Here is a 57,671-nt window from a genome sequence, read left to right as displayed (position 1 = left end):
TCGCCACGCACGGCGACATGCAGGCCGAGGTGAACCGCGGCCTCAACTGTATCAAGGGCTATTTCCTCTCGAAGATCATGTACGGCGAGGATCGTCTGACAACCCCCCTTCTGCGCAAGCGCAACGGGCAATTTGCCAAGGACGGCGAATTCGAACCGGTGAGTTGGGACGAAGCTTTCGACGTCATGGCCGAGCAGTGCAAGAAGGTTCTGCGTGAGAAGGGACCGACAGCCGTCGGCATGTTCGGCTCCGGTCAGTGGACCATTTTCGAGGGCTATGCCGCGACCAAGCTGATGCGCGCCGGCTTCCGCTCCAACAACCTGGACCCCAATGCCCGCCATTGCATGGCATCTGCGGCTTACGCCTTCATGCGGACCTTCGGCATGGACGAACCGATGGGCTGCTACGATGACTTTGAGCACGCCGACGCCTTTGTGCTCTGGGGCTCGAACATGGCGGAGATGCATCCGATCCTGTGGACACGCCTCGCAGACAGGCGGCTCGGCCACGAGCATGTGAAAGTTGCGGTGCTATCGACTTTTACCCACCGCAGCATGGACCTTGCCGACGTTCCGATCATCTTCAAGCCGAGCACCGATCTGGCGATCATGAACTACATCGCCAACCACATCATCTCGACCGGTCGGGTGAACGAGGAATTCGTGCGCGCGCATACGACCTTTATGAAGGGCGTGGACGATATCGGTTATGGCCTTCGACCGGACGATCCGCTCGAGGTGAAGGCAAAAAATGCCGGTGATCCGACCAAGATGGAGCCGATCGACTTCGACAGCTTCAAGGCTTTCGTCTCGGACTATACGTTGGAGAAAGTAGCCGAACTGACAGGGTCCGATCCCGGCTTCCTGGAACAGCTCGCCGAGCTCTATGCCAATCCCGACACCAAGGTCATGTCGCTTTGGACCATGGGCTTCAACCAGCACACGCGCGGTGTCTGGGCCAATCACATGATCTATAATTTGCATCTGCTGACGGGAAAGATCTCGGAGCCAGGCAATGGCCCTTTCTCCCTGACTGGCCAGCCTTCGGCCTGCGGAACCGCACGCGAAGTCGGCACCTTCGCGCATCGCCTGCCCGCGGACATGGTGGTGACCAATCCCGAGCACCGGCATCATGCCGAGGAGATCTGGAAGCTGCCCGACGGCCTCCTCCCTGACAAGCCGGGTTACCATGCCGTGCAACAGGACAGGATGCTGAAGGATGGCAAGCTGAACTTCTATTGGGTCCAGGTGAACAACAACGTTCAGGCAGCCCCCAATACCAGCAATGAAACCTATCTCGGTTACAGAAACCCGGACAACTTCGTTGTCGTCTCAGACGCTTATCCCACCGTCACCGCCATGTCGGCCGACCTCATTCTGCCGGCCGCCATGTGGGTTGAGAAAGAGGGCGCCTATGGCAATGCAGAACGCCGAACGCATGTCTGGCATCAACTGGTCAATGCACCGGGAGACGCACGCTCGGACCTCTGGCAATTGGTGGAGTTCTCCAAGCGCTTTACGACCGATGAGGTCTGGACCGAGGAGATCTTGGCGCAGAATCCTGACTACCGCGGAAAGACGCTTTTTGAGGTGCTGTTCGCAAACGGCAAGGTTGACCGATATCCCCTATCCGAAGTTGACCCGGACTACACAAATCGCGAAGCCGAAGCCTTCGGCTTTTATCTCCAGAAGGGCCTCTTTGAGGAGTACGCGGAGTTTGGGCGCGGACATGGGCATGATCTGGCGCCCTACGACGTCTATCACCAGGAACGGGGCCTTCGTTGGCCGGTCGTCGACGGCAAGGAAACGAAGTGGCGCTACCGCGAAGGCTATGACCCCTATGTGAAACCGGGCGAAGGGGTGCGCTTCTATGGCAAACCCGATGGGCGTGCAGTCATCCTCGCAGTCCCTTATGAGCCGCCGGCGGAATCCCCGGACGAGGAGTTCGATTTCTGGCTGGTGACCGGCCGCGTGCTGGAACACTGGCATTCCGGTTCGATGACGATGAGAGTGCCCGAGCTCTACAAGGCCTTTCCCGGCGCCCGCTGTTTCATGAACGCCGACGACGCACGAAAACGCGGGATCAATCAGGGGGCGGAGATCACCATCGTCTCGCGTCGCGGCGAGATGCGGACCCGCGTCGAGACGCGTGGTCGCAACCGCATGCCTCCCGGCGTGATCTTCGTTCCATGGTTCGATGCCAGCCAGTTGATCAACAAGGTGACGCTTGACGCCACCGATCCGATCTCCAAACAAACGGATTTCAAAAAATGCGCAGTCAAGATCGTTCCCGTGGCCTGACAAGAGGCCGGCTCGGCGCCCTTGCCATGTTCGCAGCCTGCCTCATCGGTGGCGGCGTGGTTGCTCAATCGGTTCCGCAACTGTCCGGCCCGCCTCAACAGATGGATAGTCTCCCGGCAAAACCATTGCCGAAATGGAATGTGGATGACGTGCGCAAAATGCGCGCCTACCCGGACCAACCTCCCGTCATTCCACACTCCATCGAAGGCTACCAACTGTCGGTCAACACCAACAGATGTCTCTCCTGCCACAAGCGCGAATTTACGGAAGGCTCCGGCGCTCCGATGATCAGCGTGACCCACTACATCACGCGTGAAGGGCAGATGCTGGCAGACGTTTCGCCGAGACGGTACTTTTGCACGGCCTGCCACGTGCCCCAGGCAGAGACCAACCCTTTGGTCGGCAACACCTTTCGCGACATGAGCGAGATGGGGGTTAAACTGATGGGGGAGGAGCATTAAAGATGCAGAGGCTCCGCAACCTGCTCGCATGGACATGGCGCATCCTCACGACACCAGCGGCGACACTCAGCCTGGCCTTCCTGACGCTGGGCGGCTTTGTCGGCGGCGTCATGTTTTGGGGTGCGTTCAACACGGCGCTTGAACTGACGAATACGGAGGAATTCTGCGTCAGCTGCCACGAGATGAAGACCAACGTCTACGAGGAGATGACCAGGACCATACACTTCTCCAACCGATCCGGCGTCAGGGCCTCCTGTCCAGACTGTCACGTCCCGCATGAGTGGACAGACAAGATCGCGCGCAAGATGCAGGCCTCCAAGGAAGTCTGGGGCAAGATTTTCGGAACGATCAATACGCGTCAGAAATTTCTGGATGAGAGATTGCGGTTGGCACAGCACGAATGGGCAAGACTGAAAGCCAATGACAGCCTCGAGTGCAGAAACTGCCACTCCTCCATCGCCATGGACCTGTCGAAACAGACGGAACGTGCTGCGGAGATCCACACGCGCTTTCTTCTGAATGGCAAAGCAACGTGCATCGATTGCCACAAGGGTATCGCTCACGAGCTTCCGAACATGCAAGGCGTTGATCCCGGCTGGAAAATGCCGGAAGAACTGCAAGGCGAAAAGCTCCCAACGGCATCGGCAATTGATCAGCTACGCAACGCCGTCGACCGCGCGCACAGTGGGTTGCTTGCCGATGGGGGGATCTGATACGGGTTGCACCCGTCTTCGGCGAGACACCTTTGGGCGGCACAGAACCTGAAAAGGCTTCAGCCCTGCTCAGGCTGACGGGTTCCGCTGCGATACTCTCAATGAGCTTCCATCATATCCGCGATGGCGCAGCCTTGGTCATTGCGGTCGTTGCGGGCGAGCACCACTCCGCAAGGTCTGTGGCATCGCGCAACCTGCCGACGTCATGTTGTTTGCGGAAGCGCAACGACCCAATCAGTGCGGGTGTCCATAGTCCGCTCCAAAGCGGAAATGCGCGAGAGCTCAAGCAAGGTGAACCCCATGGAACTCCAGCAAAGTCAGACGGTCGGCAAGATCGCCACATCCATCCCCGGTGCAGCAGAACTTTTCCGCCAACATGGGATCAGCTTCTGCTGCGGCGGTTCAGACAGCATTCAGGAGGCGGCGGTCGCTGCAGGCCTTTCACCCGAAGCTATGCTGAGCGAATTGCAGAGCCTTGTACGCGCCGCTTCGACTGAAGCGCCAGAGGGAACGATCGACCTGATCCATCACCTTCGAACGCGCTACCATGACACCCATCGGGCGGAACTCATCTCGCTCATTCCACTTGCGGCCAAGGTCGAGCGCGTGCATGCCGATCATCCCGATGCTCCGCTCGGACTGGCAGATCTCCTCGAACGGATTAAGAGCGATCTCGGCGATCACATGCATCGCGAGGAGGTGTTTCTCTTCCCGCTCATGGAACGCGATGACCAGCCGATGCTGACGAGACCCATCGAACAAATGCGCCACGAGCATGATGTCGAGGCGCAGCATCTGGCGGAACTGGAACACGTGACGGGTGGATTTCATCTGCCGGAAGGCGCCTGCAATTCATGGCGCGCGCTTTACACGAACGCGAAGAAGTTTTCCGACGATCTCGTCCGTCATATGCATCTGGAAAATGAGATCCTCTTTCCCCGCTTCACCAGCGCAAAAGTCTAGGGCAGACACCAGCAGGCGGACGGGATCATGTTTAAAGACAACAGATTGAGCATGAGCGCGGACGGTGACAGCCTCACCCTCGCGGTCACGAACGCGCGGCGCGAGCGCGTCTGCAATACCGTTTGCGACATGCATGAATGCATCATCAGCGGCTGCACCGTGGCCGATACTGTCGGCTTCCTGATGGACCGGTTGCTGTCTCTTGAACCCCGTGACGTCCCTGAGCAACGCTGACTCGTTGCCGCACGGCCTTTAGTCGAGCGCCTGGGGCGCGCGCTCAGTTTTAGTGCAACGACGGCTGAAATTCTTCAGGTCAGGGCCGGTTGCATTCGGCAAGCCACTACCCACACCCCCCACAGCCCCAGATAGTCTGGTGACTGCGCACCACCTTTTTTGATCAACAAGCGCCTCTGGCTCGACATCGTAATTTGTCGAGCTGCGTGGCCGCGCGCAGGCAACTCCGTTGACAAGAGGCGTTGCGGCTGATTGATATGATGTCAGACCAATTTAAAGGGCGACAATGAAATCCACCCTTTCTCCGCTTCCGCCTGCAGATCGAGGCCGACAGGTCATGGAGTCACTCGCAGCCTATATCCAGCAGGCGCGGTTGGCCGCCGGTGATAGGCTTCCGGCAGAGCGGGAGCTGATGGCGGCCCTCGGCGTCGGTCGCTCGACCATCCGCGAAGTTATCCGGCAGTTTCAGGCGCTGGGCGTCATGGAAACCCGCAAGGGAAGCGGCACCTATCTTTTGAAACCGATCACCTCCGGCACGGTCCACATGCCATTGTCCGTCACCATGGACAATCTCCGAGACGTGCTTCTCCAAACGCTTGAGGTTCGCCGCGGGATCGAGTGTGAGGCCTGTATGGTTGCGGCCCGCAAACGCACCGATGGCGACTTGCAGCATATCAGCAGGGCATTGGACGAGATGGAACGGGTGCATCTGGAAAAGGGAACGGCCGGAAAAGAAGACCTCGCGTTTCACCTTGCCATTTACGACGCCACGCACAATCCCCTTTTCCGGCAATTGCTGGAGCAGATGCGGGAGGCCTTCGAAAGCTTCTGGGAAACGCCCTTTGACCGTCCGGATTTTGCCCGCAGGTCCTTCCCCTATCACCGCACCCTGTTCAACGCGATTGCGGCCCAGGACACCGAGGCCGCGCGGCGGGAAACCATCAAGATCCTCGATATCGTCGAGGAAGACATCAAGGAAATGTCCAAATGATCACCGGCATCGACCCGTTCGACCACGCCTCCTTCGTCGTTGCCCATGACGAGACCAATGCCTTCGAGGCGGTTGTTCCTCCGATCGTCCAGACCTCGCTTTTCACCTTCGAAACCTACGATGAAATGGTCGCGACCTATCGTGGAGAGAAGACCAGACCGGTCTATTCGCGTGGGCTCAATCCGACGGTCCGACATTTCGAGGACATGCTGGCGAAGCTCGAGGGCGGTGAGGATGCGCTCGCTTTTGGTAGTGGCATGGCGGCCATCTCCTCCACAGTGATCACCTTCATCGAGCCAGGGGACCGAATCGTTGCGGTGAAACATCTCTATCCGGACGCCTTCCGGCTGTTCGGGACGCTTCTGAAACGGATGAAAGTCGACGTCACCTATGTCGATGGCACCGACCTCGAAGCGGTCGAAAAGGCCATGCCGGGCGCAAAGCTCTTCTACATGGAAAGCCCGACAAGCTGGATCATGGAGCCCCATGATGTCGCGGCACTGTCCGTGATTGCGAAAAAGCACGGCGCCGTCAGCGTCATCGACAACAGCTGGGCGAGCCCCATCTTCCAGCGCCCGCTGTCGCTCGGCGTCGATCTCGTTCTGCATTCCGCCTCGAAATATCTTGGCGGCCATAGCGACGTGGTTGCCGGCGTCGTGACCGGATCGAAGGACCTCATCGATCGCATTCGCGGCGAGGCCCTGCCCTATCTCGGTGGCAAGATGTCACCTTTCGACGCCTGGCTATTGATCCGTGGCCTGAGGACCCTGCCGATCCGCATGAAGGCTCATGAGGCGGCAGGGCTTGATATCGCCCGCCGCCTTCAGGCGCGGCCAGAGGTCGAGAAAGTCAACCATCCGGGACTTGCCAACCAGTTGCCGCCGGGGCTTTCCGGCACATCGGGCCTTTTCTCCTTCGTCTTCCGCGAGGGTGTCGACATCCGTGCCTTCGCCGACAAGCTTCAATTGTTCAAGCTCGGTGTGAGCTGGGGCGGACACGAAAGCCTGATCGTGCCGGGTCAAGTCGTGCTGCAACAGAAAGCCCAACCGAATTCCGCCCATGCCTTCGGCATGCATCCGCGGTCCGTGCGTCTTCATGTCGGCCTCGAAGGAACCGAGGCCCTGTGGAGAGATCTGGAGGAGGCCATCGACGCCGCCCGCCAACCTTGAGTCTGTCAAACAAATCTCAACAAGAGGGGAACCATTCAATGAAAACGTTTCTGACAGCAGCCCTGATGACGGCCCTGATGGCCGGTACCGCACTCGCCGACACGACGCTCAAGCTGGTGGAAGTCATCACCAGCCCGGAACGCACCGAAACATTGAAGTCGATCGTATCGACTTTCGAAAAAGAAAACCCGGGCACCAAGGTCGAGATCATCTCCCTGCCCTGGGGTGAAGCCTTTCAGAAATTTGCGACCATGGTCTCAGCCGGCGAGATTCCGGATGTCATGGAGATGCCCGACACCTGGCTGTCGCTCTATGCCAACAACGGCATTGTCGAAAGCCTTGAACCCTACCTCAAGGAATGGGACCAGACTGCGGATCTTTCCGATCGGGCGCTGGAGCTTGGCCGCGACGTCAAGGACACAGCCTATATGCTGCCCTACGGCTTCTATCTGCGGGCCATGTTCTACAACAAGAAGCTTTTGGCAGAAGCCGGTGTTTCCGAACCGCCCAAGACCATGGAGGAATTCGCCGAAGCTTCCAAAAAAGTGTCTGCCCTGCCCGGCAAATATGGCTATTGCCTGCGTGGCGGCCCCGGTGGCCTCAATGGCTGGGTCATGTTCGGCGCATCGATGGCAGGTGACAATTCCTTTTTCAAGGAAGACGGCACGTCGACCATCAATAACGAAGGTTGGGTCAAGGGCCTGACCTGGCTGATCGACCTTTACAAGAATGGTTACGCGCCAAAGGACAGCGTTAACTGGGGCTTCAACGAAATCGTTGCCGGCTTCTACAGCGGCACCTGCGCTTTCCTCGACCAGGATCCCGATGCCCTTATCGCGATTGCCGAGCACATGGGCGAAGACGATTATGGCGTCATGACCATGCCGAAGGGACCCGATGGCAAGACCTTCCCGACCATCGGCTATGCAGGCTGGTCGATGATGTCGGCAAGCGAGAACAAGGATCTGGCCTGGAAACTGATCGCCACGCTGGAAGGCAAGGACGGCAATATCGCCTGGAACAAGCGGACCGGCGCCCTTCCGGCGCTGAAATCTGCGGAAAGCGATCCCTTCTATTCCAGCCCGCAGTTCAAGGGCTGGTTCGAGGAACTCGCCGACAAGGATGCGGTGCCGACCGTCATGCCGACGCATCTCGAGGAATTCGCCTTCTTCAAGGACTCGCTGGTGATCAAGACATCGCAGCAGGCCCTTTTGGGTGACATCACCCCGCAGGAGCTGGCTGACCAGTGGGCCGAATATCTGACCAAGGCGCAGCAGAAGCATCTGGCAAAGCAGTGACCCCTTGACGACCGGGCGGAGCAGTAACGCTCCGCCCGGCTCGACCACTCCAGAAACCGGAAGTCAGAACGATGATCTCACCCCGCCACCCGGGTGATCGACGGCCGCTGCTCAGGCGGATCGCCGACGCAGCCGACCCCTATCTCTACAGCGCGCCAGCGTTGATCCTGATCGTGGCCGTCATGCTCGTGCCGCTTGTCCTTGGCATTTCCTATGCCTTTCGTGACATCCAGCTTCTCAATCCGTTTTCCGGCGGCTTCATCGGGCTCGATCATTTCCGTACGCTGGGCCAGGACGCGGATTTCTATCGCGCCCTGAAAAACACCCTTTGGTGGACAGGTGCATCCGTTGCCCTGCAGTTCTTCTTTGGGCTCATCCTGGCGCTTCTGCTGGACAAGCCCTTCTATGGCCGGGGCCTGGCGCAAGCCCTCGTTTTCCTTCCCTGGGCGGTGCCGAGTTTTCTCGCGGGTCTCAACTGGGCCTGGTTGTTCAATCCGGTCATTGGACCACTGCCACATTGGCTGCATGCGCTCGGCATTCTGTCGGAACCAAACAACATTCTTGCAGACCCGCAGCTTGCGATGTGGGGGCCGATCCTTGCCAATGTCTGGTGGGGCATTCCATTCTTTGCCATCACACTTCTGGCGGCACTTCAATCTATTCCCCGCGACCTCTACGAAGCGGCCGCCATCGATGGCGCGGGTCCGGTGCAGCGCTTCCTTTCGATCACCTTGCCCTTCCTGGCTCCGACAATCGCAATTACCGTCTTGCTGCGCACCGTGTGGGTCTCAAACTTTGCAGACCTGATCATCGTCATGACCAATGGCGGTCCGGCGGATCGAACCCAGATCGTCGCCTCCTACATCTTCACCCAGGCCTTCAAGCGGCTCGACTTCGGCTATGCCTCGGCAATCGCGCTGGTGCTGCTCGTCCTGCTGCTCGCCTATTCCATGCTGATCGTGCTGCTGCGGCAGTCGCTCCTCAACAAGGATTGAGCCTATGAGGACCTCTCGTATCGCCCGCACGATCGCCCATCGGCTCGCGATCCTCGCCTATATCGTTGCGGCGCTCTTCCCGCTTTACTGGCTGCTCAAGGTCTCCGTGACACCGAACGAGCTTCTTTACAGCGAAGGTGTGCGGATGTGGCCCTCGCGCACAACCTTTGAGCATTTCAGCTTCGTGATCACGCACAGCGCCTTCCCAACCTTTTTCAAGAACAGCCTGATCGTGGCAGGCTGCACGGCACTCGTGGTAACGGTGCTTGCGTCGCTCTCGGGCTATGCCCTCTCCCGCTTCAATTTCCGGGCAAAATACTGGATCGTCGCTTTGATGCTGCTGACCCAGATGTTTCCTCTGGTCATGCTGGTCGCCCCTATCTTCAAGATGCTGTCGCCCCTCGGCCTGACGAACAGCCTGACAGGCCTCGTTATCGTCTATTCGGCGTTTAACGTGCCTTTCGCCACCTTCCTGATGCAGTCCTTCTTTGATGGAATTCCGAAGGATCTTGAGGAAGCTGCGATGATCGATGGTGCCACCCAGTTTGTTGCCTTCCGGCAGATCATCCTGCCGCTGACGCTGCCAGGTATCGCGGCAACGCTCGGCTTTGTCTTCACCGCCGCGTGGTCGGAACTGCTCTTTGCCCTCATGTTGATCTCCGGCAATGACTCTGCGACCTTTCCGGTCGGGCTCCTGTCCTTCGTGTCGAAATTCTCCGTCAATTTCGGGCAGATGATGGCGGCCGGCGTGCTTGCCCTGATCCCCGCCTGCCTCTTCTTCCTCCTCATCCAACGCTATCTCGTCCAGGGCCTCACGGCCGGTGCGGTCAAAGGCTGAAAGGTATTTCCATGGCTTCCATCAGTATTTCGGCCGTCAAGAAGAACTACGGCCACTTTCCGGTTCTCCACGGCGTCGATCTCTCGATCAAGGACGGTGAGTTCATCGTGCTTGTCGGCCCTTCGGGCTGCGGCAAGTCGACCCTGCTGCGCATGATTGCCGGTCTGGAAGATATCAGCGCCGGTGAGATCGCGATTGAAGGTCAAAAAGTCAACGACCTGCCCCCCAAGGATCGGGACATCGCCATGGTGTTCCAGTCCTATGCTCTCTACCCCCATATGACGGTGGCCGAGAACATGAGCTACAGCCTGCGGCTTCGCAAGACCGCCAAGGAGCGGATTGCCGACATCGTCGCCAATGCCTCCACAAAGCTCGGCCTCGACGCTCTTTTGCAACGCCGCCCGAAGGCTCTGTCGGGCGGACAGCGCCAGCGTGTCGCCATGGGACGCGCCATCGTTCGCCGGCCGAAAGCCTTCCTCTTTGACGAACCGCTCTCCAACCTCGACGCGCGCTTGCGCGAGCAGATGCGGGCTGAAATCAAGAAGTTGCACGCGGACCTCGGCGCAACCTCGATCTACGTGACACATGACCAGATCGAGGCCATGACGCTCGCCGATCGTATCGTTGCCATGCATGGCGGCGTCGTTCAGCAGGTGGGGCCGCCGCTCGAACTCTATGACCGTCCGGCCAATCTCTTCGTCGCAGGCTTCATCGGATCACCGGGGATGAACTTTATAAACGGGTACTATGTCGCCCGTGAAGACGGCGCCGCCGTCCGCTTTGCGGACGGGACCTTGGTTGAGGTGGAAGCCCGCGGCACGCTTGCCAACGATACGGCTGTTACACTGGGCATTCGTCCGGAGCACGTGGTGATCGCCCCGAACGGGGCCATCGAGGCCGGCGTCGACCTGATCGAGCCGACCGGGTTTGGCATCATCATGCATCTCTCCGTGCATGGCCTGCCCTTCAAGGTCTTCACACTGGACCGCGCCGTGCTTGAATCTAGATCCACCATACGCGTCGATTTCCCGAGGCAGACATTGCATGTCTTCGATGGGGAAGGTCGCCGGGTCGACTGATCCACGCAGGCAGCCAGCGGGTCATAAAAGCGAAGTTGGGGCATGACAGAGCGTGCCCCCTCTTGTTCAGCAAGCACTGCCCTCCACACACTGTGACAGTAGCGGCGCGGCGGGCGCCTGTGTGGCCGACTACCATTTTCCGGCGTTTGCGGCGCGGTGTATGCCCCTCCCACCCAAGCCTGCGAAAACCACCGTTCAGGTCTCTGTCAGCTTTACCCGGCAGTGCATCGGATATCTTTGATCCATGCACGAAAGGACGCGGGCTTGTTCAAGACGTTTGCGAGCTTCAGACCGCGGATGCGCAGCGAGTGGTTGAGCCTTCTCACCGCCATCTACCTTCTCTTCTTCATGAATGGGACATTCTGGACGAAGTCCTCCGTTTTTCTCAAGGGCGATGCTTTTGCAGTGATTGCGCTCGGCATCGGGCTGCTTGCTGCTTTCACGGCGCTGACCGTCACCTTTTCGGCAAAATACGTGATCAAGCCGGTTCTGATTGCGGCCGTTCTGGCGAGCGTTTCGGGAGCCTGGTTCATGGACCGGTTCGGGGTCATCATCGATGGCGAGATGATCCGCAATGCCATGGAGACCAATCGGGCGGAAGCCGGTCACCTGATCACACCCGCCTTCATCCTTCACATGGTGCTGTTCGGCCTTTTGCCGACACTCTTCATCTTCATAGTGGACGTGGTGCATCGGCCGATCCTGAAGAAGGTCGCGGTCAACCTCATGATCATCCTGCCCTGCCTGTTGATCTTTGGGCTGGCGGGGCTGTCCAACAGCGGCACTTACATTTTCAACATTCGCCAGCATCGAGACTGGTTCCGCAGCTTGAACCCGGTCTTCCCCATGGCCAGCGCTGCCGGTTTCCTGATCGGGGAAAGCAAGGAGAAAGACATCGTCGTTCAGCCGCTCGGCATGGATGCGAAGGTCTCGGATGCCATCACAAACGGCGAGCGCAAGCCGCGGGTGACCATCATTGTTGTCGGCGAGACTGCACGGGCTGAGAATTTTCAGCTCGGCGGCTATGTACGCCAAACCAATCCCGAGCTCTCAAAGCGCGACATCGTCTATTTCAAGAACACATCGAGTTGCGGAACGGCAACGGCCGTGTCTGTCCCCTGCATGTTCTCCGTCTATGGCCGCAGCGATTATTCCCACGCAAAGGCACTGGCCACCGAAGACCTGATGGATGTTCTGAGCCACGCCGCTATCAAGACGGAGTGGTGGGACAACAACACCGGCGACAAGCACGTCGCCGACAGAATAAAAAAGACAGAGCTGTTCAAGTCGGATGATCTGCGCTTTTGCAAGGATGGTGAATGCCTGGACCAAATCCTGGTCGACGGTCTCGACGCATGGCTGGAGAAGGTCGATGGCGACTCCGTTTTGGTGCTGCACCAACTCGGCAATCATGGCCCCGCCTACTATCTGCGTTATCCCGAGGAATTCCGGAAATTCGGGCCGGATTGCCGCTCGGTCGAATTCGACACCTGCACGCCAGAGACAATCGCCAACGCCTATGACAATGCCCTGCTCTACACCGACCACATCTTGGCGCAGGTGATCGACACGCTTGAGGCGCATGGAAATCGGCTGGACACGGCGATGATTTACATGTCGGACCACGGCGAGTCACTCGGAGAGAACGGTCTTTACCTGCATGGCGCGCCCTACATGTTTGCACCGACGCAGCAGACCCATGTGCCATTTGTGCTCTGGGCGTCGCCGGGTCTGCAACAGTCGACCGGGATAGACAAGGCTTGCCTGGCAGCGAAGGCGGATGCGCCCCTGTCTCACGACAACCTCTTCCACAGTGTTCTCGGCCTGATGCAGGTGACGACGCAGATCCATGATCCCGCACTCGACATCTTTGCACACTGCCGCAACGGAGTATCCTCATGACGCATGACATAAAATATGCCCCATTGAAGCACACGGGGCTTGCCCATCTTTGGTCTGCTGCCGGTTACTCGGCTGGCGGCCTAGCGCGACTGGCGAAGGAAGCGGCCTTTCGTCAGGAGATCCTGGCCGGCGCCGGATTGGCGTTGGCCTATGGCGTGATGGATGTGGCGACAGCAATCCGGCTCTCCGCCGCTGTCCTGTTCCTGCTGTTGGTTGCGATGGAAGCGGTCAACACAGCGATCGAGGAGATCATCGACCGCATCTCTCCCGAGCTGTCGGAGACAGGCAAACACGCCAAGGATCTCGGCTCGCTGGCCGTCTTTTGCCTGATCTCAGCCAATTCCATTCTTCTGCTTTACGCGCTGTCGATTGAATTCACGACGTGAGTCCCTTGCTCCTGTTGAGAGGGTCGACGGGAGCGGTTTCGCAAGGTGCAGAATGCAATGAGGACGCCGCAAGTTGCGGCGTCCTCATTTGTTTTGAAGGAATTTGCGAGATCAGAAGATATCACCGGGAGCGGGTGCCCGCTTGCGGCCGGTGATCATGGATGCCACCAAGTTCTCGTGGTGCCGAAGACTTGCATGGACGACACCAATCACATGCAGCGCGATGGCGACGAGCAGCAGTTCCGCCAGCACTTCGTGGGTTTCCTCGACCCACTCCACGCCCCAATAGGCATCCGTTGTTTGCATGAAGCCGGTGAGCGCGATGCCAGCGACCATAACAAGCAACGCGACGACCATGGCCGCACCGAGCGGGTTGTGGCCGATGTAACGCGGCTCCTTGTGGTGCAGCGTTTCGCTGGCATAGCGAAGCGTTCGCTGCGGCGAACGGATGAACTGGGTGAAGCGTGCATACCGCGTCCCGGCCAATCCGAGGACGAGCCGCAGGCCAACCAGGCCGGCGGCCGCATAGCCTGCCACTTCGTGCACACTCTGCAAATCGTCCGCCGTTAACCAGCACAAGGCGACACTGCCCGCAAGGCTCCAGTGGAAGAGCCGGATTGGACGATCCCAGACCTTGACTGTCGACGCCATCGATCAATCCTCGATCTTCATGTCGACGGATTCAAGAGTCTGCGGATTGAAATAGGCCTCGACCTTTTCGCCCTTGGCATTGATGACATAGGCTTCGTAGCAACCGTCTTCCGTCTTGATCGAACGGACTTTCCAGCCTTCGCCCTCGAGCTTGGTCTGCAGGGTCTCGCGCGGCTTCCAGTCGGCCATGGCGACTTTGCATTTTTCCGAGGCGAGAGCCGTACCGGCGAATGCTGTTGCAAGGCTGAGAGCAATGATAATCTTGCGCATGGGAGGTGTTCCTTTCCTGTGTTGGACACGGATTGCAAGATCGAGCTTCAAGCTGACAACCACCTGAAGACATCCTTCAACCTTGCGGGTGGTTCAGCGGCCTGTCAGTTTCAGCTGCAATGAATGATGACATAGCCGCTTGAATAGAGGTTATCGGGATGCGGGTTCTCTTGGTGGAAGACGACGAGATGCTGGGCGATGCTGTGAAGACCTATGTGGACCGCCAGGGCCATGCCGTGGACTGGGCGCTCACGCGAGACGAGGCTGAAGCGAGCCTCGAGGCCGCCGCATATGATCTCGTTCTCCTGGATTTGCGATTGCCGGATGGCAGCGGGCTCGACATCCTCAAGGCCATGCGCGCCCGCCGCGACGAAATGCCGGTCATCATCATGACGGCGCATGACCAAGTGTCCGACCGGATCGCCGGACTGAACGCCGGAGCAGACGACTATCTGGTGAAGCCTGTCGATCTCGGCGAATTGCAGGCGCGCATACACGCCGTGTCACGGCGCTATGGAACGCACAAATTGCCTGATCTCCTGATCGGTGGCATCGCGATTTACGCTTCCGAGCGACGGATCACTGCCGAGGACGGCGAGGAGATTCTGCTTTCGTCACGCGAATGGGCCGTGCTGGACCGGTTGATCGCGCGAAAGCGCGCCATCGTTTCCAAAGCACAGATCGAAGAGGCGCTCTATGCCTTCGGGGCGGAGGTCGAGAGCAATACTGTGGAAGTTTATGTCAGCCGCCTGCGCAGAAAGCTGGGCAGGCAAGCTATCGAGACCGTGCGAGGCGTCGGCTACAGGATTTCTGCCGATGCGATTTGAGACCCGAAGCCTTGCCGGACGCCTCGTCTGGTCACTGTCGATCCTGCTTGCCGTCTTCTGGACAATCGCAGTCGGGCTTTCGATCCATGTCATGCGCGCGGAATTTGACGAGGTCTTCGATAGCGCCCTGCAGGAAACCACGGAACGTCTGGCCCCTCTGGTGGTCGACGACCATTTCCGCCGTGACGCCGGCAGCGAGCCGAACCGGGTCGCCGCCCTTACCCCGGGCGCAGCCGACGAATACCTGACCTACCAGGTGCGCGATGCCGCAGGACGCGTGCTGATGCATTCGCACAATGTCGGGACGGAGCCTTATCCCGCGCCACTTGCCCCAGGTTTCTGGAGCGGCGACGGCGTCAGGATCTTCACCATCGCGACCGTCAGCGATACGCTCTTCATACAGGTGGCAGATTCACTCGCGCATCGCCGCGAAGCGACACTCGAAAGCGCCTTGACGCTGCTCTTGCCTATCCTGCTGCTTCTGCCGCTTGGCATGGTCGCGACCCGCTGGATTGTGGTGCGCGCGACACGCCCCGTCAACGCATTGCGGGACGCGATCAGCGTACGAGACGGAAGCAATCTCGAACCGATCGCTCTCGGTGGCCTGCCGACAGAAATTGCGACGATCCCGGGCTCGATAAACACGCTGCTCGCACGTCTGAAACAGGCAATAGAGGCCGAGCGGGACCTTGCTGCCAACAGCGCGCACGAACTGCGCACACCCCTTGCCGGGGCGCTCGCCCAGATGGAACTGCTCTCCCAACAATTGAGCGAGCCGCAGGACAAGTCTCGATCGGAACGTGTCCTTGAAGCGCTGCGCCGCTTATCTCTGATGCTGGAGAAACTGTTGCAACTCTCCCGCGCGGAGGCAGGCATCGGGTTCGCGCGCACACCGGTCGACTTGATCGCCCTCGTCGATCTGCTTGTCGAAAGCTTTCAGCGCTCCCATCCGACGGCAACCATCATAGTTCAGCCATCGCCGGGCCTGTCGGAGCTCATGCGGGCGATTGACCCTGACGCCTTCGCGATTGCCTTCAACAATCTTCTGGAAAATGCAGCCCGCTATGGGTCCGAGGGAGAGCCCATCATGGTCGCCGTAACGAAGGATGGGCTGATCACCATGACCAACAGCGTTTCAGTCCTCTCCGATCCCGATCCAAATGTCTACCGGACGCGTTTCAAGCGCGGCCAGACCAGCAAACCTGGAGCCGGTCTCGGTCTTGCGATCGTCGACAAGCTCATGGCGCAGATGAACGGTACAATGGCCTTAAGGACCGTGACATTAGCGAGCGGGCGCTCGGGCTTTCAGTGCGAACTCTCTTTTCCAGCCGATGAAAATGAAGATCGAGGTCTTCCTGCACCTCTCGGCGAAACCGGTTGATATTGATAGCTCACTCCAACGCTGCGGCGAAGCGCACGAACTGCCGTCCGCCGCCATTGCCAAGCTCCGACTTGTGATCTTGTGGCGCTCCTTCAGGCCGTCCATGTCCATTCTCTCGATGGCAGGGCTTCAAACACAATCCCGGCCAAAACATTACCCATGCCGAGCAGCCACAATTGGAATCTTTGTGCACCTTTGGCGTTTTGGCAAAGCCAGAACGGGTTCAGAGCACGATGCGGCCTGCGAAACCCAATCGGATAATCTCCTAAATTTCAAATGAAAGCGTTAGCGGCATGGTCATCGCCGTCTGCAAGTGTTTGCGCTGTTAAGCGTGCCGACGCGAGCACGGTGTTCTGGTGCGGAGGATACAGATGCAGTTTGCTAAATTGGCCGCCGCGGCCTGTCTTTCTCTGGCTATTTCCGTTGCACCCTTTGCACTGATTGCAGACGGAGCTGGGATCGGCACAACTGCTGCCTTTGCCAAGGACAAGGGCGGTGGCAGCGGTAACGGGGGCGGGAAGAGCGGAGGTAGCGGCGGCAAAGATGGCGGGAAGAGCAGCGGCAAGAGCGGGAATAACAGTGGCGGAAACAGCCGCGGCCATGAGAGCAAGAATGCACGCAGCATCGACCGCGGCCAGAGAGCAAACGTCTTCTCCGATGCTATCGCGACGATCACCGGCAAGAAGGCCAAATCCAGCAAGACACACCTTTCCGATAAGCGGGCCAAGCGACCCGCCGCTAAACCAACTGTAGGTCATATAATCGAACCTGTAACGACGTTGGCATCTGTTCCGCGGGAGAAGCCGAAGACCAGACCGATCCAGGCGAAGCTCGCAGGACTGAATTCGCTGAACCGCAACTACCACGCATACCTCAACTCGTCGGATCCTCGCATGGCCGCTATCCGTGACTATGCCGTGGCCTATGCGACCTATGAACTTTCCAACGGTGTCGACATCCTGCCAACCGATGCAGCAGTTGATGACGAAGCGCTGCGAGCAGCGCTCGAGGCGACCGCCAGGCCCGGCACCGTAATCGATGATGAGATGCTCGAATGGGCAAAGACAACGCTCGGCGTCGGACCGGCTGTGGGCAAGATCGACGAGATCCGAGAGGAGCTGGCTGCAGCCGCGCCGGTCGAACCGGTCGTCGATCCCGTGCTGGATCCAGTCATCGAGCTGGAGACTCCTCCGACAATCGAGCCGGGTGACGACATGGTAACTGAGCCAGATCCGGTAGGGCCAGATCCAGAAGACGTTGCCCTTGCCAGAGACTCGACAGACTCTACTGACACCGGAAGCGTCACTCCTTGAGTCATCGGTCGACACCTTCATGAGAGGGCGTCGGCCCCGTTCAAGCGCCTTTCTAAACGGCCGCACCTCTAAGCATGATTTGTCGGTTACTTTAGGAGCGGAACCTTTGCCGTCGACCAGCCAGCCGTGTTCAACCGCTTGATTGTGAGTAGGCTGAAACACTGGCTGGGATCAGAATTCTTATCTCCCGATAAAAATCAGGTCTTGTTGTCCGACAGCATTCTATATCCTCGTCTCCGCTTCTGACGAATAAGTTCAAGGAATAGCGCAACGGCATCCTGTTCGCGCTCAAACTGATGCGTCATGGTCCGACCATTTGCGCCTATCCGTCCCCATCGACGTATCAGGCAAGCTTCACCAAACAGGTTTGCCTCGATCGACAATGCATAGAACCGGGACATGTTTTTTGTCCCGTCCCGTCGCTCCACATAATGCTGGTAAGGTTGTACGACCATTGCAGCAGAATCGCGCTTTCACCCTCCAGTGTCCAACGAGAGTTTCGAATCGGGAACTGACTATCGATTCATGTCTGTGAAGTGACACACGATCGGCAGGAGCGAGATGAAGCAGACGTTTACGTTCGTTATCGTCGACTTTGATCCGCCCGGCAGCGTCAAGCAGAAGACCGTAGAGCAATGCGCGCTTCTCGTAGCGCAGGCCTGCCTTCACGATCAGTCCTCCAAATTCGATCTTGTCTCTGGCATCTTTCTTTCTGGCCTCGGCAACTGTCATCTTGATCATACGTTCAGCCTTCTGCAATTTGCCCCTCAGTTTCGCCAGGGTGGAGCGTCGTGGCCTTCGAAGTGCGACCGGCATCTGTGCGTTTTCCGGCGGCTCCTCGAAACCGCGCAGCAAGCTCTTCGAATGCTGCAAGGAGCTGTGTTTCTTCGAGATCGAGCTCACCAAGCCCCGCGCGAAGGGCAAGGCGTCCGATGCGCTCTGCATCCCGGGTTTCTGCCTGCTTGAGTTGTTCCTGCAGGCGCGCGATCTCTTCCCTGATCTTTGAGGTTGGCTTCTTCATCCGCTGTCTTCCCGTAATCTCGCTGTCGCTATCCTGGATCGGAGTGGGGGGCAGCGTCCTTCACTTTTCCTCCGGTTGGAAGGTGCAGATCTGCATCTCGCCAAAGCGTCAGCATTTGGCCAATGATCCCGCCGGTTCGAAGAAGCGGATCTAAGGGCGCAATTATACGTCGCTTAAGCGACGCCCTGAATTTGAGCGGTTGCGCCTGACCTCCCTGCTCGACGAACCACCTGGATTGTTGCGTTCAAAGGAGGCTTGCCACCGTGGCTGTGCCGCACTTCTCAGTCAGCATCATTACTCGCGGCTCCGGTCGCAGCGCCTTGCTGTCGGCGGCCTACCGGCATTGCGCCAAGATGGATTTTGAGCGGGAAGCGAGGACCATCGACTATTCCCGCAAGCAGGACCTGCTTCACGAAGAGTTCGTCATCCCTGAGAACGCGCCAGAATGGCTGCGGTCGATGATTGCCGATCGATCGGTATCAGGCTCATCGGAAGCCTTCTGGAACAAGGTCGAAGCATTCGAGAAACGTGCCGATGCCCAGCTCGCCAAGGATGTCACCATCGCCCTGCCGATCGAACTTTCCCCCGAGCAGAACATCGATCTGGTGCGGGACTTCGTCGCCAACTACATCACGGCCAAGGGCATGGTGGCCGACTGGGTCTTTCATGATGCCCCCGGCAACCCGCACATCCACCTGATGACGACATTGCGGCCGCTTTCTGAAGACGGGTTCGGGCCGAAGAAGGTAGCACTGACCGGACCTGATGGTCAGGTTGTCCGCAATGATGCCGGCAAGATCGTCTACGAGCTTTGGGCCGGCAGCACGCAGGACTTCAACACATTCCGCGATGGCTGGTTTGCCTTCCAGAATAAGCACCTCGCAATGGCTGGTCTCGATATCCGTGTCGATGGCCGTTCGTTCAAGAAGCAGGATATCGATCTTGAACCGACCATCCATCTCGGCGTCGACGTCAAGGCTATCGAGCGGAAGGCGGAAAGCGCGGAAGAGAAAGCAGCGCTGGAGCGGCTGGCGCTTCAAGAAGCAATCCGCTCCGAAAATGCCCGTCGTATCGAGATCAGGCCGGAGATCGTGCTCGACCTGATCAGCCGCGAAAAAAGCGTCTTCGACGAGCGCGATGTCGCCAAAATCCTGGCGCGCTACATCGATGATGCAGCTGTCTTCCAAAGCCTGATGGCGAGGGTCCTGCAGCACCCGCAGACGCTACGCCTCGACCGCGAGCGGATCGGGTTCTCGACCGGGATGAGGCAGCCCGCGAAATACACGACGCGGGAGCTCATCAAGCTCGAAACCATCATGGCCAACCAGGCGATCTGGCTGTCTCGGCGCGCGTCGCATGGGGTCAGTGGCACCGCCCTTTCGGCCGTCTTCGGGCGCCACAGACATTTGTCGGATGAACAGAAGGTCGCGATCGAACAGATCTCCGGCCCGCCGCGCATCGCCGCTGTGATTGGCCGCGCCGGCGCCGGCAAGACGACCATGATGAAGGCTGCCCGTGAAGCCTGGGAGGCAGAAGGTTACCGCGTTGTTGGTGGTGCTCTGGCGGGCAAGGCGGCGGAGGGGTTGGAAAAGGAAGCCGGCATTGTCTCGCGCACATTGTCGTCCTGGGAGTTGCGCTGGAGCCAGGGGAAAGACCTGCTGGATGACAAGACGGTTCTCGTGATGGACGAGGCCGGCATGGTCTCATCCCGGCAGATGGCCCTCTTCGTCGAAGCCGTGACCTCGTCCGGTGCCAAGCTTGTTCTGGTCGGCGATCCCGAACAGCTTCAGCCGATTGAAGCAGGTGCCGCTTTCCGCGCCATTGCAGACCGGATCGGCTATGCGGAGCTCCAGACAATCTATCGTCAGCGCGAACAGTGGATGCGTGATGCCTCCCTTAATCTGGCGCGCGGAAACGTATCGGCAGCGCTCGACGCTTATGCTGAACAGAACAGGGTACGGACCGGCTGGACCAGGGGCGATGCGGTCGCGGCATTGATTGACGACTGGAACAACGAATACGATCCGACCAAGTCTGCACTGATCCTTGCCCATCGCCGCGTGGACGTGCGTCAGCTGAACGACTTGGCGCGCGGCAAGCTCATCGAGCGCGGCCTGATCGAGACTGGCCATGCCTTCAAGACAGAAGAAGGAACACGGCACTTTGCGGCTGGCGATCAGATCGTGTTCCTGAAAAATGAAACATCGCTTGGGGTCAAGAATGGCATGCTGGCGCGTGTCGTCGAAGCTGAGCCTGGGCGGATTGTTGCAGAAGTCGGCAATGGGGAAGAACGACATCATGTCGTGGTCGAGCAGCGGTTTTATGCCAATGTCGATCACGGCTACGCCACCACCGTGCACAAGAGCCAAGGTGCCACAGTCGATCGCGTCAAGGTGCTGGCGTCGAGCACGCTCGACCGGCACCTGACCTATGTCGCCATGACCCGCCACCGCGAGACAGCGGCGCTCTATGTCGGGCTGGAAGAGTTCACGCAACGGCACGGCGGCGTGCTGATCGATCATGGCAAGGCGCCATACGAGCACCAGCCGGGCAACCGGGACAGCTACTATGTGACGCTCGGCTTCGCCGATGGTCAGGAGCGCACTGTCTGGGGTGTCGATCTCGCCCGGGCGATGCAAGCGTCGAGCGCCAGGATCGGTGATCGTATCGGCCTTAAGCACGTTGGCTCTGAGCGTATGATGCTCCCCGACGGCACTGAGGTCGAACGCAATAGCTGGAACGTCGTGCCTGTCGAGAAACTGGCAATGGCGGGGTTGCATGAACGGCTTTCGCGTGCCGGCTCAAAGGAGACGACGCTCGACTACCGGGGTGCCTCGCACGATCGCGCCGCACTTCGTTTCGCCGATGCGCGTGGCCTGCATCTGCTGAATGTCGCCCGCACGATCGCACACGATCGGCTCCAATGGACCATCCGTCAATCGGCGAAGCTAGCTGAGCTTGGTGCGCGTCTTGTCGCTGTCGCTGCCAAGCTCGGTCTTGGCAAAGCGACGTCGGCTCTATCGCCGACATCTGCAAAGAAGGAGTCAAAACCCATGGTCTCTGGCACCACGATCTTCCCCCGATCGATTGGTCAAACTGTCGAAGACAGGCTCTCGACCGATCCGCGCCTCAAGGACAGTTGGCAGGAAGTATCGGCTCGCTTTCATCTCGTCTTTGCGGACCCACAGACCGCCTTCAAGGCGGTGAACGTCGATGCAATGCTGGTGGATACAGCCGTGGCTGCAACGACCATCGCAAAGATTACTGAACAGCCTGAGAGCTTTGGTGCGCTGAAGGGGAAGACGGGGCTGTTTGCGGCCCGCGCAGACAAGCAGGCTCGCGATATAGCGCTACTCAATGTGACCGGGCTGGCCCGCGATCTCAAGCAGTTCATTGCCAAACGCGCGGAGGCGGTCACCCGCTTTGAAGGTGAGGAGCGCGCGCTCCGCGCCAGGCTGTCTCTCGATATTCCTGCTCTATCTCCATCGGCAAGGCAGATGCTTCAGCGTGTGCGTGATGCGATTGATCGAAACGACCTGCCCGCCGGCCTCGCATATGCCCTGGCAAACAGAGATGTGAAGGCCGAGCTTGAGGATTTTGCCAAGGCCGTAGCGGAGCGATTTGGGGAACGCGTCTTTCTGCCGCTCGCGGCCAAGACCGCGGGCGGAAAGGCGTTTGAGAAGGCCTCTGCCGGGATGCAGCCCGCACAGAAAGATGAACTGCGCGCCGCTTGGGACACGATCCGGACCGTGCAGCAACTGGCAGCCCATGAACGAACGACAGTCGCGCTCAAACAGGCCGAGACCCTGCGGCTGGCGCAGTCAAAGGGGATGGTATTGAAATGACGGCGGGGGAAAATTTGCGACATGCTCGCCAGAGCCGCCACACGGTGCGGCTGCAACCCGCCTCGACCGTGCGAGCAACGGCTTCACTCCGCACGCGTGCCAAGAAATGTTGATCTGCCCTAGTTGCGTATCGACATGATTGAGAACCTTCTCCGGAGCACCTGATATGCCGAGAGACCACCAAACTTCAATGATGCGCTCGACCGGATCGACTACCCCCGCTTCCTCAGCAACGCGCGGTAGCCGCACGTCATCCTTGAATCCATCTGCCCATTTGGGAACGATCTGCATCATGCACAGTTGAACCTCGAATTCTGGTCAGGAGAGTGGGCAATGGCATCCCCAAGGGCGAATTGGAAGGGTTACATCAAGTTCGGTGAGGTCTCCTGTCCGGTAGCCCTCTATACGGCGACCTCTTCGTCCGAGCGGATCGCCTTCAACACGCTCAATCGCAAAACCGGAAACCGCGTCAGCCGCGAGTTTGTCGACAGTGAAACCGGGGAGACGGTCGAGCGTGACGATCAGGTGAAAGGCTATGAGGTGGAGGACGGACAGTATGTCATCTTCGAGCCGGAAGAAGTCGCAGCCGTCGTTCCCGAGAGCGACAAGACACTGATGATCGGCAGCTTCATTCCCTGTTCGCAGATCGACACGACCTATTTCGACAAGCCCTATTATCTGGCTCCGGACAAGATGGGCATGGAGGCCTTCATCACGCTCCGCGACGGCATGAAAAAGGCGAAGGTCGCGGCACTCGCAACAACCGTCCTCTTCAGGCGGCTGCGCACCGTGCTCATTCGCCCGCATGGAAGGGGCTTGATCGCGTCCACCTTGAATTTCGACTATGAGGTCCGCTCGGCCGCGGAAGCGTTCGAGGATCTGCCGGATCTCAAGATCGAAGGCGAGATGCTTGAACTTGCCGAACACATCATCGGGACGAAGAAGGGCAGCTTCGACGCAAGCGCATTCGATGACCGCTATGAGGAGGCCGTAGCCGACCTCGTCAAAGCCAAGATCGAAGGACGTGGTCTGCCAAAGAAGAAGAGGGCGAAGGCAGCAAAAACCGTAGACCTCCTGCAGGCACTGCGCGAAAGCGCCGGCTTCAAACCGAAGGGCAAGACCTCAAAGCGCAAAGCGGCAAATGCAAACAGCGGCGGTGGCCGCGCCAAGGCAGCAAAGAGCGAGACCAAGTCGAAGAGTTCGAAAGCACCTTCGCGGCGGGCGGGTTAAAGGGAGGAGGTATCCATGGCAGTTCGACCCTATTGGAAGGGCTATTTGAAGCTTTCGCTCGTCACATGCTCTGTACAGATGATGCCGGCGACATCGGAGGGTGAAAAGGTCCGGTTTCACACGCTGAACCGGCAGACGAAAAATCGTGTCGTCAGCCAGTATGTCGATAGCGTCACTGGCGCGACGGTGGACAGCGACGACGAGGTCAAAGGATATCCGCGCGGCGAAGACGATTACGTCGTTCTCGAAGACGACGAACTGGAAAATGTCGCGCTCGAAAGCACCAAAACCATCGATATTTCGACCTTCACGCCGCGCGATAGTATTGAGTGGATCTGGCTGGACACGCCCTATTACCTCTCCCCCAATGATACCGTGGGTGAAGAAGCCTTCCTTGTCATCCGGGACGCCATGAGGGCGCAGGATATGGTCGGCATTTCACGGCTTGTGATCTCCCGGCGAGAACGGGCCATCATGCTTGAGCCGCGGGACAAGGGCATTGTGCTCTGGACGCTGCGTTTCGGCGACGAAGTGCGGGATGAAAAGGACTATTTCGACGCGATTGGCGATGAGAAGGCGGATGGTGAGCTGATGCCGCTCATCCAGAGGCTTATCAGGCAGCAGACACGTGACTGGTCACCCGACTTGGTCTCGGATCCGGTCCAGGAAAATCTTTTGCAGCTGATCAAATCGAAGAAAAAGGCGCTGAAGAAGCCGCTCCGAAAGAAAGCCAAAGCGCCCGATAGCCCACAGGAACCCAGCAACGTCATCAACATAATGGATGCGCTGAAAAAGTCGCTGAAGTCTGAAGCGCGTTCGAGAAAGTAAGCCCGCCCCTTCCGCCGCCTGCAGGAACACTTTCAGATCTATCCGGTTGAACACTCTGACAACGGCAGAGAGGTGGAAATGCAAAATCAATCCGAGGTAGTGAAAAGGCCGCGGGTAGTGATTGTCGGCGCTGGTTTCGGCGGCCTAGCCTGCGCACAGGCTCTGGGCAACACCGCAATCGAGGTTGTTGTCATCGACCGGCGAAACCACAACCTTTTCCAACCCCTGCTTTATCAGGTCGCCACTGCAGCGCTGTCCCCAGCCGACATTTCCGAACCGATCCGCCGCACGCTCGGTCGATATCACAACATCCGCGTCGTCATGGGAGAGGTCGTCGCAGTGCACCCGGCAACAGGATGCGTCGAACTGAAGGACGGAGAAGAGATTGCCTATGACCGGCTCGTTCTGGCGACTGGCTCGGACTACAACTATTTCGGTCATGAAGAGTGGCGCAAGCATGCACCCGGCCTGAAGTCTATCCATGAGGCCCGAGACATCCGCCAACGACTTCTCCTGGCGTTTGAAAAGGCTGAACGCTGCGAAGACGAGGAGGAGAAGCGTCGACTTCTGACCACCGTCGTGATTGGCGGCGGCCCCACCGGCGTGGAGATGGCGGGCGCCATTTCCGAGCTGGGACGATTTATGATCGGCCGGGATTTCCGCACTCTGAAAGAGGATCAGCTTCACGTGTTGCTGATCGAGGCCGGTCCCCGGATCCTGGCGACTTTTCCCGAAGACCTCTCGCAATATGCCAGCGACTATCTCTCGCGCATTGGTGTAGCCATCCGCGTGAACACGCCGGTAGAAGACGTCACGGCGGAAGGGGTGCAGATCGGTGGCACTCTGTTGCCCGCAAGCTGTATGGTCTGGGGCGCGGGCGTCAAGGCGTCACCGGCCGCCACCTGGCTGCAGGTTGAGGCTGGACCCGGCGGTCGGCTGCCGGTCGCGGCGGATCTCTCTGTAAAGGGGGCTGCCGGCGTCTACGCCTTGGGCGACACGGCTTTTACTCGGGGTGAAGACGGCCAGCCTCTCCCAGCACTCGCCCAAGTCGCCAAGCAGCAGGGCAAGTTTCTTGGAATGGCGCTTGCAGCCAACCTTTTGCTGGGGGAAGCACCGCCTGCGTTTCGCTTCCAGAATCGTGGAAACACAGCCGTCATCGGACGCAATGCTGCGATCTTCGATTTTGGCTCTTGGCAGCTCAAGGGGCGTCTCGCCTGGATGCTTTGGGCCATTGTACACGTCTATCTCCTCGTCAATTTCGAGAAGCGACTCCTGGTCAGCGTTCAGTGGATATGGCGCTACGCTACCCGTCAAAGGGGCGCGCGCCTGATCGACGAGACATAGCGGAAGCTGCGCGCGAATTCGGGCATCGCTTCTCCTGCAAAGGCGAACGGGAACTCTTGGCTCTCTACCGCAGTTAGGTCAGGGCGAACACCAAGGAGCACATGCAATGGCTGATCGAACCCCGTCACAACCGACAGGCGCGCAGGTGCGAGGCGATATCCAGGCTGGCCTGACCGGCGACAAGCAGCCCGGCTTTGACCCCGCCATGGCGCCCATGGAAACGGATGCCGAAGCGGGCGGCACGCCTCCGAACCCTGGCGAAGCATTGACGGCACGGACAGAGCAGCGCCAGGGAAAGCAGCAGGAGGTATCGCGAGATTCCGGTAACGCCATGCGACCCGTTTTCTCAGGCAATCAGCCGCAACGAGCTGGATTCTGGCCCGTCTTCGTGCTGATCCTCGCCACCGTTTCCGCTTTGTTGCTCATGCTGGGGTATGCTTTCAAATCCTGATCGCTGGTAAATGCCGAAGGTATCCGATCTCGATCATCGTTTGAGCCGCTTGATCGCTCGCTCCAGGGAGCGTTTGCTCTCGCGATAGTCCTGCCATGCGGCAGATTTTGCCAACAGCGCTGGCACGGTCCTGATGGTGAAGCGGCTGGGATCAAGATCACTCCTCACCTGCGTCCATGTCAGGGGCATCGAGACCAGTGCGCCGGGCCTTGCACGCGGCGAAAGCGGCGCTACTGCGGTCGCCATGCGGTCATTGCGAAGATAATCGAGAAATATCCGACCCTTTCGCATGCTCTTGGTCATCTTGATCAGGTAGCGATCTGGGGCGTCATCGGCCATTTTCTGGCAGACGTCGCGCGCAAATCCCTTTGCCTCGTCCCACGAGAGCGGCGCTTTGGTGTTGGGGGCCAATGGAGCCACAACATGAAGTCCCTTGCCGCCTGTGGTCTTGCAGAAGCTGATCAGGCCCAGCTCTTCCAGACGGTCGCGCATTTCCCGGGCCGCTTCGACGACCGCGGAGAAAGCAACATCCGGACCCGGATCAAGATCGAACACCAGTCGACCGGGGACATCCGGTTGGCCGGGCTCACAATTCCAGGGGTGAAGTTCCAGGCCACCAATTTGCGCAATGGCGATCAGACCTTCGACGCGATCGACCTGCAGATAGGGTTTTTTGTCGCCGGAGACTTTGACGAGCTCCACAAGGTTTGAGCTCCCCGGCATGGCATGGCGCTGAAAAAACTGCTCTCCTCCAATTCCGTCGGGTGCGCGGATGATCGAGCAGGGACGGCCGCGGATGTGGTCGATCATCCAGGAGCCTACGGTTTCGTGATAGTGAGCGAGATCTTCTTTTGTCACCGGCTGGTCATCGCCCGCGTCAGGCCAGAGCGCTTTGTCGGGGCTTGAGATCATGACCCCCATCACATCGACTTTCGCGCCCTTTGGCCGGACCTTCTTCGAAGAACCCGGCCGGGCGGGCGTGGAAGCATCCGTAACTTCCGGCGATACGGGGCGTTCGGCTTCGACTTCATCCGCAGGTTTATCATCACGCAAACCCTTGAAGGCGGCTTGCCGCACCTGTCCATCAGCCGTCCATCCGGCAAATTCGATCTCCGCGACCAGTTCAGGCTTAAGCCAGGTGATGTCTCGCGATTTCTTCGGCGCACCAATGCCGGTGAAAGGAGACTTGGAACTCTCGATCTCTTGCAGCTTTGGCAGGAGCTGAGCCACGACCTTTGCGCCATATCCCGTGCCGATGCGGCCGACATAGACGAAATGGTTGCCGCGGTTGACGCCTACGAGCAGAGAGCGAAACTTGCCGTTTGTCGTGGCATAGGCACCGATCACGACCTCATGGCCCGCGCGGCATTTGGACTTCGCCCAGCTGTCGCTGCGCCCGGAGCGATATGGTGCATCCGCCTTCTTGGAGACGATGCCTTCCAGCGACAATCGGCAGGCGGACTTAAGCACCGCATCGCCACCTGTCTCGAAGTGTTCGGCAAACCGCAAACGCGGGTCCTGCCCGGCATCAGTCAACAAGGCTTCAAGTCGATCCTTGCGATCGATCAGGGGAAGCGCACGCAGGTCTTCCCTACCGCTGAAAAGAAGGTCGAACGCAAAGAAGACGAGATCGTCGGTTTTTCCTTCCGAGAGGGCAGCCTGCAGGGCTGCGAAATCGGGAGCACCGTTTTCATCGAGCGCACAGATCTCGCCATCGATCAGGCAGTCAGGCAGTTTTGCCGCCGCTCCCGCAATTGCCGGCCATTTGTCCGTCCAGTCCAACCCCTTGCGTGTCTTGAGCGTCACATCACCTTCTTCGACCCGCATCTGAATCCGGTAGCCATCGAATTTGATTTCGTGAACCCAACCACTGCCGGAAGGTGGTCTGCTTAGGGACTGGCAAAGTTGCGGCGCGACAAACTTCGGCATGGTCGACTTCCCCGCGTGTTTTGGCACTTTGGTTTTTTTACCCGCCGGCTTCAAATTGATACCTGCCTTGCGCTCTTCGGCGGCCAGACCTTCGCTGCTATCCCACACCGCATCGGCATCCACGGCAGCTGCATTCAATAGGAAGGGTTTTGGCTTGCGGCCCTTTCCGGATGCGATGGCCTCCATGGTTCGGCCCGAGGCAACCGATGTCAGATTGGCTTCAAGGATCGCAGCGCCGTCCTTGTTTACCGAATGCTCGTCCTGATGCTTGATTAGAAGCCAATTGGTGCGTTTCCCACCCTCACGATCATTGCGCATCCTGACCAGCACGAAACTGCCATGCAGGCGCTGTCCTTCGAGGGTAAATTTGAAATCGCCCTTCTCAAGTGCTTCCCCCGGCGTCTTGTTGCCTTCCGGTTCCCAATAGCCGCGATCCCAGAGCATGACGGTTCCGCCGCCATATTGCCCTTTCGGGATGGTTCCTTCGAAATCACCGTAGTCCAGCGGATGGTCCTCGACCTCCACCGCGAGGCGTTTGTCCTGCGGATCCAGCGATGGGCCCCGGGTAACCGCCCAGGATTTGAACACGCCATCGAGTTCAAGCCGCACGTCATAATGCAGCCGCTTCGCTTCGTGTTTCTGGATGACGAAACGTCGACGGTTCGAGGATTTCACCTCGACCTCTCCGCTGGGCTCCCTGGTTTTCTTGAAGTCTCGTTTGGCTCGATACGTTCTGAGATTGTCTGCCATGAGCGGACACCTTGATGATTCACACTGAAGGCAGCAACGCCCAGGCAGACCAACGGTTTCCTATGTCGATGAGGTTGCCCGCTTCACCGTGCCGAAATCGGTTCCAGTCAGCGAGAGGAGGAAATAGACACGCTTCCTTTTATCGCTCGCCTTTGTGTCGTCACGCCTGTCAGTGCCTGATGAAATGCAGGGACAGGAACCTTCCACCCGCCATGCCGTTGACCGAAATGCACAGGTATTTCTTTCACATCCGCGAATGTAACGGCCTAGAGCTCGATGACGAAGGAATTGAGTTTGCCGACGATGTTGCCGCCCGATTTGGTGCCATATCCGCTGCGAAGGAAATGGTCGTGGAGGCCGTCACTTGCGATTTGAAGATAGATGGCCGCCAGCTCGAAGTGATGTCTGCCAGCGGTGAGTTGGTCGCGGTCATACCGTTGCGGTCTGTCATCAAGGTCTAGTGGCGGCTCTGGTCTTCATCTTAGCATGATCAGCCGATCTTCCGGCAGCAGTCACTTTCCGCAAATGATCTGCGCTTGGGCGCCCCATTTCCAGTCGCACCTTTCGGCTCCTCCCAACGCCAAGCGGAGATCCTGCTCGAACGGGAGAGATCGCGCTATGCTCACCAGCACCAGCGGTCATGGATCACCAATCAGCTCTGCCAGCGCATCCTTATCTTTTCTTTATCCCGAGCCGATCTCTTCCCCATCGAAGTCTGACCTGAAGCGCCCTTAATCCTGTGTGGGTATCAACAGGAGACATTCGTATGTCCGACTTCATTTTTATCGCGCTTGGCGGCGGCACGCTTCTCGTGCTCGCCCTCTATGCCCGCGCGCTCGACCGGCTGTGAGGACAAGGCAGATGCTTGAACCTCTCTTCGGCCTCCTCGTCGCCGCCGGCCTCGGCATTTATCTCGTCGTGACGCTCCTGCGTCCCGAGCGTTTCTGATCGGGAGAGACCGATGACCACAATCGGATGGCTGCAGATCAGCCTCTTCTTCCTCGTCGTCCTCATCACGATCAAGCCACTCGGCCTCTACATGGCGCGGGTGTTTTCCGGCGAGCGGACCTTCCTCTCCCTCGTGCTCGGCCGTGTCGAGCGTGACCTCTACCGGGTGAGCGGCATTAACCCCGAGAAGGAGCAGAGCTGGCTCGGCTATACGCTGGCCATGCTTGCCTTCTCGCTTGCCGGTTTCCTGGTGCTTTATGCCCTGCTGCGGCTGCAGGCCTATCTGCCGCTCAATCCGCAAGGCTTCGCCGGCATGGCGCCCGATCTCGCCTTCAATACGGCCGTCTCCTTCGTCACCAACACCAACTGGCAGAACTACGCAGGCGAAACTACGCTCAGCCATTTCTCCCAGATGGCGGGCCTCACTGTTCAGAACTTCCTCTCGGCCGCGACCGGTATGGCACTTGCGGTTGCCGTGACCCGCGCGCTTGCCCGCTCCAAGGTTGCGACACTTGGCAATTTCTGGGTCGATATGACGAGGGCCACGCTCTACGTGCTGCTGCCGCTTGCCATCGTCGTCGCTCTTGCCTTCGTCGCCATAGGCCTGCCGCAGACGCTCGACGCATCGGTCACGGCAACGACGCTCGAAGGCACCAATCAGGTGATCTCGCTCGGCCCCGTCGCGAGCCAGGAAGCGATCAAGCAGCTCGGCACCAATGGCGGCGGCTTCTTCAACGTCAACGCCGCACATCCTTTCGAGAACCCGACCGCCTGGTCGAACTATCTCAACATCTTCGCCATGCTGTCGATCTCGGCGGCCTTGGTCTACACCTTCGGCCAGATGGTCGGAAATCGCCGCCAAGGCTGGGCACTGATCTCGGCCATGGCGGTGTTGCTGATTGCCGGTGTGGGCGTCACCTATTGGGCCGAAGCCCAGGGCAACACCATCCTGACGTCCATCGGCGTCGATCCGGCACTCGGCAATATGGAAGGCAAGGAAGTCCGCTTCGGCCAGGCCATGACAGCCCTTTATGCGACTGTCACGACGGGCCTTTCGGATGGCGGCGTCAACGGCATGCACGGCTCGTTCACAGGGATTGGCGGTCTTGTGCCAATGTTCCTGATCCAGCTCGGCGAGGTGTTGCCGGGCGGTGTCGGTTCCGGTCTCTACGGCATGCTGGTCTTCGCTCTGCTCTCCGTCTTCGTTGCGGGCCTGATGGTCGGCCGCACGCCGGAATTCCTCGGCAAGAAGATCGAAGGCCGCGAGATGAAGTTCGCCATGCTGGCCGTCCTCATCCTGCCGCTGGTGATCCTCGGCTTTACCGCCGTCTCGGCCATGCTGCCCTTTGCTGTGGCAAGCATCGGCACAGCGGGCCCGCACGGCCTGTCGGAAATCCTCTATGCCTATACCTCGGCTGCCGGCAACAACGGCTCGGCTTTCGGTGGCCTCACCGGCAACACGGTCTGGTACAACACCACGCTCGGCATCGCGATGCTGCTGGGCCGCTTCGCCTATGTCGTGCCGGTCATGGCAATTGCCGGATCGCTCGCCGCCAAGGTCAAGTCGCCCGCTTCCGCCGGCACCTTCCCGACCGATGGCCCGCTCTTCGTCGGCCTCCTGATCGGAATCATCCTCATTCTCGGCGGCCTGCAGTTCCTGCCCGCACTGGTGCTCGGCCCCATCGTCGAACACTTCGCCATGCTCGCTGGCCAGACCTTCTAAAGGACCCATCATGTCAAAAGACCAAAAAGCATCAGGTCTTCTCGACCCTGCAATCCTGTTTCCGGCGATCCGCGATGCCGTCGTGAAGCTCGATCCGCGCAAACTCCTGCGCAACCCGGTCATCTTCGTGACCGAGATCGTCGCCGTCATCGTGACGATCCTCTTCATCCGCGACCTCGCCGGCAATCCCGGCGAGGCAGGCTTCTCCGGCCAGATCGCCGCATGGCTCTGGTTCACCGTGCTCTTCGCCACCTTCGCCGAAGCCGTGGCGGAAGGCCGTGGCCGCGCCCAGGCAGACAGCCTGAAGAAGACCAAGTCGGAACTCGTTGCCTGTAGGCTCGCCGGAAGCGGCAAGACGGAAACCATCCCGGCCTCCAGCCTCAAGGTCGGCGATATCGTTCTCGTCGCGGCAGGTGAACTCATCCCCGGCGACGGCGAAGTCATCGAGGGTGTCGCCTCGGTCAACGAAAGCGCCATAACAGGCGAATCCGCTCCGGTTATCCGCGAATCCGGTGGCGATCGTTCGGCAGTCACCGGCGGCACGCAGGTTCTCTCCGACGAGATCAAGATCAGGATCACCGTCCAGCCCGGCTCCTCCTTCGTCGACCGGATGATCGCGCTGATCGAAGGCGCGCAACGCCAGAAGACGCCGAACGAGATCGCGCTCTCGATCCTGCTGTCGGGCCTGACGCTGATCTTCCTGTTCGTCTGCGTCGCGATCTGGGGCCTGGCTGGCTATTCCGGCACGGTTCTTTCGGTCACGGTGCTGGCTGCCCTCTTGGTCACGCTGATCCCGACCACGATCGGCGGCCTGCTCTCGGCCATCGGCATCGCCGGCATGGATCGCCTGGTGCGCTTCAACGTGATCGCCACCTCCGGCCGCGCCGTCGAGGCTGCAGGCGATGTTGACACGCTGCTCCTCGACAAGACCGGCACAATCACCTTCGGCAACCGCATGGCCAGCGACTTTCTGGCTGCTCCCGGTGTTACGCCGACGGAACTGGCAGAGGCAGCATTGATCGCCTCCCTGTCGGACGAAACGCCGGAAGGGCGCTCTGTCGTGGCGCTCGCCACCGGCGAATTCGGTGTGCCCATGCCGAAGGCCGAGTTCGACGCCGTCATCGGCTTCACCGCCGAAACCCGCCTTTCCGGCGTCGACATCGGTTCGCGCCGCTTGCGCAAGGGGGCCGTCGATGCGGTGCTGAAGTTTGCCGGCCTGACCGATCAGGATGCGCCGGCCGAATTCCGCCGCGCCGTCGATCAGGTTGCCCGCACCGGCGGCACGCCGCTCGGCGTTGCCGATGGCAACCGCCTGCTCGGCGTCATCCACCTGAAGGACGTGGTCAAACCCGGCATCAAGGACCGCTTTGCAGCGCTGCGCGCCATGGGCATCCGCACGGTCATGGTCACAGGTGACAACCCGGTGACGGCCGCAGCTATCGCCTCCGAAGCCGGCGTCGATGACTTCCTCGCCCAGGCAACCCCGGAAGACAAGCTCGCCTATATCCGCCGCGAACAGCAGGGCGGTCGCCTGATCGCCATGTGCGGCGACGGCACCAACGATGCCCCGGCGCTTGCCCAGGCCGATGTCGGGGTCGCCATGCAGACCGGCACCCAGGCCGCCCGCGAGGCCGCCAACATGGTGGACCTTGATTCAAGCCCCACCAAGCTCATCGAGATCGTCGAGATCGGCAAGCAGCTGCTGATGACGCGCGGTTCGCTGACGACGTTTTCGATCGCCAACGATGTGGCCAAATACTTCGCCATTATCCCGGCGCTCTTCGTCGCCACCTATCCGGCGCTCGAGGCCCTCAACATCATGGGGCTTGCCTCGCCGCAGTCTGCCATCCTGTCTGCCGTTATCTTCAACGCGCTGATCATCGTGGCACTCATCCCGCTGGCCTTGAAGGGCGTGGCCTACCGTCCGTCCGGTGCGGCGGCACTCCTGCGCCGCAACCTTCTCGTCTACGGCGTCGGCGGCCTGATCCTGCCCTTTGCAGGCATCAAGGTCATCGACATCGCCGTCAGCGCTCTCCATCTGGTGTAATCATGCTCAACCAACTCAGACCCGCAATCACTCTGGTCGTCGTCTTCACCACTCTCCTCGGCCTTGCCTTTCCGCTCGGTATCACAGGCATTGCCCAGGCCGTCATGCCGGCGAAAGCCAATGGCAGCCTCATCGAACGCGACGGCAAGGTCATCGGCTCAAGCCTGATTGGCCAGGCCTTCACCACCGACCGCTATTTCTGGCCACGCCCCTCCGCGACCGGCCCCGATCCCTACAACGCTGCTGCATCCTCCGGCTCGAACCTTGGCACGACCTCGGTGAAGCTGAAGGAGCGTGTCGCAGCCGATGTCGCGCGGCTGGCAGCGACCGGCATCGCCCAGCCGGTTCCGGGCGATGCGGTCACCACCTCGGGCTCCGGTCTGGATCCGCATATTTCGCCAGCCTTTGCTAAGGCGCAGATTGCGCGTGTCGCTGAGGCAAGAGGGCTGCAACCCGCAGCCGTCGCTGCCCTTGTGGAGCAAACGATCGAAAAACCCGACTTCGGCGTTATCGGCGAAACAAGGGTCAATGTGCTAGAGCTCAACCTGGCCCTCGATGCCCTGAACAGATGAGAGTTTGATGGCGGATGACGACCGCAGGGACGAACGACGTCCCGATCCCGATGCCCTGCTTGCCCTGGCGGAGAAAGACCGCCGGGGCAAGCTCACCGTTTTTCTGGGGGCCGCCCCCGGCGTTGGCAAGACCTATGCGATGCTGTCGCGCGCCCGACGCCTCAAGGCTGACGGCATCGACGTCGTCATCGGACTGGTCGAAACCCACGGGCGGAGCGAGACGGCGAGCTTGCTCGACGGCTTGGAGATCCTGCCGCGCCGTCGCGCAGCCCATCGCGGACGCATGCTGGAGGAGTTCGATCTCGATGCCGCCCTTGCAAGACGGCCGCGCATGATCATCGTCGACGAGCTCGCCCATTCCAATCCGGAGGACAGTCGCCATCCGAAGCGCTATCAGGACATCGAGGAGCTGATTGCGGCCGGCATCGACGTCTGGACGGCGCTCAACATCCAGCACCTCGAAAGCCTTGCCGATCTCGTCGCCCAGATCACCGGCGTGACCGTGCGCGAGCGGGTGCCGGACGTGGTGCTGAAACGGGCCGACGACGTTCTGCTGGTCGATCTCGCCCCCTCGGAACTGATCGAGCGTCTGAAGGAGGGCAAGGTCTATCTGCCCGAAAGTGCCAACCGCGCCGTCGACCGCTTCTTCCGCCTCGGCAACCTGACGGCCCTGCGTGAACTGGCGCTCCGCCGCACCGCCGACCGGGTCGACGACCAGATGGTCGACTATCTCCGCCAGAATGCCATTGACGGTCCCTGGGCGACAGGCGAACGCCTGCTGGTCTGCGTCGGCTCGGACGCCCTGTCTGAAAAGGTCGTGCGCGTGGCAAGCCGCCTTGCCTCGGGCCTCAACGCCCCGTGGCTGGTCGTCTCGATCGAGCGGGCCGATCGCGAAGTCGAGACGCCGGAACGCCTGCAGCGCATCGAGGCCCTGTTCCGGCTGGCCGAGCAGCTGGGCGCCGAGACGCGCCGCATCATCGGCAATGATTTCGTCGAGGAGATCCTCAAACTTGCCCGGCGCGAGCATGCGACCCAGATCGTCATCGGCACCCGCAAGCGCAAGCCTTGGGCGAAGTTCCTGACCCGCTCGCTGCCCGATGCACTGGCGGTCAGGGCATCGGGTGTCGGTATCCATATCGTCACGCCCGACGCTACTCCGACGGAAGCACGACGCATGGCTTTCGCCATGCCCAAAGCCGAGACGCTGCGCCAGTCCGCGCTTTCGGCACTTGGGATTGTCGCCCTGACCGCCCTGATCGGCAAGGGCATCGACCTGTTCGTCGATCTCCCCAACATCTCGCTGCTCTTTCTGCTGGCCGTGCTCGGCGCCTCCGTCACCGGCGGCTATGTCGCGGCCTTCCTAGCGGCGGCGCTGTCGGCGCTTGCCTACAATTTCTTCTTCATCGACCCGATCCACACCTTCACCATTGCCGCGCCGCACGAAGTCTTCGCTCTCGTCATCTTCCTGGTCGTGGCGGTGATTGCCGGCGGCTTTGCCTCGCGCATCCGCGAACAGGCCGAAGTGGCACGGATCCGGGCGACAGCGCTGCAATCGCTTTATGATTTCTCCCGCAAGCTTGCGAGCACGGCCAAGGGAGACGACGCCATCTGGCTCGCGGTTTCGCAATTGCAGGCCAGCCTCAAGCGCAAGGTCGTGCTTCTCGTGCCGCTGAAGGGTGATCTCGGCGTGGCCGCCGCCTGGCCGCCGGATACCGAACTCGACGTCACCGATATGACGGCCGCCCGCTGGAGCCACGACAAGCGCGAACCCGCCGGACACGGCACAGGCACGCTGCCGAACAGCCGTTTCGAGTTTCGACCGCTGCTTGGACCCCACGGCATCGTCGGCGTCTGCGGGATCGAACAGACTGCCGAACGCCTCGATCAGAATGCCGAACGATCGCTGTCAGCCATCCTCGATCAGACGGCCATCGCGCTCGACCGTGCACGCCTTGCCGACGAGACCGTCGAGCAGGCGGCAAGGCTGGAAGGCGAACGTTATCGCGAGGCGCTTCTGTCTTCCATCTCGCATGATCTGCGCACGCCGCTCGCGACCATCACCGGCGCCGTCACAGGCTTGCGCGAACTCGGCGAACGGATGACACCGGAGAACCGCGACGATCTTCTCCAGTCGATCGAGGAGGAAAGCGGCCGCATGAGCCGCTTCGTTGCCAATCTGCTCGACATGACGCGCATCGAGGCCGGCACGCTGAAGCCGAAACGGGATTGGGTCGATGTGGCAGATGTCGTGCAGTCGGCGGTCGAGCGCACCCGAAAGCACGCACCGGGGCGCATCATCGAACCGGGGATCGCCGCCGACCTGCCGCTGATCAGGGGCGACAGCGTGCTTCTGGGTCAGGTTCTGTTCAACCTTCTGGACAATGCGGTGAAGTACGGGGGCGACGAGCCGATCAATGTCTATGCCCGCCGTGACGGCAAGGATGTGCTGGTTTCGGTGACCGATCTTGGAAAGGGCATTCCGCCCGAAGATCTGGACCGCATCTTCGAAAAATTCTATCGCAGGGGAAAGCCGGACGGGCGCGCCCCTGGAACGGGGCTAGGCCTCTCCATCGCCCGTGGTTTTATCGAGGCCATGGGTGGCCGGATCCATGCGGAGAGCCCGGCGGTGAAGAAACGCGGCACGCGCATCGTCTTGCGTTTTCCGGAAAGCAATGAAGCAAGGGGCAAGGCCCAATGACCCAGCCACGTATTCTCGTGGTCGATGATGAACCACAGATCCAGCGCTTTCTGAAACCGTCCCTGTCGGCTACCGGTTATGAGGTGATGGAGGCTGGCACGGGCGCGGATGCATTGAAGGCCGTTGCCACCCAGGCGCCTGACCTCGTCATCCTCGATCTCGGCCTGCCGGATATGGATGGCAAGGACGTTGTCGCCAGTCTGCGCGGCTGGTCGGATATTCCGATCGTCATCCTCTCGGCGCGCGACCGCGAAAGCGAAAAGATCGCGGCGCTCGATCTTGGCGCGGACGACTATATAGAAAAGCCCTTCGGTATTGGGGAACTGACCGCCCGCATCCGGACAGCGCTCCGTCATCGAGGCCGCAGAGACGCGATCCCGACCATCACGGAAATCGATGGCTTGACGATCGATCCGGTCAGGCGTCTCGTCTCGCGCGACGGTGAGCCCCTTCATCTCACGCCGAAGGAATACGACCTCCTCCTGCTGCTCGCCCGCCATGCCGGCCGGGTGGTGACACACCGAACCTTGTTGACCTCAGTCTGGGGTCCCGCCCACAGCGACGACCTGCACTATCTGCGCGTCTTCATCGGCCAATTGCGCCAGAAGATCGAGCGGGATCCAACCCAACCCCGCATCGTGCGCACGGAACCGGGTGTGGGCTATCGCATGGCGGAGCATGAATGACCTCGAACGCGTGCGTCACAGAGTATGGCACTCGTGGCACGGCATAGGGTCCGGGTGTATCGGAACCGTCTTGTCATCCACTCGAGCGAAAGGACCGTCATTGACGCATCCGTTCCCAACGTCTGCTACACCTCGCAGCTTCATGCTCCATTAATGCGAACTGCGCTGAAAGCTGCTTGCATGTTATCGCCACAGGATATTAACATGAGTCTTTAAGACATGTTTATTTTCCGCCTAGTGCGGTCAAGAGTTCAGGCCCGTGCACCTACCGACCGTTCTGCCAAAAAAGCAGCTGAAGCTGAGAGCGAGTACAGATAGCAATCGGCTGCGCATCCGCGATGACGCCGTTTCCCGACTCTGTCGGAATGCATCGTTGCGAAAGGCAGGCAGCAATTGACTTGGGACATCCACACTCTCTTTCGGCGCCACGCGCAGGGAATGGCCAGATCGTTGCAGCGCAGCGGGATCGACCCTGATGTCGCGGCAGATCTGACGCAAGACGCCTTCGTGCGCGTGATTGCAAAGCCACCCGGGCAAGCTGCGGAGCATCACAATCCAGGCGCCTATCTCTATAAGGCGGCTCGAAATCTCGGGATCAACCACAAGCGACGCGAAGCACTGATCCAGACGGTGCCGCTTGATGACGAAGAGGCCATCAACATCGCCGATCCGGCCCCGTCCCCGGAGAGAATAGTCTATTCTCGTCAATGCCTTGTACAAACGCATCAGGCACTGTCCGAATTGCCGGAACGCACCCGACGGGCCTTCGAGATGCACCGCCTTGGCGAAAGGACGATCGCCGAAGTGGCAGAAGAACTCGGCGTCTCGACAACAAGAGCCTGGTCCCTCATCCGCGACGCCTACCGTCATCTCGTCCTGCGCGTGGATGTGCTCTGATTTTTCAGCCAAAGGCGGAAAATTCGCAATGCTCGATTGTATTGAGTATCAGAGGCGGTTGAGACAGCCACGCCGTGTGGAAGAGATCAGATGACCAAGACGATACCTGATCAGGAGCGATTGCTGGACGAAGCGATCGATCTGATCATCCGGCAGCAAAACGACCCGGACAATCCCGTTTGCGAGGAGTTGATCCGGGCCTGGCGCGGTCGCAGCCAGTACCATCAGGATATCTGGGCACGCGTGTCCAGGGTTCATGGTGCATCAGGCACGCTTCTGAACGAGAAGCGACGCATCGAGCGCAGCGAGAGCCTGGGCCTGACGCGCCGCAATTTCATGGCGGGCGGCCTGACCATTCTGGGGCTCGGATCGGCAGCCTATTCTTTCGCCCCCGGCATGCTGATCGAAGCCCGTGCGGACCACGTGAGCGGCAAGGGAGAAATTCGCCGCGTCACACTTCCCGACGGTAGCATCGCAACCCTCGGCCCCGAAAGCGCCATCGCCGTGAACTTTGGCATGGAGCGCCGCGAGATCGCACTTTTGGCCGGCATGTGTTTTTTCGAAGTAGCCCGGGAGTTGAGCCATCCGTTTTCGGTCGTCTGCAAGGATTTGCGCGCCACGGCTCTCGGGACCGCCTTCGACGTTTCCAACGACAATGACAGCGTGACGGTAGCCGTGGATCATGGCCTCGTGGATGTGCATGCCTCGAATGCAGTCCTTCAGGCCGGCGTCCAACTCCAAGAAGGGCAATGGCTCGCGATGCACACCGACTCGGGCCGGATCGATCGGGGCCAAAGGGAAAGCGGCCAGATCGCCACATGGCGCGACAACTTGATCATCGCCGATCAAGAAAGGGTAGATGCTCTCGTTTCGCGTATCGGTCGCTGGATACCGGGACGCATCGTCATCGCCGATTCTTCCGTCGGCGCCCAACGCGTTAGCGGCATTTTCGATCTCACCGACCCGCTTCGAACGCTCGAAGCGGTGGTGCATCCGACCGGCTCCCGCGTCCATCAGGTCACGTCGTTTGTCACGGTGATCTCGCCTCTCTAAAGCTAGCGGAAAAACTTGAGAAATAAGTGAAAATTTCCGGAGCCCGGCTGTAACAGTCTCAGGGACAGAAATCGACTGAAGCTCAGGCACGGCCTGTCCCTGCACATGCGTTGCAGAGTTGGAGAGGTCAAAAGGCTATGGGGCACGGGATTCGTCGTAAGGTTTTCAATGGCAATGTAAGGGCGCTGGCAACCGCGCTTCTGGTTTCGACCGCAATCGCTGCGGGCCTGACCACCCCGGTCGATCAGGCTTTTGCGCAAAGCGGCGCGCAGCCCTTTTCCGTGCCAGGAGGTCCGATCCACCGCGCCTTGACCGTTTTCGGTCGTCAGGCTGGCCTGCAGGTCACCTATCTGTCAGCCGCAGCGACGGGCAAGATGTCCACCGGATACTCCGGTTCGGCAACACGCGAACAGGCGCTTGCCGCAATCCTTGCGGGCTCCGGCCTGACTTATTCCTTCCCGAATGCCGGCACAGTCGCAATTTCGGCACCAGCATCGGGTGCTGGCGATGTTGCTGCTGACGGCTCGACCCAGCTGAACACGATCGAGGTCCAGGGAGAAAACGCCTGGGGGCCGGTGAATGGCATCGTGGCAACCCAGAGTGCGACCGGCACAAAGACGGGCACGCCGCTGAAGAACACACCGCAGGCCGTGAACGTGGTGACCCGAGACCAGATGGAAGCGCAGGGTGCCGCGACCGTTACCCAGGTCTTGCGCTATACGCCGGGCGTCGTGGCGCAATATTCGGATACCGATGTCAGGCATGACTGGTTGACCGTTCGCGGCTTCGTGCCCGGTCGCTACCGCGATGGATTGCGGCTTCCCTTCGGAGCACGCGGATACTCCCAGCCGAAAATCGAGCCCTATGGTCTGGAGCGCACCGAGATCATGAAGGGGCCGGCTTCGGTGCTTTACGGTCAGGGCCTTCCCGGCGGCATGCTCAACATGGTGAGCAAGCGTCCGCGCAATGAGGAAATCCGGGAGGTCGAATTGCAGTATGGCAGTCACGATCGCTTCCAGGCAGCCTTCGATGTCGGCGGAAAGCTTGATGAAGAAGGAACGTTGCTCTATCGCATGGTCGGCGTTGGCCGGCTGAGCGATACGCAATACGACTATGTCGAGGAACGCAAAGGCTATATCGCGCCGTCCTTTACCTTCCAGCCAGATGACGGAACGTCGCTGACCATCCTCGGCGAATACCAGAACATCGATTCGCCCGGCGGCGGTGGCGCCCCGGCGCTGACTGCGAACGGTACGCTCTACACCGACGTCTACGCCGAACTGCCGCGCGATGCCTTCCTCGGAGAACCCGGCTACGACCGCTTCAGGAACGAGCAGGCCTTCCTCGGTTACGAGTTCGCCCATGAATTCGACGAGACATGGACCTTCAAACAGAACCTGCGCTACGGCCATGTCGACACGGACACCCAGCGCGTTCAGGCATTCTGCTTGTCCATATGCGACCCCTCGGCGCTCCTTCGTTACGCTTGGGCTTTTCCCGAAAGCTCTCGGCTATTCACGGTCGACAATCAGGCCATAGCCCGCTTCCAGACCGGCGACGCGTCCCACACCGCAGTCATTGGACTGGATTACTCGTTCGAAGACAGCCGGTTTGAGGAATCTGCGCTCTCACCGATTTACACGCCAATCAACCTCTACGATCCGGTTTATAGCGCAACCAGCATCACGCGACCGGCAACAGCCCTTCGCATCGATCAGGATCGTTCGCAGGCAGGATTCTATGCGCAGGACCAGATCGAATGGGGCAATGCGATCTTCTCGCTTGGCGGTCGCTATGACTGGGCCGATACCGAGACGCGCAACCGAACCAGCAGCGCGGACACGACCGTTGATCAGCAAGACGGAGAATTCACCTGGCGAACCGGGCTCGTCTACAATTTTGACAACGGCTTCTCGCCTTATGCGAGTTACTCGACTTCGTTTAATCCCGCGAGCGGCGCGAGCCGGGTTGGCGTTCCGTTCGATCCGACCACCGGCGAGCAGTTCGAAGTCGGCCTGAGGTACCAGCCCGAAGGCATGAACAGCTTCGTCTCCGTTTCGGCCTACCAGTTGACACAGCAGAATGTGCTGACGCCCGACCCGGTGAACACGAGCTACCGTGTGCAGACCGGTGAGGTGCGCATGCGCGGTCTTGAATTTGAAGGCAAGGCAGAGATCAATGACGCATTCTCCGTGATTGCCTCCTATGCCTATACCGACAGCGAAATCACCCGCGACAATCCGAACAGCTCAGGCGTCAGCAACCAGGGCAAACGCCTTGCCTTTGTCCCGGAACATCAGGCAGCCCTCTGGTTGGATTACAGCGTCCAGTCCGATGACGCCTGGGGCGGTCTGAGCTTCGGCGGCGGTGCGCGTTACGTCGGCCAGACCTATGGCGACAATGCCAACGCTTATGATGTGCCCGGCTACGCCCTCTTCGACGCGGCCATCCGTTATGATTTCGGCAAGGCGGATCCCAAGCTGGAGGGCCTCAAAGCGTCGCTCAACATCAGCAACCTTTTCGACAAAAAATATGTTTCCTCCTGCATCGGCGCCACAGGTTGCTATTGGGGCGAAGGGCGGACGGTCTACGGAACGTTGAAATACAGCTGGTGACCGCCTCCGTGAAAGCCATCGCAAATCTTGCCTTGTCGCGGCGGAGTTTTTCCGCCGCGATCCTGGCGGTTCTGGCCATGCCGCAGCATGTCCGCGCGCAACAGCCTGAGCCGCGCATCACCGCGCTCGATTGGGCCTGGGCCGAAACGCTGCTTGCGCTCGGTACTCGCCCCTCTGCGATTGCGGAAGCCGAACTCTACCGGGAACGCGTGGTGACGCCCGAACTGCCGCGTGACGTCATCGACCTCGGCTTGCGCTCCTGGCCCAACATGGAACTACTCAAATCCCTGCGGCCGGATCTCATCCTCAGCCAGGCTGGTTATGGCGTACAGGCAACGAGTCTGGAAGCAGTGGCACCGACACTGGCCTTGCCGCTCTTCACACCGGAGCGCCGCCCATTGCAGCTCGCGGAAGCCGGCCTCGATGCTATCGCCGCGCGAATACAGCGCGAGCAGAAGGCCCTCCAATACAAGACCGAGTTCGAGCAGAAATTGTCAGAGGTCCGAGCCAGTCTGCGTTCCTATGACGGGCGCCCCCTGTTGATCGCCAAATTCGCCGACGAGCGCATTTTCGACATATATGGCCCCGGCAGCCTGTTTGATGACGTGCTTGGCCGGCTCGGTCTTGAGAACGCCTGGACGAAATCCGGCAATCACTGGGGGTTCTCGACCTCGGGCTTGGATGCGGTTGCGCGAAACCCGGAGGCAAGGCTCGTGATCATCGAGCCGGGCCCACCCGAAAAACTTTTCGATAGCGCCTTGTGGAGAGCAATTCCGTCCGTGAAGGCCAACCGGGTCGTGACTATCCCGCCGACCTGGGTCTTCGGCGCGCTGCCGTCTGCCCTGCGCTTTGCGAGCATCCTCGGAAGGGCGCTGCAACCGTCATGACGCTTCGCCCCTCAATCCTGTTCATACTGCTGCTTCTGTCGGCATTTACCCTCACCATTGTGGGCTACAGCAGCCATGTACCTCTGTCGCGGATCATGGTGGCGATCCTCAATCCTGCAGCAGACAGCTTCGGCGAGACCTATCTACACTACGCCCTTTTTCCCCGAATATTTGTGGCGCTGTTCGCTGGAGCGGCCCTGTCACTGTCTGGAATAGTCTTCCAGCAGGTTCTGAAAAACCCGCTCGCCGAACCCAGCACCCTGGGACTTCTCTCCGGCGCGCAGCTTGCCATCACGCTCGCGGCGCTCGCAGCGCCGGGAATGGCGACATGGTCCATTGAGTTAGCCGCGATCACCGGCGCCCTGGCCACACTGGGGCTTGTTACGCTGCTCGCGTCTAAAGGCGGTTTTTCACCTGTCACCATGCTTCTTGCCGGGATGATCGTCAGTTTCTTTGCCGGAACTGCCTCAGTCGTGCTCGCACTCTTCAACCATGAATATCTGCGCTCTGTCTTCATCTGGGCCAGCGGCTCCCTCGTTCAGAACGACTTTTCAAATGCCTTGGCGCTCGCGTGGCGCTTGGCGATCTGCATTCCGATGCTTGTACTACTCGCCCGTCCGCTGGCGATTGCCGGGCTCGACGATGCAAGCGGCCGCAGCCTCGGCGTACCCGTGCGGACACTGAGGCTCGCAAGCTTGTTTCTCGCATCAGTCCTCGCTGCCTTCGTCGTGGCAAGGGTCGGCGTCATCGCTTTCATTGGGCTTGCGGCGCCGCACCTGGCGCGATTTGCAGGCGCTCGAACCTTTTCGGAGCGCCTGTTGTGGTCGCCGCTTCTGGGCGGAGCGCTCCTGCTTCTTGCCGATGGTTCGGTCCTGGTGATGGCCCCCTACATCGCTGAGGTTCCCACCGGCACGGCAACCGCATTTTTCGGCGCCTTCCTGCTGCTACTACTTTTGAAAAACATGCCTTTAACGGCGCTGCACGCTGAAGCACGGGCGCCCAATTCCAGCCCGCGCCACCGCCCGCACTTCGCCCTTGTCATCGCGATCGTCGTGATGGGCGCCATCGCCATCTTTTCACTGGGCGAGCAGCTGTTCATCGACAACCTTCCATTGGCGGATCTGTTTTTGGGTCGATGGCCGCGCGTTCTTGCAGCCGCCTCGGCTGGGGCGATGCTGGCTCTGGCCGGCACGATCATGCAGTCGGTCACGGCCAATCCGCTCGCAAGCCCCGAAGGCCTCGGCGTGAGTTCCGGCGCAGCGCTTGGCATAGTCGCAACCCTTCTCCTGGCTGGCATCTTCTCTCCGCTGGCCCTTTTGCTGGGCGGCATTGGAGGGGCGCTCGCGACATTTCTGGTCATGATGACCATCACGGCCAAATCCGCCCACGCGCCCGGACCTGTCCTGCTCGCGGGCGCCGCCATCGGCACCTTTGCCGCCGCGCTCATCACGTTTGTGCTCGCAAGCGGTGATCCGCGTGCGGTCTATGTGCTGGCCTGGTCGATGGGCCCCACCTACCGCGCCACCGCAATCACCGGATTGGCGGGATTGATAGTCTTGCTGGTCGCACTTCCTTTGCTCCCGCTTGTTCGCCGCTGGTTGCAAATCCTGCCACTCGGAGACCAGGCGGCGCGCGAACTGGGGCTTGCCCCGCGACGGTCCCGAACCGCCCTTCTGTCGCTGTCAGCCGTCCTGACTGCCGCGGCGACCCTGATCGTAGGCCCCTTGAGCTTTGTCGGCCTCATCGCCCCCCATATCGCGGCAATGACCACGCCTCCAAAACCACTGAACCGAGCCTTGTGTGCGGCAGCCATCGGGGCAGCCTTGATGACCACGGCTGACTGGCTCGGTCGCAGCATTCACTTTCCTTACGAGATCCCAGCAGGCGTGCTCGCCGCCTTTGTCGGCGGACCTTACTTCCTCTGGCTCCTTTACCGGAGACACCCATGAGCGGCATCGCCAGCCCACAGGATTTGCTCGCGCGATTGATCGGCCCGTTGGCGCCTATTCGCGGCAGACTATCCGATGGTGCGGAAATCCGCAGGGTGGTGCCATCAGCGCAGGTGCTGGAGGCCGATGCCTTTGCTTTTCTCATCGAAAGCTATGCACGACGCTTTGGCGTCAAACCCGATAGCTATCTGGTTTCCCTGTGGTCGCAGAAATATCTGGCGACCGTGATCATCCCCGTCATGGCCCTGTCCGTGATCGGGGGAAGAGCCGTTCGTGCCGACATCGAGACTACAGAGATCGTCGTCGATGATGACGGCCAGCCGGTCGCACTGCGCGTCCCTTCCGATTTCACGACAGAAGATGGAGATCAGGCAGCCTCCCTGCTGGTCTCCACACATCTGACCCCGCTCATTGAGGCTTTGGCAAGGCGGAGCGGCCTGTCGAAAAAGATCTTCTGGGGCAATGCGGCGCATTATCTCGAGTGGATTGTTCGCCAGCTTCCTGGGAAAATCTCGGGCTTTGCCCTCCCCGCCCCGATGACGGACGCCATCCGCTATGTCGAGGAAGAAGGGTTGCGCGTGCGTCGTCGAAAAGTCTGCTGTTTGAGGGACCGCGTTCGGGGCGTCGAGAATTGCGGCACCCTTTGCCCAGATCGAGTAAAAAGGATCAAATCTTGAACAGACAGAGATCGACCTTCTCACTTTGCAACGTCGGTTTCGACGTGGCCGAGCGACCCATTCTTGCACCGCTGACGCTTGAGATCCCGCTGGATGGCGAGGTTCTCGGACTGATCGGGCACAACGGCTCCGGCAAATCGACGCTTTTGAAGCTTTTGGCGCGCCAGCAGGCGCCCAGCAGTGGCACCATCATGCTGGACGGACGACCGCTCGACACTTGGGGAGATCGGTCGCTGGCGCGCAAGATCGCCTATCTGGCGCAGCACTTGCCCTCAGCAGCCGGATTGACCGTCCGCGAACTTGTATCGCTTGGACGCTATCCCTGGCACGGCGCGCTGGGTCGGTTTGGCGAGGTGGACAGACAAAAGACAGAGGAAGCAATTGCGATGACCGGTGTCGCACCGCTCGCCGACCGCCTCGTCGACACGCTCTCCGGCGGCGAACGACAGCGCGCATGGCTCGCCATGCTGGTGGCTCAGGATACGGAATGCCTGTTGCTTGACGAACCAATCTCGGCCCTCGACATTGCCCACCAGATCGAGGTGCTAACACTGATCCGCAAACTGTCTCAGGAGAAAGGTCTCGGTATCATTATCGTGCTGCACGATATCAACATGGCGTCCCGCTTCTGCGATACCATCACCGCTCTCCATTCTGGCCGCATGATCATAGAGGGAGCACCGGAGACGATCATGACGCCGGGAGCACTTCAACGCATCTATGGTTTGCCGATGGACGTCATGCCGCATGTCCCTACAGGCAAGTTTTTGGCTTTTGCCAGATAAAGAGGGCGCTTCAGATCGCTGGATCAGGACCGAACAACGTGCCTGTCTTTTCGACTAGCCAAGACGATGCGTTGCCCTGAACTGGCGTCCAGAAGTCCCACCATGGTCCGCCGGAGCTACGCATTGACTTGGTGGACGCCATCGCAAGGCGGATGGTGTGTCATCGCCCGCTGAGAGTCGTATCCGCGATCCAAGATCGAGAGATCTCTTTCGGGACGATGGCTGAGCTTGTCAGTCGATGAACTCGCATCCCGCCTCGATGAGGGCCTTGTCGACCCAATCGCGGTTGACCGTGCCGGCCTCGGTTTCCGCCATCTGCTTGTTTTCCGCCTGGTTTTTCTTGATTGTCGCGGCAAGGATGGCGGCAGCTTCCGCCTTCGGCACACTGACCACGCCATCGAGATCACCGAGGATCAGATCGCCCGACTCGATGACGGTGCCATTGATGGCGATCGGCAGACCGATCTCGCCCGGACCTGTGCGATAGGGACCACGATGGGTCACGCCGACGGCAAAGGTCGGGAGGTTGCGCTCGAGGAACGCTTCCGCATCCCGAAGCGCTCCGTTGAGCACGAAGCCTGCAACGCCGCGGCGGATTGCGTGGGCCAGCATCAACTCGCCCATCAGCGAATTGGCCATATCGGCTGCAGCATCGACCACAATCACGTCGCCGGGCTTCGCCATGTCGATCGCCTTGTGCAGCATCAGGTTGTCACCAGGCCGGGTGCGTACCGTCAACGCCGGCCCGGCGAGCGTGCCGGAGCGATGCATCGGCCGCATGCCGGCGCCAAATGCGCAGAGGCGCGACATGGAATCGCTGACATTGGCCACGGGGAGACTGCGAAATTCCTCCACGAGCGACGGCGTGATGCGATCCCAGTTCTGTTTGACGCGAAATCCGTAAGTCATCAAATACCTCAGGCAGAAAGTTCGGTTGGACGGGCGATCGAGCGTTCATCCGGCGCATTGCCGTCGAGAACGCTGATAATGTGCTGGGCGGCAATGATTGCCATCGCGTCGGCGGAGCCATAGGTGACACCGCCGATATGGGGCGTCGCGATCAGTGTTTTCAGCGACCAGAGCGGGCTGTCGGCGGCCGGCGGCTCGGTTTCGAAGCTGTCCAGCGCCGCCCCTGCAATCGTTCCACTTTCAAGTGCCTCTGCAAGGTCGGCCTCGTTGATGATGCCGCCGCGGGCGGTGTTCACCAGAACCGCAGAGGCTTTCATGAGACCAAGACGACGGGCATCGATGAGATTGCGCGTCGCTGCCGTCAGGGGGCAATGAATGCTCAGGATGTCGAGCGACGGCAGCATCGCGTCGACATCGGCGGCCGATGCAAAGCCGTCGGCCTCTGCGGCGGTTGGCGCATAGGGGTCGTAGACCACCACTTCCATTCCAAGCGCTTGCGCCATGCGCGCTGTCTCGCGCCCGATCCCGCCATAACCGACAAGACCGATCGTGGCGCCGAGGAAATCCTTGCCGACAAAGGTCGGCTTGGGCCAAGCACCGGACTTTACTGCCTTGTCGAGTGGCAAGACCTCCTTGACCAGGCTAAGTGCCAGGGCAATCGTATGCTCGGCCACTGCCCGGGAATTCGATCCCATGGCGCGAAGCACGGGAATGCCGAGCTTCGCTGCGGCCTCAAGGTCGACATTGTCGACGCCGACGCCATGCTTTGCGATCACCTTGAGTTTGGGGGAGGCTGCGATCACTTCGGCATTGATACGCCCCTGACGCACCATGAAGCCATCGATTGCAAGCTCGGCCGCACGTCTCGCCACCACATCAGAGGGGTCGTAGGGCGGTGAGAAGAACACGTCGATATCGTGCTGGTTCAGGAGCCGGATCGCTTTTTCGGCAATCGTGTTGTGGCTGACAAGGATACGCCGGCCGCGTGTGCCGTGCTCGGCGCCTTGGAGGATGTCTTGGGTCATGCGGTGAGCCGCCCTTTCTCGAATTTCTGCAGAAGATTGCGGGCACGCGTCACGATCGGTGCATCGATGAACCGGTCGTCCAGCATGAAGGCACCCCGCCCCGCGGCCTCCTCCTGCTGGCTTGCGGCAATGACCTTCCGCGCCCAGGAAACCTCTTCCTCCGTCGGTGCGAACCCTGCATTGAGAATCGGCACCACCGAGGGATGGATGCAGGTGGCACCATCGAAACCGAAGTCGCGCGCTTCCAATGCGGCGGCGCGCAAGGCGTCGGTGTCGGCGAAGTCGACGGTCGTCCGAAGCATTCCGAAGGACAGGATCCCCGCCTCCTTGGCCGCATAGTGGATCATCAGCTTGGGATAGCGCAGGACCTCCGGCGTCGGGCGGGCGCCCATCGCGGTAGCGAGATCCTCTCCGCCCGAGGTCAGCGCGAAGACCCGCGCAGCTTGAGCGATGCTGCGAACCTCGAAAAGCCCCTTCATGTCCTCGATCAGCGGCACGAAACCGATAGGCGCCCGATCGGCCTCGTGCGGGGTAACGACCTCGGCAAGATTGACCAGGATATTCGGGCTGTTGACCTTCGGAATGTAGAGCGCATCGGCCCCCGCAAGCGTCGCAGCGATGGCGTCGTCTGCCAGGCGATCGGACTGGTTGACGCGCACGAAGACCTGGCAACCGCTTTTTCGGATCGCGGGAACCCATCGTGCAAGGCCGTCGCGCGCCTCGGTCTTGGCGGCCTCCGGCACGGCATCCTCGAGGTCGATGATGACAACGTCAGCGCCCCGCTGCCCCGCCTTTTCGAGAAACCGTGGCGCATTGCCCGGTACGTAGAGGAGCGATGCGATCATGCGTCGCCCTCCAGATCCGCTGGCGTCAAGCCGATTTCCGCCAGGATTGCCGCGGTCTGCTGGCCGACTTCGGGTGCGGGATGACGAAACGCCCCCGGCGTCTGCGACAGACGTGGGAAGATATTGTGCTGGGGTATGCTGCCGAGATCAACGTCTTCGACATCGACAACGATTTCCCGCTCGGCGAAATGCCGGTCGATGCTGATATCGGCGATGTCGTAGACGGGGCCGACGGTCGCGCCCGCGGCGCGCATTCCGGCAAGCGCCTCGTCACGGGTCCTTGCGGCGAACCACGGAGCGAGCGCGGCATCGACCAATTCCCGGTGCCTGACCCGTTCGACATTGGTGGAAAAGCGAGGGTCATCCTTCATGTCGGGCCGACCGACAATATCGAAGATCCGCATCGCGATGACCTGGGTCGACCCGGACAGCGCCACATATTTCCCGTCGCCGCACAGATAGACATTGCGCGGTGACACCGTGTTTGAACCGGAGCCGGACCGCTGCTTGACCTTGCCGGTGACCTTGTAGATCGAAGCTTCCGGCCCGAGCGAAGCGAAAATTGGTTCGAGCAGCGACAGATCAATCACCTGCCCCGCAGCATCGCCACGCTCGCGGGCAAACAGCGCCATCATGACGGCATTCGCGCCCGTCAGTCCGGAAATCATGTCGGCCAGAGCCAAGGGCGGCAGGACGGGCTCGCGGTCCGGAAAGCCGGTGCGAGACGCAAAGCCGCTCATCGCCTCGACCAGCGTGCCGAAACCGGGGAGCCTGGCATAGGGGCCTGTCTGGCCGAAACCCGAAATCCGCACGATGATCAGCCGAGGATTGAGCGCCAGCAAGGTTTCTGGCGAAAGCCCCATTTCCTCCAGCGTTCCCGGACGGAAGTTCTCGATAAAGACATCCGCGGTCTCGAGCAGCTTTTTCAGCGCTTCCAGCGCCTTCGGCTGACGCAGGTTGAGCGCGATCGACCGCTTGTTGCGGCCATAGGTTTTCCAGTGCAGCGAATGCCCATTGTCGCGCCATTCCCGCAGCGCATCGCCCTGCGGCGGCTCGACCTTAACGACGTCGGCACCGAAATCGCCGAGCTGCAGTGACAGCATGTTGCCCGCCACGACGCGACTGAGATCAATGACGCGGATCCCGTGCAGCAAACCCTTCTGACCAGCATCGAAACGAACCGTCTTTTTCTCTTTTGTCATGAGACCCTCAATTGACGCCAGGCTTGTCGGGGAACACGGCACAGTGTTCATGCGGGATGCGCACCCGAAGAGAGTCCTGCGCCAGCTCGGATGGCGTCTGGATGCGAAACTCGATCGGGCCCGATCGTACGGCGTATTGCCAGACGGAGCCGAGATAGGTTCGCTGCTCGATCGACACGCGCATCGTGTTCGGACCGGCCGCGTCGGTCAGCTCGATCCTTTCTGGACGGATAGCGACGACGACCGAACCATTCGTGCCTGCCTCGCCCGGTGGCGTCACCAGCTCGCTGCCATCGGCCAACCGGATCCGGGCCTGGTCCGTGCCGCTTTCGATCATCGTGCCTGTGAGGAAGTTCGAGGAGCCAATGAAGTCGGCGACAAAGCTGTCGGCAGGCCGTTCGTAGATTTCGCGCGGGGTGCCGAGCTGGCGCATTCGCCCCATGCTCATGACGGCGATGCGGTCCGATACGGCCAAAGCCTCGGCCTGGTCGTGGGTGACGTAGATGGTGGTGACGTTGAGGCGCTCCTGCAGTTCGCGCAGCCAGACCCGTGCCCGCTCGCGCAGTTTCGCGTCGAGGTTTGACAAGGGTTCGTCGAGCAGCAGAAGCGGCGGGCGATAGACGAGCGCACGGGCAAGCGCCACGCGCTGCTGCTGGCCGCCGGAAAGCTCGAAGGGATAGCGATCGGCATAGGGAAGCATTTCGACGAGGCCGAGCGCCTCCTTGATGCGCTCGTCACGCTCCGCCCGCCCGATCTTGCGCAGGGTCAAGGGGAAGGCCAGGTTTTCCGCAACTGTCTTGTGCGGCCACAATGCGTAGGACTGAAAGACAAGACCGATGTTGCGCTTTTCCGGGGGCACGGTGTTGTTCGGGTTGCCGTCGAACAGCACCCGGTCGCCGACGCGGATCGTACCCGATGTCGCATGGTTGAGGCCAGCGACAGAAAAGAGCGAGGTGGACTTGCCGCAGCCAGAGGGGCCGAGCAACGTCAGGAACTCGCCGGACGCTACATGGATGTTGAGATCCTCGACAGCCGTGACTGCGCCGTACTTGATCGTGAGGTTCTGAAGGACAAGATCAGCCATAGATTTTGGCTCCCATGACGCGGCGTGCCAGGATGACGAACGCGGCGGTAATGATGACTTGGATGGTTGCAAGGGCGGAGACCGGGCCGTTGTCGCCTTGGGCGACGAGCTGCAGCATGGTGGTTCCGATGATTTCGGAGCCGGGCTGGTAGAGGAAGGCGGCCGTCACATATTCCTTGAAGAAATGGATGAAGAGCAGAGCGTAGCAGCTGAACAACGCGGGCTTCAGGATAGGCACGATGATGCGTGTCACCGTGGTCCACCAGTCTGCCCCCGAAATGCGCGCGCCGCGGTCGAGTTCCTCGCCGACCTGTGCCAGCGCCGGCGCGATGGCGCCGAAGCCGACCGGGATGTAGCGGATCATGAAGGCGAGGATCAGCACTGCGATCGTGCCACGGATGATGTCTGCTCCGGGAAGCCAGATGACGGCGTAGAAGAAGCCGAGGCCGGCAATAATGCCTGGCAGCGCGCGCGGGAACAGCGCGATATATTCTAGGGCACGATTGTGCCGGAAGTCCGAGCGGCGGGCGACGAGCGCAATGACCAGAATGAAGAAGGTACCGATAGCCGCCCCGATCGTGGCGACGAGCACCGAGTTGACGATCGAGCGCACATAGGTGGCCGAGCCGAGCACATGCTCGAAATTGGCCGTGGTCATCACTTTCCAGAACGGGATGAGGGGCGTCAGGAAGCTCACCGCCGAGCGCATGAAGATGCCACCGAAAATCGAGATGATCGTCAGGAAGGCAAAGGCGAAGACAAACAAGAAGGCAGGCCAGCGCCATGCGCCGAGATCAAGCGTCGAGGGGCGGCTCGCCTTGCCGCGCACGGTCACGAAGCGTCCAGCACCCTTCATCAGGAAGCCCTGCAACCAGACGAGAAAAGCGACGACGATCAGCAGAATCACGGCTGCGGCGCCGACGATCCCGTATTCCGGACGAACGGCGGCGTTGATGCCGGCGTTGTAGAGGAAGGTCGTAACCGTCTGGATCCCGGAGGGACCACCGAAAAGCAGCGGGATTGCCAGCATCTCGATTCCAACGACGAAATTCAGCACGGCCGAATAGATGATCGCCGGACGGATCATCGGGATGGTGACCGAGAACAAAGCCCGGAACGGGCCGGCGCCGGTCGACCGCGCGGCATCCTCAAGCAGCGGATCCGCTTTGGTCACGGCCGCAAGGCACATAAGATAGGTCAGCGGTGCCTGGCTCAAGCCCGCAACGATACCCATGCCGGTGACAGTGTAGAGGTTCCAAGGTGCGCCACCGAGATAGGTCTTGGCAGCCAGCGTCATGAAGCCCGAGGGGCCGTACATGGTGAACCAGCCGAAGGCGATGACAAGGTTCGAGACAAAGAGCGGCCAGATAAAGATCTCGCCGAGCCATTTGCGTCCGGGCAGATTGGTGCGTCCGACAAGAACCGCCATGACTGCACCGAACACCTGCGCGACGATCATCGTCAGAGCGCCGAAATAGAGCGTATTGAAGAATACGCCCGCCATGCCGGGCTCGTTCACCAGACGGGTGAAGTTGCCGATCGTCGGGACGGCCGTTTCGTCGTAGAGTGGCTTGTCGAGAAATGCCTGGAAGACTATCGGGGTGATCGGACCGAATACGAGGATCGTCGTCAGCGCCGCAACGCCCCAGTAGATCGCACGCGATCGGTCTATCCCTCGCCCGGCCGCGCCGGCGTGGCTGATATCCGTCATCGATTTTTCCTGTCAGAGTTGGTGGAAGGGCCAGCCCGCGGCCGGCCCTTCGGCCTGGCTGTTACTTGCCGGCGATAGCGGCGTTCCACTTTTCGACAAAGGGACCCGCTTCGGTAATCAGACGCTGGTCGAAACCGGCGGCAATGACATTGTCCGCACCGACGATCTCGCTGATCTTCTGGTAGGTGTAGCGGACCTGGTCTTCGGCGACGTCCTCGCGGTATGGCACGAGACCGCCCTTGCCGACCTGGGTCTGGCCTTCTTGGCTCAGGGCGTAGTCGACGAAAAGCTTAGCCGAGTTCGGATTGGCGGCACCCTTGGGAATGCCCATGCCGCGCAGCATCATGATCGTGCCATCGTCGGGGAAGGCGAAGCCGAGGATTTCACCACCCGGCTGCTCAAGCCGCGGGAAGATGGTGATGCCGGAAACAGCGATGCCCATCAGATACTCGCCGGTCGCGATCTTTTCGTTCATCGGACCGCCGGATGTCTCACCGCGGATCATCGGGCCGATCTTGCGCAGGCCATCCCAACCGGCTTCACCCTTCTTGTTCATGTAGGACCACCACGCCGTCAGGCCGAAGCTGTTGCGCGCCGCGTCGTAGGTGGTGATCTTGCCTTGGAAACTGTCCGGGTTGGCGACTGCGTCCTCAACCAGCGAGGCGAAGCCTGTCGGGCGCTGGTCTTCGGGCAGAAGCGCTGCGTTGTAGGTGATGACCAAAGGATCGGTCGACAGCACGTTCACGCCCGGATACGGATAGGCAAAGTCTGGCAGGTTGGTGATTTCAGGGCTCTTGTAGTCTTCCATCAGACCTTCCTTGCCGTAGGATGCCCAGCGGTCGTTTGCACCTGAAACAAGAAGATCGGCAGTGCGGGCGCTCGAGCCCTTTTCCGCCTCCCAGCGCGAATGGACGGTACCGGAGCCGAGATCGACGGTCTCCACTTTCACCCAGGGATACTTGGCATTGAAGCCCTGGATCAGCGGCTGCCAGTTGTTGTCGGCCATGTTGGAATAGATCATCAGACCGGCCTCGCTGCGCGAGCCCTCAATGATCGTCGCATAGTCCGCAGGATAGCCTGCCGGCACCTCCTGCGCCTGCGCGAAACCGGCAATGCCGACGAACAATCCGACGATTGCCGATTGTGTTACGAACTTCATGTCTTACCTCCCTTTGATAAACGACGACCGCGGCGCGATAGCTCCTCACTGATCGCAACGGCGGTTCTTCTGACCACTTCGGAAATGCGGTCGGAATTGGCGACAAAGCGGGCCTGGGGGCCCGAGATGTTGAGGGCGGCAACCGCCCTGCCATCGGCGCCGATGATCGGGGCGGCCGCACCGGCCGCGCCTTCCACGACGCCCATGGAATTTACGTAAAAGCCGTCCGCCCGTGCCATTGCAACGGCGCGGGAGAGGCTGGAGACCTCTTCATCGGACAGCGCCTCTGCCGCCGAATAGGCCGCGATTTCGGCGTCGCTCTGTGCCGCAAGCAAAACAATCCCGCTGGCCACCTTGTGGGCCGGGCGCTTGGGACCGATGTCGCGGTCATAGAGGATCTCGCGCGTCGGCAGCACCTTGTTGAGATACCGGATCGAGCGGTCTTCGAGCACGGCAATGAAACCACTCTCACCTGTCTCATCGACGGCCTGTGTGAGATGGGAGGAAACCAGCGCGATCAGTGCGCCATGGCTTCGGCCGTCCTTCGCGATATCGCCGGGCAGCCGGACGAGGCAGTACTCACCGTTCTCCTGCCTGCGGATATAGCCGCGGTCGGCAAGCGACTGCAGCATCTGCAAGGCGCTGGACTTTGGGATCGCCAAGGTCGCGGCGATCTCCGAAAGGCTTGCACCGTCGGGAGCAGCGGCGAACCACTCGATCATATCCAGAATGCGCTCAACGCCTCGACCGCTCACGATAACCTCCCCTCATTTGTTCAGTATATTGAACATGTATAGGATATTGAACATGATAGCGTTGTCAAGCCGTCACTTAATCAGCATCGGAGTATTGGCCTACGTTCCGCTCGGCACGATGGCAGCCAACGAGAGAAGTTTGCGGAGGTAGAGTGATCTCTGCCGGCGAGTATGTTGAAGCCCACGCGGCCACACACCATCGTCGGAACCGACAGGACATCACTCTGTATTCACTAACTATTTTTCGGCGCCGGATTGCGCGTCGGAAAGCGCTCCCACTGCTGGAAGGCTCAGTCTCCCCGAGCGCATCGTCCACGTGCTGCCGCTCGGACGCCGGGGGTTCTTTGCCTGGGGAAAAATCGCCACAGACAGTATCCAGGGGCGTATCAAAGCGCGGCCGGACAAGTTTGACGGCATGATCTGCATTCGATACTGAAGGTGATCATGACAGTTGCCGTTTCAGCCCCCGCACGCTCCAATACGTATTTCGTCGTCCTTGTCGTGCTCGGCTGCACGCACCTGCTCAACGACCTCATGCAGTCGCTGATCCCGGCGGCCTATCCGATCCTGAGAGAGGCCTATGCGCTGGACTTCGTCCAGATCGGCCTGATCACCATGACGTTCCAGATCGCAGGATCGGTCCTGCAGCCGGTGATCGGCGTCATCACCGACAGGCACCCGGCCCCGTATTCACCCGTGATCGGAATGATGTCGACGCTGGCCGGACTGATTTGTCTGGCTTACGCCGGCAGCTACACCGTCATCCTCATCGCCGTCGCACTGATCGGGATAGGCTCTTCGATTTTCCATCCGGAAGCTACCCGCATGGCGCGCTACGCAGCCGGCGATCGACAGGGGTTGGCGCAAGGCCTGTTTCAAGTGGGCGGACAGGCAGGCGGCGCGCTCGGACCCGTGTTCGCGGCCATCATTATCGTGCCATTCGGTCAGTCGAGCCTCTCCTGGTTTGCCGTCATCGCCTTGCTCGCCATGGCGCTCCTGATGTGGATCGGTTCGAAGCAGAAGGAAATCAGCGCGGCCTTTGCCGCGAGGCAGGCGAGCGCGAAATCCAGAGAATCAGCGCAGCGCCACGCGCCGTTGATGATCGGGGTGGCGCTTTTCGTGCTCACCTTCCTGATGTTCACGAAGAATGCCTATGGCGAGAGTTTTCGCTCGTTCTACACTTTCTATCTGATGGAGAAGTTCGACCTCACCATTCCGGCAGCGCAGATGATGCTGTTCATTTTCCTCCTGGCATCGGCAGCAGGCGCACTGATCGGTGGCATCGTCGGTGACAAGATCGGACGATACCGGATCATCTGGATCTCGGTGCTGGGCCCCCTTCCGCTGACCTTGATCCTGCCGCATGTCGATCTGTTCTGGACCGGCGTTCTGAGCGTCCTGATCAATCTCATCATGGCCAGCGCCTTCGCGTCTATCCTGATCTATGCCATGGAACTGCTGCCGAACCGTATCGGCCTGATCGGCGGTCTTTTTTACGGCCTGAACTTCGGATTGGGCGGCATCGCAGCCGCTCTCCTTGGCGTACTCGCCGATCGCTATGGCGTCGAGATGGTCTATACCATCTGTTCGTTCCTGCCGCTTGCGGGGCTTCTGGCCTGGTTCCTCCCGAAGCTGGACGAGAAAGCGTCCTGACGGAGTATGTCAGACATCTCGAGCGGTCGCCTTGATGGGTATGAACCAGCGATCCGATCGGCATTGGTGGCCCACGAAACTGCTAACGCGTCACCCGAAAACATCAATTGCTAATCCATGCACGTGCCGAGGATTGGCGACATCAGCTTTACGTGGGCATCAACCCGTTCCAATACTCTATTAGGGAGAACGGCACGCTCAGGCAGAGACCACCAAGAATGGTTGACGCGCTCGACCGTCTCCGTGACAGCCTTCAGCACCGCAGCTTCCGGCAGCCGCGCACGATGAGCGAAGACTTTCCATCGCTGGGCGTTCATTGCCTTGAACGGCCGTTCACCGGCCAGCGACAATGCCATGGCGTCTGACGGAATGTAAGGGACAGTCGAGAGCAGATCATAGACCGGGGCGAGTGCCGGCTTGTCGCCCTTCCCATGATAAATCAGCGACCAATTCTTGAGGTGCATGTCGCCATTTCCTGTCAGCACAGCCAATGCCAGTCGTCGAACGAACTCCAGGGCTGCCGCTGAAGAAACGGCGACCCCTAGAGCCGCAGCTATGTCATGGTAGGCGGCACCCTCATATTTTCGAGAGGGATAGACGCCGAATACCTGAGCGAAATCTT

General features: G+C 60.2%; 51 protein-coding genes and 1 pseudogene (2 of these 52 running past the window's edge). 36 read left to right on the top strand and 16 right to left on the bottom strand.

Going from position 1 to position 57,671, the window contains the following annotated elements:
- The 13 genes from napA to FAA97_RS17170 form a co-directional block, all read left to right on the top strand.
- Nucleotides 1-2,300, top strand: the 3' portion of a protein-coding gene (gene napA / locus FAA97_RS17230) for a periplasmic nitrate reductase subunit alpha (protein ID WP_136599797.1). 205 nt of this gene lie to the left of the window's left edge; 2,300 of the gene's 2,505 nt are visible here — the last part of the coding sequence; the start codon falls outside the window, past its left edge; it ends in the stop codon at nucleotides 2,298-2,300.
- Entirely contained in the window at nucleotides 2,270-2,761 is a 492-nt protein-coding gene (locus FAA97_RS17225) for a nitrate reductase cytochrome c-type subunit (RefSeq protein WP_136599796.1), read from the top strand. Before napA ends, FAA97_RS17225 begins: the two co-directional genes overlap by 31 nt.
- 2 nt (nucleotides 2,762-2,763) lie before the next feature.
- Complete coding sequence (locus FAA97_RS17220) at nucleotides 2,764-3,474, top strand: NapC/NirT family cytochrome c (RefSeq protein WP_136599795.1); 711 nt, start codon at nucleotides 2,764-2,766, stop codon at nucleotides 3,472-3,474.
- A gap of 300 nt (nucleotides 3,475-3,774) precedes the next feature.
- On the top strand, nucleotides 3,775-4,437 hold the full coding sequence (gene ric / locus FAA97_RS17215) for an iron-sulfur cluster repair di-iron protein (RefSeq protein ID WP_136599794.1): 663 nt from the start codon (nucleotides 3,775-3,777) through the stop codon (nucleotides 4,435-4,437).
- A gap of 27 nt (nucleotides 4,438-4,464) precedes the next feature.
- Nucleotides 4,465-4,671: a hypothetical protein gene (locus tag FAA97_RS17210; RefSeq protein WP_136599793.1), complete on the top strand. Its 207-nt coding sequence runs from the start codon at nucleotides 4,465-4,467 to the stop codon at nucleotides 4,669-4,671.
- 286 nt (nucleotides 4,672-4,957) lie between these two features.
- The gene (locus tag FAA97_RS17205) at nucleotides 4,958-5,662 is read left to right on the top strand and encodes a FadR/GntR family transcriptional regulator (RefSeq protein WP_136599792.1); all 705 of its coding nucleotides are present in this window, start codon (nucleotides 4,958-4,960) and stop codon (nucleotides 5,660-5,662) included.
- Nucleotides 5,659-6,831, top strand: a complete 1,173-nt coding sequence (locus tag FAA97_RS17200; RefSeq protein WP_136599791.1) for a PLP-dependent transferase — start codon at nucleotides 5,659-5,661, stop codon at nucleotides 6,829-6,831. The genes FAA97_RS17205 and FAA97_RS17200 overlap by 4 nt, the downstream gene beginning before the upstream one ends.
- Before the next feature lie 38 nt (nucleotides 6,832-6,869).
- Nucleotides 6,870-8,129 (top strand): ABC transporter substrate-binding protein, encoded by a 1,260-nt coding sequence (locus tag FAA97_RS17195; RefSeq protein WP_136599790.1) that lies wholly within the window; start codon nucleotides 6,870-6,872, stop codon nucleotides 8,127-8,129.
- A 71-nt stretch (nucleotides 8,130-8,200) separates the two neighbouring features.
- Nucleotides 8,201-9,124, top strand: coding sequence for a carbohydrate ABC transporter permease (locus FAA97_RS17190; protein ID WP_136599789.1), 924 nt, complete (start codon nucleotides 8,201-8,203; stop codon nucleotides 9,122-9,124).
- Between the two features lie 4 nt (nucleotides 9,125-9,128).
- Nucleotides 9,129-9,962, top strand: coding sequence for a carbohydrate ABC transporter permease (locus tag FAA97_RS17185; protein WP_136599788.1), 834 nt, complete (start codon nucleotides 9,129-9,131; stop codon nucleotides 9,960-9,962).
- Nucleotides 9,963-9,973: 11 nt separating this feature from the next.
- Nucleotides 9,974-11,041 carry an ABC transporter ATP-binding protein gene (locus FAA97_RS17180; protein ID WP_136599787.1) on the top strand — a complete coding sequence of 356 codons (1,068 nt, stop codon included), beginning with the start codon at nucleotides 9,974-9,976 and terminating at the stop codon, nucleotides 11,039-11,041.
- A 297-nt stretch (nucleotides 11,042-11,338) separates the two neighbouring features.
- Nucleotides 11,339-12,943: a phosphoethanolamine transferase gene (locus FAA97_RS17175; RefSeq protein ID WP_168801039.1), complete on the top strand. Its 1,605-nt coding sequence runs from the start codon at nucleotides 11,339-11,341 to the stop codon at nucleotides 12,941-12,943.
- Complete coding sequence (locus FAA97_RS17170) at nucleotides 12,940-13,329, top strand: diacylglycerol kinase (protein ID WP_136599786.1); 390 nt, start codon at nucleotides 12,940-12,942, stop codon at nucleotides 13,327-13,329. The genes FAA97_RS17175 and FAA97_RS17170 overlap by 4 nt, the downstream gene beginning before the upstream one ends.
- Nucleotides 13,330-13,440: 111 nt before the next feature.
- On the opposite strand, the gene FAA97_RS17165 is transcribed toward FAA97_RS17170, so the two are convergent.
- Both FAA97_RS17165 and FAA97_RS17160 read right to left on the bottom strand, forming a co-directional pair.
- Entirely contained in the window at nucleotides 13,441-13,980 is a 540-nt protein-coding gene (locus FAA97_RS17165; protein ID WP_136599785.1) for a cytochrome b/b6 domain-containing protein, read from the bottom strand.
- A 3-nt stretch (nucleotides 13,981-13,983) separates the two neighbouring features.
- The gene (locus tag FAA97_RS17160; RefSeq protein WP_136599784.1) at nucleotides 13,984-14,250 is read right to left on the bottom strand and encodes a PepSY domain-containing protein; all 267 of its coding nucleotides are present in this window, start codon (nucleotides 14,248-14,250) and stop codon (nucleotides 13,984-13,986) included.
- A 158-nt stretch (nucleotides 14,251-14,408) separates the two neighbouring features.
- Here FAA97_RS17160 and FAA97_RS17155 point away from each other — a divergent pair, with 158 nt between their 5' ends.
- The 3 genes from FAA97_RS17155 (at nucleotide 14,409) to FAA97_RS17145 (ending at nucleotide 17,771) form a co-directional block, all read left to right on the top strand.
- Nucleotides 14,409-15,077: a response regulator transcription factor gene (locus FAA97_RS17155; protein ID WP_136599783.1), complete on the top strand. Its 669-nt coding sequence runs from the start codon at nucleotides 14,409-14,411 to the stop codon at nucleotides 15,075-15,077.
- Nucleotides 15,067-16,458 (top strand): sensor histidine kinase, encoded by a 1,392-nt coding sequence (locus FAA97_RS17150; RefSeq protein ID WP_136599782.1) that lies wholly within the window; start codon nucleotides 15,067-15,069, stop codon nucleotides 16,456-16,458. Before FAA97_RS17155 ends, FAA97_RS17150 begins: the two co-directional genes overlap by 11 nt.
- 371 nt (nucleotides 16,459-16,829) lie before the next feature.
- Entirely contained in the window at nucleotides 16,830-17,771 is a 942-nt protein-coding gene (locus FAA97_RS17145) for a hypothetical protein (RefSeq protein WP_136599781.1), read from the top strand.
- Between the two features lie 197 nt (nucleotides 17,772-17,968).
- Here FAA97_RS17145 and FAA97_RS17140 read toward each other — a convergent pair whose 3' ends face one another.
- From FAA97_RS17140 to traC, 3 genes and pseudogenes are all read right to left on the bottom strand, one after another.
- Nucleotides 17,969-18,172 carry a WGR domain-containing protein gene (locus FAA97_RS17140; protein ID WP_342774487.1) on the bottom strand — a complete coding sequence of 68 codons (204 nt, stop codon included), beginning with the start codon at nucleotides 18,170-18,172 and terminating at the stop codon, nucleotides 17,969-17,971.
- Nucleotides 18,173-18,335: 163 nt separating this feature from the next.
- Nucleotides 18,336-18,512, bottom strand: a pseudogene (gene traD / locus FAA97_RS17135) (conjugal transfer protein TraD); the annotation flags it as partial.
- A 4-nt stretch (nucleotides 18,513-18,516) separates the two neighbouring features.
- A complete protein-coding gene (traC, locus tag FAA97_RS17130; protein WP_136599779.1) occupies nucleotides 18,517-18,792 on the bottom strand; it encodes a conjugal transfer protein TraC in 276 nt (91 codons plus the stop codon).
- Nucleotides 18,793-19,055: 263 nt separating this feature from the next.
- Here traC and traA point away from each other — a divergent pair, with 263 nt between their 5' ends.
- Nucleotides 19,056-22,637 carry a Ti-type conjugative transfer relaxase TraA gene (traA, locus tag FAA97_RS17125; RefSeq protein ID WP_136599778.1) on the top strand — a complete coding sequence of 1,194 codons (3,582 nt, stop codon included), beginning with the start codon at nucleotides 19,056-19,058 and terminating at the stop codon, nucleotides 22,635-22,637.
- Here traA and FAA97_RS17120 read toward each other — a convergent pair.
- Nucleotides 22,614-22,931, bottom strand: coding sequence for a hypothetical protein (locus FAA97_RS17120; RefSeq protein WP_136599777.1), 318 nt, complete (start codon nucleotides 22,929-22,931; stop codon nucleotides 22,614-22,616). The two genes, traA and FAA97_RS17120, sit on opposite strands and share 24 nt — an antisense overlap.
- Nucleotides 22,932-22,970: 39 nt before the next feature.
- Here FAA97_RS17120 and ku (FAA97_RS17115) point away from each other — a divergent pair, with 39 nt between their 5' ends.
- From ku (FAA97_RS17115) to FAA97_RS17100, 4 genes are all read left to right on the top strand, one after another.
- Nucleotides 22,971-23,867 carry a non-homologous end joining protein Ku gene (gene ku, locus FAA97_RS17115; protein ID WP_136599776.1) on the top strand — a complete coding sequence of 299 codons (897 nt, stop codon included), beginning with the start codon at nucleotides 22,971-22,973 and terminating at the stop codon, nucleotides 23,865-23,867.
- A 15-nt stretch (nucleotides 23,868-23,882) separates the two neighbouring features.
- Nucleotides 23,883-24,695 carry a non-homologous end joining protein Ku gene (ku, locus tag FAA97_RS17110; protein WP_136599775.1) on the top strand — a complete coding sequence of 271 codons (813 nt, stop codon included), beginning with the start codon at nucleotides 23,883-23,885 and terminating at the stop codon, nucleotides 24,693-24,695.
- A 117-nt stretch (nucleotides 24,696-24,812) separates the two neighbouring features.
- Nucleotides 24,813-26,039: an NAD(P)/FAD-dependent oxidoreductase gene (locus tag FAA97_RS17105; protein ID WP_246041537.1), complete on the top strand. Its 1,227-nt coding sequence runs from the start codon at nucleotides 24,813-24,815 to the stop codon at nucleotides 26,037-26,039.
- Nucleotides 26,040-26,145: 106 nt separating this feature from the next.
- A complete protein-coding gene (locus FAA97_RS17100) occupies nucleotides 26,146-26,490 on the top strand; it encodes a hypothetical protein (protein ID WP_136599773.1) in 345 nt (114 codons plus the stop codon).
- Nucleotides 26,491-26,523: 33 nt separating this feature from the next.
- Here the strand turns inward: FAA97_RS17100 and ligD are convergent, their stop codons facing one another.
- Nucleotides 26,524-29,169: a DNA ligase D gene (gene ligD / locus FAA97_RS17095; protein ID WP_136599772.1), complete on the bottom strand. Its 2,646-nt coding sequence runs from the start codon at nucleotides 29,167-29,169 to the stop codon at nucleotides 26,524-26,526.
- Nucleotides 29,170-29,381: 212 nt separating this feature from the next.
- Between ligD and FAA97_RS17090 the strand changes: the two genes are divergently transcribed.
- From FAA97_RS17090 to FAA97_RS17025, 14 genes are all read left to right on the top strand, one after another.
- Nucleotides 29,382-29,630 carry a DUF6894 family protein gene (locus FAA97_RS17090; RefSeq protein WP_136599771.1) on the top strand — a complete coding sequence of 83 codons (249 nt, stop codon included), beginning with the start codon at nucleotides 29,382-29,384 and terminating at the stop codon, nucleotides 29,628-29,630.
- Between the two features lie 400 nt (nucleotides 29,631-30,030).
- On the top strand, nucleotides 30,031-30,117 hold the full coding sequence (gene kdpF / locus FAA97_RS21450; RefSeq protein WP_136599946.1) for a K(+)-transporting ATPase subunit F: 87 nt from the start codon (nucleotides 30,031-30,033) through the stop codon (nucleotides 30,115-30,117).
- 13 nt (nucleotides 30,118-30,130) lie between these two features.
- On the top strand, nucleotides 30,131-31,840 hold the full coding sequence (gene kdpA / locus FAA97_RS17080) for a potassium-transporting ATPase subunit KdpA (RefSeq protein WP_136599770.1): 1,710 nt from the start codon (nucleotides 30,131-30,133) through the stop codon (nucleotides 31,838-31,840).
- 10 nt (nucleotides 31,841-31,850) lie between these two features.
- Complete coding sequence (gene kdpB, locus FAA97_RS17075; protein WP_136599769.1) at nucleotides 31,851-33,887, top strand: potassium-transporting ATPase subunit KdpB; 2,037 nt, start codon at nucleotides 31,851-31,853, stop codon at nucleotides 33,885-33,887.
- Between the two features lie 2 nt (nucleotides 33,888-33,889).
- Nucleotides 33,890-34,459, top strand: a complete 570-nt coding sequence (kdpC, locus tag FAA97_RS17070; RefSeq protein WP_136599768.1) for a potassium-transporting ATPase subunit KdpC — start codon at nucleotides 33,890-33,892, stop codon at nucleotides 34,457-34,459.
- Between the two features lie 7 nt (nucleotides 34,460-34,466).
- Nucleotides 34,467-37,157, top strand: a complete 2,691-nt coding sequence (locus tag FAA97_RS17065; RefSeq protein ID WP_136599767.1) for a sensor histidine kinase — start codon at nucleotides 34,467-34,469, stop codon at nucleotides 37,155-37,157.
- Entirely contained in the window at nucleotides 37,154-37,843 is a 690-nt protein-coding gene (locus FAA97_RS17060) for a response regulator (protein WP_136599766.1), read from the top strand. The genes FAA97_RS17065 and FAA97_RS17060 overlap by 4 nt, the downstream gene beginning before the upstream one ends.
- Before the next feature lie 393 nt (nucleotides 37,844-38,236).
- Nucleotides 38,237-38,740, top strand: coding sequence for a sigma-70 family RNA polymerase sigma factor (locus FAA97_RS17055; protein WP_136599765.1), 504 nt, complete (start codon nucleotides 38,237-38,239; stop codon nucleotides 38,738-38,740).
- 90 nt (nucleotides 38,741-38,830) lie between these two features.
- Nucleotides 38,831-39,793, top strand: coding sequence for a FecR family protein (locus FAA97_RS17050; RefSeq protein WP_136599764.1), 963 nt, complete (start codon nucleotides 38,831-38,833; stop codon nucleotides 39,791-39,793).
- A gap of 137 nt (nucleotides 39,794-39,930) precedes the next feature.
- Entirely contained in the window at nucleotides 39,931-42,408 is a 2,478-nt protein-coding gene (locus FAA97_RS17045) for a TonB-dependent siderophore receptor (RefSeq protein WP_136599763.1), read from the top strand.
- A gap of 8 nt (nucleotides 42,409-42,416) precedes the next feature.
- On the top strand, nucleotides 42,417-43,295 hold the full coding sequence (locus FAA97_RS17040) for an ABC transporter substrate-binding protein (RefSeq protein ID WP_246041534.1): 879 nt from the start codon (nucleotides 42,417-42,419) through the stop codon (nucleotides 43,293-43,295).
- Nucleotides 43,292-45,244 (top strand): Fe(3+)-hydroxamate ABC transporter permease FhuB, encoded by a 1,953-nt coding sequence (gene fhuB, locus FAA97_RS17035; protein WP_136599761.1) that lies wholly within the window; start codon nucleotides 43,292-43,294, stop codon nucleotides 45,242-45,244. The genes FAA97_RS17040 and fhuB overlap by 4 nt, the downstream gene beginning before the upstream one ends.
- Entirely contained in the window at nucleotides 45,241-45,921 is a 681-nt protein-coding gene (gene fhuF / locus FAA97_RS17030; RefSeq protein WP_136599760.1) for a siderophore-iron reductase FhuF, read from the top strand. The genes fhuB and fhuF overlap by 4 nt, the downstream gene beginning before the upstream one ends.
- Nucleotides 45,918-46,706: an ATP-binding cassette domain-containing protein gene (locus FAA97_RS17025; RefSeq protein WP_136599759.1), complete on the top strand. Its 789-nt coding sequence runs from the start codon at nucleotides 45,918-45,920 to the stop codon at nucleotides 46,704-46,706. The genes fhuF and FAA97_RS17025 overlap by 4 nt, the downstream gene beginning before the upstream one ends.
- Nucleotides 46,707-46,937: 231 nt before the next feature.
- Here FAA97_RS17025 and FAA97_RS17020 read toward each other — a convergent pair whose 3' ends face one another.
- The 8 genes from FAA97_RS17020 to FAA97_RS16985 all read right to left on the bottom strand — a co-directional run bounded on the left by FAA97_RS17020 (nucleotide 46,938) and on the right by FAA97_RS16985 (nucleotide 55,396).
- Nucleotides 46,938-47,615: an RraA family protein gene (locus FAA97_RS17020; protein ID WP_136599758.1), complete on the bottom strand. Its 678-nt coding sequence runs from the start codon at nucleotides 47,613-47,615 to the stop codon at nucleotides 46,938-46,940.
- A gap of 8 nt (nucleotides 47,616-47,623) precedes the next feature.
- Entirely contained in the window at nucleotides 47,624-48,640 is a 1,017-nt protein-coding gene (locus FAA97_RS17015; RefSeq protein WP_136599757.1) for a hydroxyacid dehydrogenase, read from the bottom strand.
- Complete coding sequence (locus FAA97_RS17010) at nucleotides 48,637-49,485, bottom strand: HpcH/HpaI aldolase/citrate lyase family protein (RefSeq protein WP_136599756.1); 849 nt, start codon at nucleotides 49,483-49,485, stop codon at nucleotides 48,637-48,639. The genes FAA97_RS17015 and FAA97_RS17010 overlap by 4 nt, the downstream gene beginning before the upstream one ends.
- Nucleotides 49,482-50,687, bottom strand: a complete 1,206-nt coding sequence (locus tag FAA97_RS17005) for a CaiB/BaiF CoA transferase family protein (protein WP_136599755.1) — start codon at nucleotides 50,685-50,687, stop codon at nucleotides 49,482-49,484. Before FAA97_RS17005 ends, FAA97_RS17010 begins: the two co-directional genes overlap by 4 nt.
- Before the next feature lie 7 nt (nucleotides 50,688-50,694).
- On the bottom strand, nucleotides 50,695-51,771 hold the full coding sequence (locus FAA97_RS17000) for an ABC transporter ATP-binding protein (RefSeq protein WP_136599754.1): 1,077 nt from the start codon (nucleotides 51,769-51,771) through the stop codon (nucleotides 50,695-50,697).
- Nucleotides 51,764-53,482 (bottom strand): ABC transporter permease, encoded by a 1,719-nt coding sequence (locus tag FAA97_RS16995; protein WP_136599753.1) that lies wholly within the window; start codon nucleotides 53,480-53,482, stop codon nucleotides 51,764-51,766. The genes FAA97_RS17000 and FAA97_RS16995 overlap by 8 nt, the downstream gene beginning before the upstream one ends.
- Before the next feature lie 61 nt (nucleotides 53,483-53,543).
- Entirely contained in the window at nucleotides 53,544-54,641 is a 1,098-nt protein-coding gene (locus tag FAA97_RS16990) for an ABC transporter substrate-binding protein (RefSeq protein ID WP_136599752.1), read from the bottom strand.
- Complete coding sequence (locus tag FAA97_RS16985; protein ID WP_136599751.1) at nucleotides 54,638-55,396, bottom strand: IclR family transcriptional regulator; 759 nt, start codon at nucleotides 55,394-55,396, stop codon at nucleotides 54,638-54,640. Before FAA97_RS16985 ends, FAA97_RS16990 begins: the two co-directional genes overlap by 4 nt.
- A 444-nt stretch (nucleotides 55,397-55,840) precedes the next feature.
- Here FAA97_RS16985 and FAA97_RS16980 point away from each other — a divergent pair, with 444 nt between their 5' ends.
- A complete protein-coding gene (locus FAA97_RS16980; protein WP_136599750.1) occupies nucleotides 55,841-57,049 on the top strand; it encodes an MFS transporter in 1,209 nt (402 codons plus the stop codon).
- A gap of 110 nt (nucleotides 57,050-57,159) precedes the next feature.
- Here the strand turns inward: FAA97_RS16980 and FAA97_RS16975 are convergent, their stop codons facing one another.
- Nucleotides 57,160-57,671 carry the 3' portion of a type II toxin-antitoxin system HipA family toxin gene (locus tag FAA97_RS16975; protein ID WP_136599945.1) on the bottom strand. 739 nt of this gene lie beyond the right edge of the window, so only the last 512 of its 1,251 coding nucleotides appear in the window; its start codon lies off the right edge, out of view; the stop codon is at nucleotides 57,160-57,162.

The sequence above is a fragment of the Peteryoungia ipomoeae genome (assembly GCF_004912165.1).
Classification (GTDB): domain Bacteria; phylum Pseudomonadota; class Alphaproteobacteria; order Rhizobiales; family Rhizobiaceae; genus Allorhizobium; species Allorhizobium ipomoeae.
This window is presented reverse-complemented; position numbering and strand designations above follow the sequence as displayed.

Coding starts and splice junctions, on each gene's coding strand:
- FAA97_RS17220 (WP_136599795.1), top strand. CDS start 2,764: ATGCAGAGGCTCCGCAACCTGCTCGCATGGACATGGCGCATCCTCACG.
- fhuB (WP_136599761.1), top strand. CDS start 43,292: ATGACGCTTCGCCCCTCAATCCTGTTCATACTGCTGCTTCTGTCGGCA.
- FAA97_RS17060 (WP_136599766.1), top strand. CDS start 37,154: ATGACCCAGCCACGTATTCTCGTGGTCGATGATGAACCACAGATCCAG.
- ku (WP_136599776.1), top strand. CDS start 22,971: ATGGCATCCCCAAGGGCGAATTGGAAGGGTTACATCAAGTTCGGTGAG.
- FAA97_RS16980 (WP_136599750.1), top strand. CDS start 55,841: ATGACAGTTGCCGTTTCAGCCCCCGCACGCTCCAATACGTATTTCGTC.
- FAA97_RS17175 (WP_168801039.1), top strand. CDS start 11,339: ATGCGCAGCGAGTGGTTGAGCCTTCTCACCGCCATCTACCTTCTCTTC.
- FAA97_RS17050 (WP_136599764.1), top strand. CDS start 38,831: ATGACCAAGACGATACCTGATCAGGAGCGATTGCTGGACGAAGCGATC.
- FAA97_RS17120 (WP_136599777.1), bottom strand. CDS start 22,931: ATGATGCAGATCGTTCCCAAATGGGCAGATGGATTCAAGGATGACGTG.
- FAA97_RS17180 (WP_136599787.1), top strand. CDS start 9,974: ATGGCTTCCATCAGTATTTCGGCCGTCAAGAAGAACTACGGCCACTTT.
- FAA97_RS17170 (WP_136599786.1), top strand. CDS start 12,940: ATGACGCATGACATAAAATATGCCCCATTGAAGCACACGGGGCTTGCC.
- FAA97_RS16990 (WP_136599752.1), bottom strand. CDS start 54,641: ATGAAGTTCGTAACACAATCGGCAATCGTCGGATTGTTCGTCGGCATT.
- FAA97_RS17145 (WP_136599781.1), top strand. CDS start 16,830: ATGCAGTTTGCTAAATTGGCCGCCGCGGCCTGTCTTTCTCTGGCTATT.
- kdpC (WP_136599768.1), top strand. CDS start 33,890: ATGCTCAACCAACTCAGACCCGCAATCACTCTGGTCGTCGTCTTCACC.
- FAA97_RS17155 (WP_136599783.1), top strand. CDS start 14,409: ATGCGGGTTCTCTTGGTGGAAGACGACGAGATGCTGGGCGATGCTGTG.
- FAA97_RS17225 (WP_136599796.1), top strand. CDS start 2,270: ATGCGCAGTCAAGATCGTTCCCGTGGCCTGACAAGAGGCCGGCTCGGC.
- FAA97_RS17185 (WP_136599788.1), top strand. CDS start 9,129: ATGAGGACCTCTCGTATCGCCCGCACGATCGCCCATCGGCTCGCGATC.
- FAA97_RS17165 (WP_136599785.1), bottom strand. CDS start 13,980: ATGGCGTCGACAGTCAAGGTCTGGGATCGTCCAATCCGGCTCTTCCAC.
- FAA97_RS17190 (WP_136599789.1), top strand. CDS start 8,201: ATGATCTCACCCCGCCACCCGGGTGATCGACGGCCGCTGCTCAGGCGG.
- FAA97_RS17065 (WP_136599767.1), top strand. CDS start 34,467: ATGGCGGATGACGACCGCAGGGACGAACGACGTCCCGATCCCGATGCC.
- FAA97_RS17005 (WP_136599755.1), bottom strand. CDS start 50,687: ATGACAAAAGAGAAAAAGACGGTTCGTTTCGATGCTGGTCAGAAGGGT.
- FAA97_RS17140 (WP_342774487.1), bottom strand. CDS start 18,172: ATGTCCCGGTTCTATGCATTGTCGATCGAGGCAAACCTGTTTGGTGAA.
- ric (WP_136599794.1), top strand. CDS start 3,775: ATGGAACTCCAGCAAAGTCAGACGGTCGGCAAGATCGCCACATCCATC.
- ku (WP_136599775.1), top strand. CDS start 23,883: ATGGCAGTTCGACCCTATTGGAAGGGCTATTTGAAGCTTTCGCTCGTC.
- FAA97_RS16995 (WP_136599753.1), bottom strand. CDS start 53,482: ATGACGGATATCAGCCACGCCGGCGCGGCCGGGCGAGGGATAGACCGA.
- traC (WP_136599779.1), bottom strand. CDS start 18,792: ATGAAGAAGCCAACCTCAAAGATCAGGGAAGAGATCGCGCGCCTGCAG.
- FAA97_RS17200 (WP_136599791.1), top strand. CDS start 5,659: ATGATCACCGGCATCGACCCGTTCGACCACGCCTCCTTCGTCGTTGCC.
- ligD (WP_136599772.1), bottom strand. CDS start 29,169: ATGGCAGACAATCTCAGAACGTATCGAGCCAAACGAGACTTCAAGAAA.
- FAA97_RS17195 (WP_136599790.1), top strand. CDS start 6,870: ATGAAAACGTTTCTGACAGCAGCCCTGATGACGGCCCTGATGGCCGGT.
- FAA97_RS17015 (WP_136599757.1), bottom strand. CDS start 48,640: ATGACCCAAGACATCCTCCAAGGCGCCGAGCACGGCACACGCGGCCGG.
- FAA97_RS17100 (WP_136599773.1), top strand. CDS start 26,146: ATGGCTGATCGAACCCCGTCACAACCGACAGGCGCGCAGGTGCGAGGC.
- kdpA (WP_136599770.1), top strand. CDS start 30,131: ATGACCACAATCGGATGGCTGCAGATCAGCCTCTTCTTCCTCGTCGTC.
- FAA97_RS17045 (WP_136599763.1), top strand. CDS start 39,931: ATGGGGCACGGGATTCGTCGTAAGGTTTTCAATGGCAATGTAAGGGCG.
- FAA97_RS17090 (WP_136599771.1), top strand. CDS start 29,382: ATGCCGTTGACCGAAATGCACAGGTATTTCTTTCACATCCGCGAATGT.
- FAA97_RS17150 (WP_136599782.1), top strand. CDS start 15,067: ATGCGATTTGAGACCCGAAGCCTTGCCGGACGCCTCGTCTGGTCACTG.
- FAA97_RS17010 (WP_136599756.1), bottom strand. CDS start 49,485: ATGATCGCATCGCTCCTCTACGTACCGGGCAATGCGCCACGGTTTCTC.
- FAA97_RS17210 (WP_136599793.1), top strand. CDS start 4,465: ATGTTTAAAGACAACAGATTGAGCATGAGCGCGGACGGTGACAGCCTC.
- FAA97_RS17205 (WP_136599792.1), top strand. CDS start 4,958: ATGAAATCCACCCTTTCTCCGCTTCCGCCTGCAGATCGAGGCCGACAG.
- FAA97_RS17000 (WP_136599754.1), bottom strand. CDS start 51,771: ATGGCTGATCTTGTCCTTCAGAACCTCACGATCAAGTACGGCGCAGTC.
- FAA97_RS17160 (WP_136599784.1), bottom strand. CDS start 14,250: ATGCGCAAGATTATCATTGCTCTCAGCCTTGCAACAGCATTCGCCGGT.
- kdpB (WP_136599769.1), top strand. CDS start 31,851: ATGTCAAAAGACCAAAAAGCATCAGGTCTTCTCGACCCTGCAATCCTG.
- fhuF (WP_136599760.1), top strand. CDS start 45,241: ATGAGCGGCATCGCCAGCCCACAGGATTTGCTCGCGCGATTGATCGGC.
- kdpF (WP_136599946.1), top strand. CDS start 30,031: ATGCTTGAACCTCTCTTCGGCCTCCTCGTCGCCGCCGGCCTCGGCATT.
- FAA97_RS17020 (WP_136599758.1), bottom strand. CDS start 47,615: ATGACTTACGGATTTCGCGTCAAACAGAACTGGGATCGCATCACGCCG.